General features: G+C 66.6%; 42 protein-coding genes, 4 tRNA genes and 1 other RNA gene (1 of these 47 running past the window's edge). 15 read left to right on the top strand and 32 right to left on the bottom strand.

Annotation, left to right across the window (positions count from 1 at the left end; genetic code table 11):
* Window positions 1–127: 127 nt before the first annotated feature.
* From ndk to E5679_RS01775, 6 genes are all read right to left on the bottom strand, one after another.
* On the bottom strand, window positions 128–544 hold the full coding sequence (ndk, locus tag E5679_RS01800) for a nucleoside-diphosphate kinase (RefSeq protein ID WP_138413367.1): 417 nt from the start codon (window positions 542–544) through the stop codon (window positions 128–130).
* A 39-nt stretch (window positions 545–583) separates the two neighbouring features.
* Window positions 584–1,063 carry a DUF4233 domain-containing protein gene (locus E5679_RS01795; RefSeq protein WP_138413366.1) on the bottom strand — a complete coding sequence of 160 codons (480 nt, stop codon included), beginning with the start codon at window positions 1,061–1,063 and terminating at the stop codon, window positions 584–586.
* Window positions 1,063–2,436 (bottom strand): bifunctional folylpolyglutamate synthase/dihydrofolate synthase, encoded by a 1,374-nt coding sequence (locus E5679_RS01790; protein WP_249335879.1) that lies wholly within the window; start codon window positions 2,434–2,436, stop codon window positions 1,063–1,065. Before E5679_RS01790 ends, E5679_RS01795 begins: the two co-directional genes overlap by 1 nt.
* Entirely contained in the window at window positions 2,433–5,783 is a 3,351-nt protein-coding gene (ileS, locus tag E5679_RS01785) for an isoleucine--tRNA ligase (RefSeq protein ID WP_138413365.1), read from the bottom strand. The genes E5679_RS01790 and ileS overlap by 4 nt, the downstream gene beginning before the upstream one ends.
* 274 nt (window positions 5,784–6,057) lie before the next feature.
* Window positions 6,058–6,855, bottom strand: a complete 798-nt coding sequence (locus E5679_RS01780; protein ID WP_138413364.1) for an SDR family oxidoreductase — start codon at window positions 6,853–6,855, stop codon at window positions 6,058–6,060.
* A 9-nt stretch (window positions 6,856–6,864) separates the two neighbouring features.
* The gene (locus E5679_RS01775; RefSeq protein ID WP_138413363.1) at window positions 6,865–7,218 is read right to left on the bottom strand and encodes a DUF488 domain-containing protein; all 354 of its coding nucleotides are present in this window, start codon (window positions 7,216–7,218) and stop codon (window positions 6,865–6,867) included.
* 37 nt (window positions 7,219–7,255) lie between these two features.
* Here E5679_RS01775 and valS point away from each other — a divergent pair, with 37 nt between their 5' ends.
* Window positions 7,256–9,874 carry a valine--tRNA ligase gene (gene valS, locus E5679_RS01770; protein WP_138413362.1) on the top strand — a complete coding sequence of 873 codons (2,619 nt, stop codon included), beginning with the start codon at window positions 7,256–7,258 and terminating at the stop codon, window positions 9,872–9,874.
* Between the two features lie 306 nt (window positions 9,875–10,180).
* Here valS and E5679_RS01765 read toward each other — a convergent pair whose 3' ends face one another.
* Window positions 10,181–10,804, bottom strand: a complete 624-nt coding sequence (locus E5679_RS01765; protein WP_171042203.1) for a mycothiol-dependent nitroreductase Rv2466c family protein — start codon at window positions 10,802–10,804, stop codon at window positions 10,181–10,183.
* A 327-nt stretch (window positions 10,805–11,131) separates the two neighbouring features.
* On the opposite strand from E5679_RS01765, the gene E5679_RS01760 reads away from it, so the two are divergent.
* On the top strand, window positions 11,132–12,487 hold the full coding sequence (locus E5679_RS01760; protein WP_138413360.1) for an MFS transporter: 1,356 nt from the start codon (window positions 11,132–11,134) through the stop codon (window positions 12,485–12,487).
* A gap of 72 nt (window positions 12,488–12,559) precedes the next feature.
* On the opposite strand, the gene clpX is transcribed toward E5679_RS01760, so the two are convergent.
* The 9 genes from clpX to E5679_RS01715 all read right to left on the bottom strand — a co-directional run bounded on the left by clpX (window position 12,560) and on the right by E5679_RS01715 (window position 19,758).
* Entirely contained in the window at window positions 12,560–13,849 is a 1,290-nt protein-coding gene (clpX, locus tag E5679_RS01755; RefSeq protein WP_138413359.1) for an ATP-dependent Clp protease ATP-binding subunit ClpX, read from the bottom strand.
* A 150-nt stretch (window positions 13,850–13,999) separates the two neighbouring features.
* Window positions 14,000–14,659, bottom strand: a complete 660-nt coding sequence (locus E5679_RS01750) for an ATP-dependent Clp protease proteolytic subunit (protein ID WP_138413358.1) — start codon at window positions 14,657–14,659, stop codon at window positions 14,000–14,002.
* Between the two features lie 39 nt (window positions 14,660–14,698).
* Complete coding sequence (locus tag E5679_RS01745) at window positions 14,699–15,319, bottom strand: ATP-dependent Clp protease proteolytic subunit (RefSeq protein ID WP_138413357.1); 621 nt, start codon at window positions 15,317–15,319, stop codon at window positions 14,699–14,701.
* A 210-nt stretch (window positions 15,320–15,529) separates the two neighbouring features.
* On the bottom strand, window positions 15,530–16,921 hold the full coding sequence (tig, locus tag E5679_RS01740; protein ID WP_171042202.1) for a trigger factor: 1,392 nt from the start codon (window positions 16,919–16,921) through the stop codon (window positions 15,530–15,532).
* Window positions 16,922–16,988: 67 nt separating this feature from the next.
* Window positions 16,989–17,063: transfer RNA gene (locus E5679_RS01735), tRNA-Pro, on the bottom strand.
* A gap of 72 nt (window positions 17,064–17,135) precedes the next feature.
* A tRNA-Gly gene (locus E5679_RS01730) sits at window positions 17,136–17,206 on the bottom strand.
* 131 nt (window positions 17,207–17,337) lie between these two features.
* Window positions 17,338–18,267, bottom strand: coding sequence for an Fpg/Nei family DNA glycosylase (locus E5679_RS01725; protein WP_138413356.1), 930 nt, complete (start codon window positions 18,265–18,267; stop codon window positions 17,338–17,340).
* Between the two features lie 9 nt (window positions 18,268–18,276).
* On the bottom strand, window positions 18,277–18,792 hold the full coding sequence (locus E5679_RS01720) for a ribose-5-phosphate isomerase (protein ID WP_138413355.1): 516 nt from the start codon (window positions 18,790–18,792) through the stop codon (window positions 18,277–18,279).
* A gap of 6 nt (window positions 18,793–18,798) precedes the next feature.
* The gene (locus E5679_RS01715; RefSeq protein WP_138413354.1) at window positions 18,799–19,758 is read right to left on the bottom strand and encodes a hypothetical protein; all 960 of its coding nucleotides are present in this window, start codon (window positions 19,756–19,758) and stop codon (window positions 18,799–18,801) included.
* Between the two features lie 134 nt (window positions 19,759–19,892).
* Here E5679_RS01715 and pepN point away from each other — a divergent pair, with 134 nt between their 5' ends.
* From pepN to E5679_RS01695, 4 genes are all read left to right on the top strand, one after another.
* A complete protein-coding gene (gene pepN, locus E5679_RS01710) occupies window positions 19,893–22,457 on the top strand; it encodes an aminopeptidase N (RefSeq protein ID WP_138413353.1) in 2,565 nt (854 codons plus the stop codon).
* A 5-nt stretch (window positions 22,458–22,462) separates the two neighbouring features.
* On the top strand, window positions 22,463–22,930 hold the full coding sequence (locus E5679_RS01705) for an OsmC family protein (protein ID WP_138413352.1): 468 nt from the start codon (window positions 22,463–22,465) through the stop codon (window positions 22,928–22,930).
* Window positions 22,931–23,151: 221 nt separating this feature from the next.
* A complete protein-coding gene (locus E5679_RS01700; protein WP_249335899.1) occupies window positions 23,152–23,796 on the top strand; it encodes a mechanosensitive ion channel family protein in 645 nt (214 codons plus the stop codon).
* Between the two features lie 65 nt (window positions 23,797–23,861).
* Window positions 23,862–24,317 carry a globin gene (locus tag E5679_RS01695; protein WP_275092534.1) on the top strand — a complete coding sequence of 152 codons (456 nt, stop codon included), beginning with the start codon at window positions 23,862–23,864 and terminating at the stop codon, window positions 24,315–24,317.
* A gap of 16 nt (window positions 24,318–24,333) precedes the next feature.
* Here the strand turns inward: E5679_RS01695 and E5679_RS01690 are convergent, their stop codons facing one another.
* Window positions 24,334–25,011, bottom strand: a complete 678-nt coding sequence (locus E5679_RS01690) for a DUF8185 domain-containing protein (RefSeq protein ID WP_249335878.1) — start codon at window positions 25,009–25,011, stop codon at window positions 24,334–24,336.
* The gene (locus E5679_RS01685) at window positions 25,008–25,529 is read right to left on the bottom strand and encodes an acyl-CoA thioesterase (RefSeq protein WP_138413350.1); all 522 of its coding nucleotides are present in this window, start codon (window positions 25,527–25,529) and stop codon (window positions 25,008–25,010) included. The genes E5679_RS01690 and E5679_RS01685 overlap by 4 nt, the downstream gene beginning before the upstream one ends.
* Window positions 25,530–25,621: 92 nt before the next feature.
* Between E5679_RS01685 and E5679_RS01680 the strand changes: the two genes are divergently transcribed.
* Window positions 25,622–26,512: an acyl-CoA thioesterase gene (locus tag E5679_RS01680; protein ID WP_138413349.1), complete on the top strand. Its 891-nt coding sequence runs from the start codon at window positions 25,622–25,624 to the stop codon at window positions 26,510–26,512.
* 110 nt (window positions 26,513–26,622) lie between these two features.
* Here the strand turns inward: E5679_RS01680 and ettA are convergent, their stop codons facing one another.
* From ettA to E5679_RS01660, 4 genes are all read right to left on the bottom strand, one after another.
* Window positions 26,623–28,305: an energy-dependent translational throttle protein EttA gene (gene ettA, locus E5679_RS01675; RefSeq protein WP_138413348.1), complete on the bottom strand. Its 1,683-nt coding sequence runs from the start codon at window positions 28,303–28,305 to the stop codon at window positions 26,623–26,625.
* An 87-nt stretch (window positions 28,306–28,392) separates the two neighbouring features.
* A complete protein-coding gene (locus E5679_RS01670; RefSeq protein ID WP_138413347.1) occupies window positions 28,393–29,232 on the bottom strand; it encodes a sugar phosphate isomerase/epimerase family protein in 840 nt (279 codons plus the stop codon).
* A complete protein-coding gene (locus E5679_RS01665) occupies window positions 29,229–30,461 on the bottom strand; it encodes a dihydrodipicolinate synthase family protein (RefSeq protein WP_138413346.1) in 1,233 nt (410 codons plus the stop codon). Before E5679_RS01665 ends, E5679_RS01670 begins: the two co-directional genes overlap by 4 nt.
* The gene (locus E5679_RS01660; RefSeq protein WP_420821032.1) at window positions 30,458–31,594 is read right to left on the bottom strand and encodes a Gfo/Idh/MocA family protein; all 1,137 of its coding nucleotides are present in this window, start codon (window positions 31,592–31,594) and stop codon (window positions 30,458–30,460) included. The genes E5679_RS01665 and E5679_RS01660 overlap by 4 nt, the downstream gene beginning before the upstream one ends.
* Before the next feature lie 209 nt (window positions 31,595–31,803).
* On the opposite strand from E5679_RS01660, the gene E5679_RS01655 reads away from it, so the two are divergent.
* Window positions 31,804–32,907: a LacI family DNA-binding transcriptional regulator gene (locus E5679_RS01655; RefSeq protein ID WP_138413344.1), complete on the top strand. Its 1,104-nt coding sequence runs from the start codon at window positions 31,804–31,806 to the stop codon at window positions 32,905–32,907.
* Window positions 32,908–32,943: 36 nt separating this feature from the next.
* On the opposite strand, the gene E5679_RS01650 is transcribed toward E5679_RS01655, so the two are convergent.
* The 4 genes from E5679_RS01650 to E5679_RS20710 all read right to left on the bottom strand — a co-directional run bounded on the left by E5679_RS01650 (window position 32,944) and on the right by E5679_RS20710 (window position 35,860).
* Window positions 32,944–33,483 carry a single-stranded DNA-binding protein gene (locus tag E5679_RS01650; protein WP_138413343.1) on the bottom strand — a complete coding sequence of 180 codons (540 nt, stop codon included), beginning with the start codon at window positions 33,481–33,483 and terminating at the stop codon, window positions 32,944–32,946.
* Between the two features lie 449 nt (window positions 33,484–33,932).
* A tRNA-Arg gene (locus tag E5679_RS01645) sits at window positions 33,933–34,005 on the bottom strand.
* A gap of 18 nt (window positions 34,006–34,023) precedes the next feature.
* Complete coding sequence (gene mptB, locus E5679_RS01640; protein WP_249335877.1) at window positions 34,024–35,556, bottom strand: polyprenol phosphomannose-dependent alpha 1,6 mannosyltransferase MptB; 1,533 nt, start codon at window positions 35,554–35,556, stop codon at window positions 34,024–34,026.
* Window positions 35,537–35,860 (bottom strand): hypothetical protein, encoded by a 324-nt coding sequence (locus E5679_RS20710; protein ID WP_171042182.1) that lies wholly within the window; start codon window positions 35,858–35,860, stop codon window positions 35,537–35,539. Before E5679_RS20710 ends, mptB (E5679_RS01640) begins: the two co-directional genes overlap by 20 nt.
* Here E5679_RS20710 and E5679_RS01635 point away from each other — a divergent pair.
* Window positions 35,795–37,048 carry a glycosyltransferase family 87 protein gene (locus E5679_RS01635; protein WP_249335897.1) on the top strand — a complete coding sequence of 418 codons (1,254 nt, stop codon included), beginning with the start codon at window positions 35,795–35,797 and terminating at the stop codon, window positions 37,046–37,048. The genes E5679_RS20710 and E5679_RS01635 overlap by 66 nt on opposite strands.
* Here the strand turns inward: E5679_RS01635 and mptB (E5679_RS01630) are convergent.
* A complete protein-coding gene (mptB, locus tag E5679_RS01630) occupies window positions 37,021–38,580 on the bottom strand; it encodes a polyprenol phosphomannose-dependent alpha 1,6 mannosyltransferase MptB (RefSeq protein ID WP_138413340.1) in 1,560 nt (519 codons plus the stop codon). The two genes, E5679_RS01635 and mptB (E5679_RS01630), sit on opposite strands and share 28 nt — an antisense overlap.
* A gap of 93 nt (window positions 38,581–38,673) precedes the next feature.
* Here mptB (E5679_RS01630) and orn point away from each other — a divergent pair, with 93 nt between their 5' ends.
* From orn to def, 3 genes are all read left to right on the top strand, one after another.
* Window positions 38,674–39,309 carry an oligoribonuclease gene (gene orn / locus E5679_RS01625; protein ID WP_138413339.1) on the top strand — a complete coding sequence of 212 codons (636 nt, stop codon included), beginning with the start codon at window positions 38,674–38,676 and terminating at the stop codon, window positions 39,307–39,309.
* A 135-nt stretch (window positions 39,310–39,444) separates the two neighbouring features.
* Window positions 39,445–39,520 (top strand) — tRNA-His (locus E5679_RS01620).
* Between the two features lie 92 nt (window positions 39,521–39,612).
* Window positions 39,613–40,185, top strand: a complete 573-nt coding sequence (gene def, locus E5679_RS01615; protein WP_138413338.1) for a peptide deformylase — start codon at window positions 39,613–39,615, stop codon at window positions 40,183–40,185.
* Window positions 40,186–40,251: 66 nt separating this feature from the next.
* Here def and E5679_RS01610 read toward each other — a convergent pair whose 3' ends face one another.
* From E5679_RS01610 to rnpB, 3 genes are all read right to left on the bottom strand, one after another.
* Complete coding sequence (locus E5679_RS01610) at window positions 40,252–40,452, bottom strand: hypothetical protein (RefSeq protein WP_138413337.1); 201 nt, start codon at window positions 40,450–40,452, stop codon at window positions 40,252–40,254.
* 41 nt (window positions 40,453–40,493) lie between these two features.
* Window positions 40,494–41,990: a glyceraldehyde-3-phosphate dehydrogenase gene (locus E5679_RS01605; protein WP_171042201.1), complete on the bottom strand. Its 1,497-nt coding sequence runs from the start codon at window positions 41,988–41,990 to the stop codon at window positions 40,494–40,496.
* 238 nt (window positions 41,991–42,228) lie between these two features.
* Window positions 42,229–42,633, bottom strand: an RNA gene (gene rnpB, locus E5679_RS01600) — RNase P RNA component class A.
* Window positions 42,634–42,694: 61 nt separating this feature from the next.
* On the opposite strand from rnpB, the gene E5679_RS01595 reads away from it, so the two are divergent.
* On the top strand, window positions 42,695–43,459 hold the full coding sequence (locus tag E5679_RS01595; RefSeq protein WP_138413335.1) for a YaaA family protein: 765 nt from the start codon (window positions 42,695–42,697) through the stop codon (window positions 43,457–43,459).
* 13 nt (window positions 43,460–43,472) lie between these two features.
* On the opposite strand, the gene E5679_RS01590 is transcribed toward E5679_RS01595, so the two are convergent.
* Both E5679_RS01590 and E5679_RS01585 read right to left on the bottom strand, forming a co-directional pair.
* Window positions 43,473–44,207, bottom strand: coding sequence for a zinc ribbon domain-containing protein (locus tag E5679_RS01590; protein WP_138413334.1), 735 nt, complete (start codon window positions 44,205–44,207; stop codon window positions 43,473–43,475).
* 35 nt (window positions 44,208–44,242) lie between these two features.
* Window positions 44,243–45,247, bottom strand: coding sequence for a Nif3-like dinuclear metal center hexameric protein (locus E5679_RS01585; RefSeq protein WP_249335875.1), 1,005 nt, complete (start codon window positions 45,245–45,247; stop codon window positions 44,243–44,245).
* A 52-nt stretch (window positions 45,248–45,299) separates the two neighbouring features.
* On the opposite strand from E5679_RS01585, the gene msrA reads away from it, so the two are divergent.
* Window positions 45,300–45,824 (top strand): peptide-methionine (S)-S-oxide reductase MsrA, encoded by a 525-nt coding sequence (msrA, locus tag E5679_RS01580; RefSeq protein WP_138413333.1) that lies wholly within the window; start codon window positions 45,300–45,302, stop codon window positions 45,822–45,824.
* Window positions 45,825–45,915: 91 nt separating this feature from the next.
* On the top strand, window positions 45,916–46,450 hold the 5' portion of the coding sequence (cysK, locus tag E5679_RS01575) for a cysteine synthase A (protein WP_138413332.1). 398 nt of this gene lie beyond the right edge of the window; the window shows 535 of its 933 coding nt (coding positions 1–535); the start codon lies at window positions 45,916–45,918; its stop codon lies off the right edge, out of view.

Genomic DNA, 46,450 nt, shown 5'->3' with positions numbered 1-46,450 from the left:
CATCCCCCCCCCCAACGGCCGCGGGCGGGGGGCTCCCTCCATCTTGTGGCCCCCCCCCGCCGTGCTCAGCTGTGGAGTTCCTGTACCAGAAACGCGAAATGGGCGTTGGTTGGTGTACCCGAAACAGTCAGGCGAACCAGATGCCGATCTCGCGTTCCGCGGACTCGGGCGAATCGGAACCGTGCACGAGGTTCTGCTGCACCTTGAGGCCCCAGTCCCGGCCGAAGTCGCCGCGGATGGTGCCCGGAGCCGCGGTGGTGGGGTCGGTCGCTCCGGCGAGGGAGCGGAAGCCCTCGATGACGCGCTCCCCCTCGAACACGGCGGCCGCCACGGGCCCGCTGAGCATGAACTCAAGGAGTGGCTCGTAGAACGGCTTCCCCTCGTGCTCGGCGTAGTGCTGTTCGAGGAGCTCCCGAGACGCGGTCAACAGCTTGAGGTCCGCAAGACGGTAGCCCTTGGCTTCCACCCGCGCGAGGATCGCGCCGGTGAGGCCGCGGGAGACGCCGTCGGGCTTGACGAGGACGAGGGTGCGCTCTGCGCTCACAGTGGCTCCTAGGTAGGCGTGTGGGGATCGAGCCTCAGTCTACTGAGTCTGAGCCTCGCCCCCGGCCCCGCCGAGGTCGGTGCCTCCTGCTTCAGGGTGGGTTCGGTCCCATTCGGCCTGCTCCCGGTCCCGCTGCAGGTTCTCGCGATCCAGCCGGGCACCCGTCCGGATGGCAAACCACCAGAAGAGCGCCATGACCGCGCCCACGAAGTACATCATGGGCTCCACGAGGCCCAACGCGATGAGCACAAGTTGCAGGACCCAACCGAGCACGAGTCCCCACGTCCGCTTCACGACCGCGCAGGCGAGGACCAGCACTGCTACGAGGGTCAGGCCTACGCCGAGGATCGCCCCGGGGCCGAAATCGCGGCCTCGGAGGCCGAAGACGACGAGCGTCGCAAAGAACGCAACGAATGCCTCGGTGAGGAGCATGATCGAGGCAAACTGGACGCGGACCGAGCGCCGGGGCCGCGGCATCCCGGGCCGCCACTCGCGCTGCGCTTTCGTGAGCCGCGCCATCAGGCCACGTCCTTTCCCAGCAGGAGGCGGGCCTCGCCCACCACCGTGATCGACCCCGTGACGAGCACGGCCCCGGCGAAGTCGCCCACCTCGTCGGCGCGCTCGACAGCGTGGGCGATCGCGTCGTCGAGCTTCTCCTCGGTGCTGATCGCCGACTCGTCGAAGCCGAGGTCGAGCGCGAGCTCCGTGAGCTCGTCGGCGGGAATGGCACGGGCAGACGCTGACTGGGTGAAGACGTATTCCACCGACTCGTCCTGGAACTCCTCCTGGAGGGTGCGCAGGATCTCCTCGGCGTCCTTCTCCCTCAGGACGCCCAGCACGATGACGAGGCGGCTGAAGTCGAAGGCCTCCTTGAGGGCCTGGGCGCTCACCTGGATCCCGCCCGGGTTGTGCGCAGCGTCGACGACGATGGTCGGCGAGGTCCGCACGACTTCGAGACGGCCCGGGGAGGTGACCGTCGCGAACGCCTCGCGGAGCACGTCCGCGTCCAGTTCGCGCTCCCCTCCGCCGAGGAAGGCCTCAAGAGCCGCCACCGCAACAGCTGCGTTCTCTGCCTGGTGTGCGCCGTGGAGAGGCACCGTGAGGTCCTCGTACCGGCCCGCGAGACCCTGAACCGTCACCAGCTGACCGCCGACGGCGAGCGTCCGCGCTTCGACGCCGAATTCGACGCCCTCGAAGCGGAACTCGGCGCCGACCTCGCGTGCCTTCTCGAGAAGGACCTGCGCGGCGTCGGACGGCTGGGCGGCGCTCACGAGGAAGCCGCCGGGCTTGATGATGCCTGCCTTCTCGCGGGCGATGTCCCCGGTGGTGTCTCCGAGGAGATCGGTGTGGTCGAGCGAGATCGGGGTGACGACGGAGACGACGCCGTCGCCCACGTTCGTTGCGTCCGTGATCCCTCCGAGGCCCACCTCGATCACCGCCACGTCCACCGGCTCATCCGCGAAGATCGCGAACCCGAGAATGGTCACGCATTCGAAATACGTAAGGCGCGGCTGCCCGACGGCGGTCAGCTCGGCGTCGACGATGCCGATGTACGGCGCGATCTCATTCCAGATCCGCACGAACGTGGAATCCGGAACCGGTGAGCCGTCGATGCTGATGCGCTCGGTCACCCGGCTGAGGTGCGGGCTCGTGTATCGGCCGGTCCGCAGCCCGTGGGCACGGAGGCCGGCCTCGATCATGCGGGCGGTCGAGGTCTTCCCATTGGTGCCCGTGATGTGGACGATCGGGAAGGCCTTGTTCGGCTCGCCCAGCACATCCATCGCCCGGAACAACGGGGCCAGACGCGGCTCCATCTTGTGCTCCGGCGCGCGGCTGAGCAGCTCCGCGTAGACCTCCTCCACGGTGGCAGGAGCGCTCGTCGATTGGCTCACCTCGCCCCCTCCCCTGCGGCAGTCTCCAGATCGCTGGGAACGCGCTCCACCACGGCCACCGGGTCGATGTCCGCGACAAGGAGCTCGAGTTCGACGCTCAGCGTCTCGCCCTTGAGCAGCTCGGCGTGCTCGCGGGCGGCAGCGATGAGCTCCTCGCGAGCCGTCACGCTGGTCCGGATCCGGTCGCTCACGTTCAGATCCGCGTCCTTGCGCGCCTGCTGGATCACGCGGACGAGGTCGCGGGCGTGGCCCTCTGCTTCGAGTTCGGGTGTGACCTCGGTGTCGAGGACCACGAAGCCACCCCCGGGCAGCATGGCAACGGCGCTCGACCCCCCGGCCTTCGCCGCGTCCACGACAGTCTCGAGCGAGTACTCCTGCGGCTCGAGCTCAATGCCGCCAGCCGTAACGGTCCCGTCGTCTGCGACCGACCAGTCGCCCGACTTCGATCCCTTGATGGCCTGCTGAACTCCCTTGCCGAGGCGCGGCCCGGCAGCTCGGGCATTCACCACGAGCTTCTGCTCGATGCCGAATTCCTCCGGCGAGGCGTCTTCCGTATCCAGGAGGCGCACCGACTTGAGGTTGAGTTCGTCCGCGATCACCGACTCCGTCCCGGCGAGACCCGAGGCCCCGGGCACGACGACGGTCATCGCCTTCAGCGGCAGGCGCACCCGCAGCTTCGCGGCCTTGCGCAGCGACGAACCCGCGGAGCACACCGCCTGAGTCTGGTCCATCTGCTCGACGAGGGCAGGCTCGTCGGCGAACAGCCCGCTGTCGGGCCAGTCGGTGAGGTGCACCGAGCGGCCACCGGTCAGGCCCCGCCAGATCTCCTCGGCGATGAGCGGGAGGAGCGGCGCGGCGGCGCGGCAGACCGCCTCGAGCGCGGTGTAGAGGGCATCGAACGCGTCGGTGTCCTCGTCGAAGAAGCGCTGACGGCTGCGCCGGACGTACCAGTTGGTGAGCATGTCGAGGTATTCGCGCAGCAGCTCGCACGCGTTCGAGATGTCGTACGCGTCCAGGTGCCCGCGCATGCCGCCCACGAGCCGGCCCGTCTCGGCGAGGAGGTACCGGTCGAGGGGGTCGGTGTAGCCGTCGCAGCGGAGCTTGGCCCCGTAGCCCTGCCCGCCTTCGGAGGCATTCGCGTACAGCGTGAAGAAGCTGTACACATTCCACAGCGGGAGGATCACCTGGCGGACACCGTCGCGGATGCCCTGCTCGGTGACGATGAGATTGCCGCCGCGCAGGATCGGGCTCGCCATGAGGAACCAGCGCATGGCGTCCGACCCATCGCGGTCGAGGACTTCGGAGACGTCGGGATAGTTCCGCAGGCTCTTGGACATCTTCTGGCCGTCCGAGCCGAGGACGATGCCATGGCTGATGACGTTCCGGAACGCCGGCCGGTCGAATAGCGCCGTCGCGAGGATGTGCAGCGTGTAGAACCAGCCGCGCGTCTGCCCGATGTATTCGACGATGAAGTCGCCCGGGTTGTGCGTCTCGAACCAGCTCTGGTTCTCCATCGGATAGTGCACCTGGGCGTACGGCATCGACCCGGAGTCGAACCACACGTCGAGGACGTCCGGGACGCGCCGCATCGTGGACTGTCCTGTGGGGTCGTCGGGGTTGGGCCGGGTGAGCTCGTCGATGAACGGCCGGTGGAGGTCCGGCTGCCCGTCGTGGTTGAGCGGGAGCCGGCCGAAGTCGCGCTCGAGTTCGGCCAGCGACCCGTACACGTCGGTGCGCGGGTACTCCGGGTTGTCGGAGACCCACACGGGGATCGGCGAGCCCCAGTATCGGTTGCGGCTGATCGACCAGTCGCGCGCATTCTCGAGCCACTTGCCGAACTGGCCGTGCTTGACGTTGCCCGGGATCCAGTTGATCTGCTCGTTGAGCTCGAGCATGCGGTCCTTGATCTTCGTGACCTCGACGAACCAGCTCGAGACGGCCCGGTAGATCAGCGGATTGCGGCACCGCCAGCAGTGCGGATAGCTGTGCACATAGCTGGCCTGCTTCACGAGCCGCCCCTGCTCGCGCAGCACACGCGTGATGGGCTTGTTGGCCTCGAACACCTGGAGCCCCACGATGTCCGCGAGCGCTCCGGAGGCGAAAAGCGGAAGGAATTTGGCGCCGTCGTCCACGGAAAGGATCACGGGGATGCCCGCGGCCTCGCACACCTTCTGGTCGTCCTCGCCGTAGGCGGGGGCCTGATGCACTATGCCGGTGCCGTCCGTCGTCGTCACGTAGTCGGCGACGAGGATCTGCCACGCCTTGCCCGTGCCCCACGTCTCGGAGTCGGTGAAGTAGTCCCACAGCGGTTGGTACCGGATGCCGTCGAGCTCCGCGCCGAGGAAGGTGCGCTCGACGGCGGCAGCGGCCGCCTCTGCAGCAGGGACTTCCCCATCCTCGTAGCCCAGGTCCTTGGCGTAGCTCGGCAGGAGATCCTCGGCGAGCAGGAAGCGCGCTTCGCTCGGGACGTCGGAGGCTGTGCTCATCGTCGGTACCCCGCTGGGCCCGGCGGGCACGACGGCGTAGCGCACCTCGGGCCCGACCGCGAGCGCCTCGTTGGTGGGCAGCGTCCAGGGGGTCGTGGTCCATGCGATCGCGAGGACGCCCTCGAGTGCCTTCGACGCCTCGGATTCGCCTGCGAGCAGCGGGAACGTCACGGTGACCGTCTGGTCCTGACGGTCCTTGTAGACGTCGTCGTCCATGCGGAGCTCATGGTTGGAGAGCGGGGTCTCGTCTTTCCAGCAGTACGGCAGCACGCGGTAGCCGCTGTAGGTGAGGCCCTTGTCGTAGAGCGTCTTGAACGCCCAGATCACGGACTCCATGTACTCGACGTTGAGCGTCTTGTAGTCGTTCTCGAAGTCCACCCACCGGGCTTGGCGCTTGACGTACGCCTCCCATTCGTGGGTGTACTTCAGCACCGAGGCGCGGCAGGCGTCGTTGAACTTGTCGATGCCCATCCGGTCGATGTGGGCCTTGTCGCTCATCCCGAGCTGCTTCATGGCCTCGAGCTCGGCGGGGAGGCCGTGGGTGTCCCACCCGAAGCGGCGCTCGACGCGCTTGCCCCGCTGAGTCTGGTAGCGCGCGACGAGATCCTTGGCGTAGCCGGTCAGGAGGTGGCCGTAGTGCGGGAGGCCGTTGGCGAAGGGCGGGCCATCGTAGAAGACGAATTCGCCGGAGCCGTCGTGGCCGGCATCGCGCTGGTCGATCGAGGCTTGGAAGGTGCCATCCTCATCCCAGTACTTGAGGATGCGCTCCTCGAGCTCGGGGAACCGAACTGTGCTGGTTGCCGGCGCGCCGGCCGCATTCGCGCGGTCGGGCGTGGTGGTCGCTTTGGGGTACACGCTCACGGAAGATCCTTGGCTGTCGAGGCTTCGGAATGCGAGGACGGCAAACGCCCGGATCTGCCGGGCGGCACCGCGGTACCACCTCGCTTGCCCGCCCGGGCTGCCGTGTGGGCAGCCCGCTTGGGCCTCTCGTGAGGGCTATGACGGGCCTGCCCGTCCGGTTCTACTGGGCGGCTCGCCTCGTCGGCGGAGCACGCTGTTCTTCCGGAAGCTCACCGGTGATGGCCGGGTCGACGCTTTGCTGACCAGTCTACCCTTCCCCGCTGGGGCTTTCGGCTCAGCCGCGGCGGATCAGCTTGTGGGCCGCCGCCTGAGCCACCGGTCGGATCACGATGTCGTCGAGGTTCACGTGGTGCGGCACGGTCACGGCGTACCGGACGACGTCAGCCACATCCTCCGCGGTGAGCGGTTCCTCCACTCCCTCGTACACCTTCTCGGCAGCTTCGGCGTTGCCTCCGAGGCGCATCAGCGAGAATTCCTCCGTCTTGACGAGGCCCGGCATGACCTCGATCACGCGGACATTGTGCTCCGCCTCCTCGAGCCGGAGCGCCCGGGTCATGCCGTGCTCGGCGAACTTGGCGGCGTTGTACCCTCCCCCGCCTTCATACGAGACGAGACCCGCCACGGAGGTGAGGTTCAGGACGGTCCCGCGGCCGTGCGCCCGCAGCATCGGCAGGAAGGCACGCGTGATCTTCATCGTGCCGACCACGTTGACTCGGAGCATCCATTCCCAGTCCTCGGTCTTCGCCTCGGCGACCCAGTCGGTCCCGCGCGCACCCCCCGCGATATTGACGAGCGTGTCGATGCCACCGCGGGACTCGACCTCGGCAACGAGGCGGGCAACGTCGTCGTCCTCGACAATGTCCGCGGGGAAGGGGATGGCACCCGTCTCCTCAGCCAGGCGCTCAAGGCGCTCGGCGCGCCGGGCAACTGCGAACACCCGCCACCCCTGCGCGGCGAGCGCGCGGACCGTCGCCTCGCCGATCCCGGTGCTCGCACCGGTGACGACGGCGGAGCGGACTCCGCGCTCGGAATCGGCCGGGGCAGGGGCGGGCTGGGTGGCATCTGAGGTCATGTGCCCAAACTACCTCTGCGGCGCGCCCAATGCCCTCTGGAGGACCACGGCCTGATTGTGCTCTTCGTCGTGTGCGGAGTAGACGAGTTCGACCCTGTCGTGCGCCGCAATCGCGTCCTTGAGCTGCTGGAAGGCTTCCGAGTCTTCGAGTTCGTCGCGGTACCGCCGCGCGAACTCCTCGAAGCGCTCGGCCTCATGGCCGAACCACTTGCGGAGCTCCGTAGACGGCCCGACCTCCTTGAGCCAGAGGTCGACTCCGGCCTTCTCTTTGCTGAGGCCGCGCGGCCACACCCGGTCCACCAGGATGCGGAACGTCCCGGCAGGCGAGGACTCGTAGACGCGCCGGACGCTGACGATGCCCATGGGGCCATGGTTGGGATTCATACGTAGAATTGCAAGCATGCCTGAAGCGAACCCCACGGGTACAGACACGCCCATCTCTTCCCGCCCAGCCACCCATGTCCCCGACAAGCCCGCCCTTGAGGGCCTCGAGGCCAAGCTCACGGAGCGATGGCTGACCGACGGCACCTACCGCTTCAACCCGGACACCACCCGGAGCCAGGTCTACTCGATCGACACTCCCCCGCCGACCGCTTCGGGCTCGCTCCACGTGGGCCACATGTTCTCCTTCACCCAGACCGACCTCCTCGCGCGGTACCAGCGCATGACGGGCAAGAACGTCTTCTACCCGATGGGCTGGGACGACAACGGACTCCCCACCGAGCGGCGCGTCCAGAACTACTACGGCGTGCGGTGCGATCCGAGCATCCCGTACAACGCCGACTACAGGCCGCCCGCGCAGCCGGCCAAGAACCAGCGCGACTTCGACGTCATCTCGCGCCGCAACTTCATTGAGCTCTGCGAGGAGCTCGCGGTCGAGGACGAGAAGGTCTTCGAGCACCTCTTCAAGACGCTTGGCCTCTCGGTCGACTGGGACATGACCTATCGCACGATCGACGACGTCTCGCGCGCCATCTCGCAGCGAGCCTTCCTCCGCAATCTCGGCGACGGCGACGCCTACCTCGCCGAGGCGCCGACCCTGTGGGACGTCACCTTCCGAACCGCGGTGGCCCAGGCCGAGCTCGAGGACCGCGAGGTGCCCGGTGCCTACTACCGCTATGCCTTCACGGCCGACGACGGTCGTCAGGTTCACATTGAGACGACCCGCCCCGAGCTGCTCGCCGCGTGCGCGGCTCTTGTGGCCCACCCGGACGATGAGCGCTACCAGCCGCTCTTCGGCACCACGGTTCGCTCGCCGCTGTTCGGCGTCGAGGTCGAGGTCAAGGCCCATCCGCTCGCGAAGCCGGACAAGGGCTCCGGCATCGCCATGGTCTGCACATTCGGTGATCTCACCGACGTGACGTGGTGGCGCGAGCTCCAGCTTCCGACGCGATCGATCATCGGGCGCGATGGGCGCCTCCAGGCGGAGACGCCGGAGTGGATCACCTCTGAGGAGGGCAGCGCGGCTTACGCCGAGATCGCCGGCAAGACCGCGTTCTCCGCGAAGGAGGGCGTCGTGAAGATGCTCGGTGAGCGGGGACTGCTCGACGGCGAGCCGAAGAAGATCATGCACCCCGTGAACTTCTACGAGAAGGGCGACAAGCCGCTCGAGGTCGTCACGAGCCGCCAGTGGTATATCCGAAATGGCGGGCGCGACGCGGACCGTCGGGCTCGCCTCCTCGAACGCGGCCGCGAGTTCGCCTGGCACCCGGCTTTCATGCGGTCCCGCTATGAGAACTGGGTCGAGGGGCTCAACGGCGACTGGCTCGTCTCGCGCCAGCGCTTCTTCGGCGTCCCCATCCCGGTGTGGTACCGCCTCGACGAGGGCGGGAACCCCGACTACGAGAACCCGATCGTCCCGGACGATTCCATGCTGCCCGTCGATCCCGTCGCCGAGCCGGCCCCCGGCTTCGACGAGACGCAGCGCGATCAGCCGGGAGGGTTCACTGGTGATCCGGACGTCCTCGACACCTGGGCAACGTCTTCTCTGACCCCCCAGATCGTCGGCCGCTGGAGCCGCGATGACGAGTTCTTCGCGAACGTCTTCCCCTTCGACCTGCGTCCGCAGGCCCACGAGATCATCCGGACGTGGCTCTTCTCCACGACGGTCCGCGCCGATGCCCTCCACGATTGCGCGCCGTGGAGGAACGCCGCGATCTCTGGCTGGGTGCTCGACCCGGACCGCAAGAAGATGTCCAAGTCCAAGGGCAATGTCGTGGTCCCGACCGACATCCTCGAGGAGTATGGGGCAGATGCCGTGCGCTACTGGGCGGCCTCGGCCAAGCTCGGCGCAGACACCGCCTTCGAGGTGGCCCAGATGAAGATCGGTCGCCGCCTCGCGATCAAGATCCTCAACGCGTCGAAGTTCGTCCTCGGGCTAGGCGCCACCGAGGAGAATGTCCTGCGCGACCCTGCCGATCCTGTTCTCGTGAACCCGCTCGACCGCGCGCTGCTCGCGCAGCTGGCCGACGTCGTCGCGCAGGCTGGCGGAGCCTTCGCGGCCTACGACCCCGCCAAGGCGCTGCAGCTCACGGAATCGTTCTTCTGGCAGTTCACGGACGATTATGTGGAGCTCATCAAGGATCGGGCCTACGGCGCGCAGGGCGAGGAGCAGAAGGCGTCCGTGCTCGCAGCGCTGGCGACCACCCTGGACGCGCTCCTGCGCCTCTTCGCGCCGATCCTGCCTTTCGCCACTGAGGAAGTCTGGGGCTGGTGGCGCTCAGGCTCCGTGCACCGCGCCGACTGGCCCCAGCCCCTCCCCGTCGAGGGGGACCTCGGCATGCTGGTCACCGTTGGCCTCGCACTCTCCGGCATCCGGAAGGCGAAGTCCGAGGCGAAGGTCAAGCAGCGCACGGAGGTCCTCTCGGCCACGGTCTCGGCTGGCCCTGCTCAGCTCGCCCAGCTCGAGGGCGGTCTCGGCGACCTGCGCGCCGCAGCCAACGCCCGTGAGCTGCGCCTCGAGGAGAGCACCGGCGAATTGAGCGTCTCCGGCGTCGAGCTCGCGGCAGTGGACGCCTAAACGACTCATCTGGGCGAACGAGCTTGGGCAAAAGGGAAGCCCCATCAGCGTTGAACGCGTTGGTGGGGCTTCGACTTTTCGGCTGCCCGGTGACGTCGTGCAGTCTGGTGGAATCCTCGGAATCCAGGTCTTACCCTCCGTCACAGGGGGTCAGTCGCCGGCTTTGCCTGAGGCTGCGTCGAATCGACTGTCACTGAATCTTCGGTTTCCACGTCCTCCTCCGGCTGTGGAGAAGGTACTTCTTATTGTGATCCGGGTCACTTCCCGCGGCAAGGGGAATGGAGGAAGTACAGAGCCGTAATTCGCTCAGACAGCCTTCGGCCGCTCGGTCCTGGTCCTCTTGATCTCGAAGAAGTGCGGATATCCGGCAAGCGTCACCGAGGCGTCCCAGATCTCGCCCGCCTCCTCGCCCTGAGGCACACGCGTCATGACCGGCCCGAAGAAGGCCGTGCCATTGAAGGCGACGATGGGCGTTCCCACCTCTTGCCCAACGAGTTCGATTCCAGACTTGTGGCTCTTCCGGAGCTGGGCGTCGTACTCCTCGGAGTCTGCATACTGAGCCAGATCCGAGGGGAGCCCGACCTGCTCCAAGGCCCGCCGGATCACCTCGGGACGATCCTTGACGCCCTCGTTGTGAATGAGGGTCCCCATCGCATCGTAGAGCGGCTTGATGTGCTCGGTTCCATGCAGCTCCGACGCGGCGATGATGACGCGGACGGGGCCCCAATTCTCATCCATGGCGCGCTGGTAGTCGCTCTCGAGCTCTCGGCCTTCATTCAGCACGGACAGGCTCATCACGTGCCAGTCCGTCTCGATCTCCCTGACCTTCTCGACCTCGCCAATCCATCGCGAGGTCACCCAGGCGAAGGGGCAGGCGGGATCGAACCAGAAGTCCGCCTTGCTCTTCGCGATCTGCGCAGTGTCAGTCATGCTCATCTCCTTCTTTCGAGGGAATCACCCAGCCCATCGTATTCAGAGTTCCACGGAGCCGTAGGATTTCCACTACACGGAAATCAAATTTCCTCTTGCGGAATGAAAGTAGCGCTCCTAATCTTGAATCATCCGATCCCACGTGAGGTAGCTCACTAGAGCTTCTCCCATCAACGAGGACTGGCTTCCATGTTCCCCTCCACCAGCGACGCGCTGAAGGCGAGTTCGGCGCGCTACGGGACCCCGCGACAAGGCCGTCGCCGCTCCCGCACACTGATCGCCCGCGCGGTGATCGCCCCGACCCCATCTCTGACCTAGGAGCTCCCTGTGCTTTCTCAGGCTTCCAAGAAGGCTTCACACGATCGCGTCTCCGCACCTGCCCGCCCCCGCGGCAAGGCCCGCTGGAGCATTGCCCTGCTCATGGGCTTCGGCATCCTCATCAACTACGTCGACCGGCTCTCGATTTCGGTCACCCAGAAACCTCTGACCGAGGACTTCGGCCTCACGGCCACGGAGTTCGGCGTCCTGTCCTCGGCCTTCCTCTGGTCCTATGCCATCATGCAGATCCCCTCGGGGATGCTGCTCGACCGCTTCGGCGTCAAGCGGGTCTGGGGTGCGAGCGCCGTGCTCTGGACCGTGGCGTCCGTGCTCACCGCTATCGCCTCCGGGGCATGGGTCATCATCATCGCCCGGGTGCTCCTCGGGGTCGCCGAGGCACCCGCATTTCCCGGAGCCATGAAGGCGACCGGGCAGTGGTTCCCGCGACACGAGCGCGGCCTCTGCACAGCGATCTTCGACAGCGGGACCCGACTGGCCAACGTCCTTGGCCTGCCTCTCATCGCCTTCACCGTCTCCACGTGGGGCTGGCGTGAGGCGTTCTGGCTGCAGGCCGTCCTGTCCGTCATCTTCCTCGCGGCGTTCCTGTGGCGGTACAGCGGCCCGAAGGCGCGCTTCGCCAAGGGCCGCATGACCAGTGAGGAATACAGCTACATCGTCCAGGGCGGCGCGTCGAGCGAGGAGGTTCGGCCGTCAAGCGATTGGGCCACCGTCGCCTACCTCCTTCGGCAGCGCAAGGTCTGGGGGCTGTCCCTCGGACTCGCGGGAGCCGGATACGTGCTGTGGATGCTCCTGACGTGGCTTCCCGGCTACATGCAGACGACTATGAACCAGAGCGTCCTCCAGAGCGGCATCTACGCAGCTGTCCCTGCCTTCGCCATGTTCGTCTCCGAACTGACCATTGGCGGCTGGTGGGTCGACCGCGTGATTGGACGCGGCGCGAATGCAGACAAGGTGCGAAAGGGCGTCTTGGTGGTCGGCATGATCATCGCGCTGTTCACGGTCGGCGCCGCCTTCAGCGACAACCCGGTCTCCGCCATCATCTGGATCGCCATCGGAAGCGCCGGAATCGCCCTCGTCTATGTCACGAGCAACTCCCTCCCGGCACTCATTGCCCCCGAGGGGAGCGCGGGATCGCTTGCCGCGATCGTCAACTGCGTCAATCTCCTCGCGGGCGTCGCCGCCCCCATCATCACGGGGCTCATCGTCGATGTCACCGGCCACTTCGTCTACGCCTTCTTCATCGGCGGCATCGCACTCGTCGGCGGCCTCGCCTCCTACCTGCTGCTCATGGGCAAGATCGAACCGATCCCCGCACGCGCTATCGTTCACACGACCGACGTCTGATGCCGTAGGAACCCAACCGCTCAGGACAGAGAGCCCCGGCCGATTGGCCGGGGCTCTCTGTTCCTGCGCTGATCAGGCAGACTTGGTGCGCCGCTTGGCCACGACGCTGTGCGGGATGAGGCTCGGCTGCTCGTGGCGGATGACGACGTCCCTCGTCACCACGACGCCGGCGACGTCGTCGCGGCTCGGGAGATCGAACATGACGGGAAGCAGCACCTCTTCCATGATTGCCCGCAGGCCCCGTGCCCCGGTGCCGCGCTCCAGGGCGAGGTCCGCAATGGCCTCAAGCGCCTCGTCCTCGAAGTGCAGCTCGACGCCGTCCAGCTGGAACATCTTCTGGTACTGCTTGACGAGCGCGTTCTTTGGCTCCGTGAGGATCTGCATGAGAGCCGGACGGTCGAGGTTCTCGACGGTCGTGATGACGGGAAGGCGCCCGATGAACTCGGGGATGAGCCCGAACTTGAGCAGGTCTTCCGGCATGACGTCGGCATACGTGCTCTCATGCTTGGTGATCGAGCTGAGGGGAACCCCGAAGCCGATCCCCTTCTTTCCGGCACGCTGCCCGATGATCTCCTCAAGCCCGGCGAAGGCACCAGCGACGATGAACAGCACATTCGTCGTGTCGATCTGAATGAACTCCTGATGCGGGTGCTTGCGACCGCCCTGCGGGGGCACGGAGGCCACGGTGCCCTCGAGGATCTTCAGCAGCGCCTGCTGAACGCCTTCGCCTGAGACATCCCTGGTAATCGACGGGTTCTCGCTCTTGCGGGAGATCTTGTCGATCTCGTCGATGTAGATGATGCCCTGCTCAGCCTTCTTGACGTCGTAATCGGCCGCCTGAATGAGCTTGAGCAGGATGTTCTCCACGTCCTCGCCCACGTACCCGGCCTCCGTGAGGGCGGTGGCATCCGCCACGGCGAACGGCACGTTGAGTCGGCGGGCGAGGGTCTGGGCCAGATACGTCTTGCCACATCCGGTCGGGCCAATCAGAAGGATGTTGGACTTGGCGATTTCCACATCGTCGTGGCCATGGCCCTCCGCAAGGGAACCCGACTTCGAACCGTGCCCTGCCTGAATGCGCTTGTAGTGGTTGTACACAGCCACCGCGAGGGCGCGCTTCGCGTGCTCTTGGCCGACAACGTACTCCTGGAGGAAGTCGAAGATCTCACGGGGCTTTGGCAGCTCGAAGCTTCCCAGGTCCGAGACCTCCGCGAGCTCCTCCTCGATGATCTCGTTGCACAGCTCGATGCACTCGTCGCAGATGTAGACCCCAGGGCCCGCGATGAGCTTCCGAACCTGCTTCTGGCTCTTCCCACAGAACGAGCACTTCAGCAGATCCGCGCTCTCGCCAATCCGAGCCATTCGTCGAATCCCTTCATGTAGGGGCAGAACCAGTGACCACTCCACTGTAGGCCACGCCACCGACAGCGCACCGAAGCCAAACGCCGGTGCCGCCGAAGATTTCTCGGCGGCACCGGCGCGCTGGGCACGTGCCCTCCAGTGCTCAAGCGGTCAACGGGCGATCGCGCTCTGCCGAATTTTACGGGACTCGAGAACCTCGTCCACGAGTCCATACGTCTGGGCTTCCGGGGCCGTGAGGAAGAGGTCGCGCTCGATGTCGCGGCTGATCTCCTCCGGTGTCTTGTTCGTGTGCTTGGCCCAGGTCTGCTCAAGCCACTCGCGCATCCGGAGCACTTCGCGTGCCTGGATCTCGAGGTCCGTCGCCTGGCCGCCCGAACCGCCGGACAGGGAGGGCTGGTGGATCATGACCGTCGAGTTCGGCAGTGCAAGGCGCTTGCCCGGCGTGCCGGCCGCAAGGATGACTGCCGCGGCAGACGCTGCCATACCGAGGCACACCGTCTGGATTTCCGGACGGATGAACTGCATGGTGTCGTAAATGGCGGTCATCGCGGTGAAGGAGCCGCCCGGCGAGTTGATGTACATCGTGATGTCGCGGTCCGGATCGTTCGCCTCGAGGACCAGCAGCTGGGCCATGATGTCATCTGCCGAGGCGTCGTCCACCTGGACGCCCATGAAGATGATGCGGTCTTCGAACAGCTTGGTGTAGGGATCCTGGCGCTTGAAGCCGTAGGGCGTGCGCTCCTCGAACTGGGGAAGGATGTAGCGGCTCGTCGGCAGGCCCGCCGGGTTGACGCCCATGTTGTAGTTCATCTGTTGCTCCTTCTTGCCGTGCGTTGCCGCGGGCGTCTCTTACTTGTCCGTCCCACCGCCGCCGGTGACGTGACCGGCGCGCGCGGCGATCTTGTCGAAGAACCCGTACTCGAGCCCCTCCTGGGCCGTGAACCACTTGTCGCGGTCGTTGTCCTTGAGGATCTGCTCGACCGTCTGACCGGTCTGCTCGGCCGTCAGTTCTGCCATGACCTGCTTCATGTGGAGGATCAGCTCGGCCTGGATCTTGATGTCCGAGGCCGTGCCACCGATGCCGCCCGAAGGCTGGTGCATGAGGATCCGGGCGTGCGGCGTGGCGTACCGCTTGCCCTTCGCGCCAGACGAAAGGAGGAACTGGCCCATCGACGCCGCGAGGCCGGTCGCAACGGTCACCACGTCGTTCGGCACATACTGCATCGTGTCGTAGATCGCCATGCCCGCGGTGACCGATCCGCCGGGCGAGTTGATGTAGAGGTAGATGTCCTTCTCGGGATCCTCGGCGGAGAGCAGGAGGAGCTGCGAGCAGATGGTGTTCGCATTGTCGTCCCTGACCTCAGAACCGAGCCAGATGATGCGCTCCTTGAGGAGTCGCTGGTAGATGAAGTCCTGGCCGTTGCCCTCGGGCTGGCCCGCCAGGCGCGGCGTGGTCTCCGGCTGCTGCATGGTGGCGATACCTCTCGATCTCCTGCACAAGCTGATTGCTGCTACAGGGACAGTAGCCCGTTTCGAGGTGTCTTTGTTCCACACGGCGCGGCTGTTCGCTTTGGGCGCATGCTGCCCCGCGCAGCCCTCGTTCTTCGCCGCCCTTCTAACGACGGAGGCCGCCGGCCCTCGCACTCAGGCGGGGTCGGCGGCCTCCAGGAAGCGACGCGATCAGAACTTCGCGGCAGCGGGATCGTCGCTCGGGACGACGTTCGCGGCGCTCTCGTCCGAGGACTCCTCAGAAGCCTCGACGACGTCCTCCTCGGCGCCCGGCCGGACGAACTCCGAGAGATCCACGGGGTTGCCCTCTGAGTCGGTCACCTCTGCCTGGCCGAGGACATGGGCGAGGGCCTTGCGGCGGCGCACCTCGCCGACCATCATCGGGACCTGGCCGGACTGGTCCATGATCTGGGCGAACTGGTTCGGGTCCATGCCGTACTGCGAGGCGGTCGAGATCAGGTACTCGATGAGCTCGTTCTGCGAAACGCCGATCTCTTCCTTGTCGGCGATCGCGTCGAGGATGACCTCGTTCTTGAAGGCGCGCTCCGTGTTGGCCTTGACCTCGGCGCGGTGCTCCTCGGTGTCGTGGTCCTCGCCCGCCGCGTGGCCGCCGGCCTCGGGGTTGAAATGGGCCTCGACCTGATCAGTGATGACGGTGTCGGGAACGGGAACCTCGACGAGTTCGACGAGCTTGTCGAGGACCTTGTCGCGCGCCTCGATGCCCTGCTGGGCGACCTTCGCGTCCGCGGCCTGCTTCGCGAGGTCCTCGCGCAGTTCGGCGATCGTGTCGAACTCCGACGCGAGCTGGGCAAAGTCATCGTCCGCCTCGGGGAGCTCGCGCTCCTTGACGGCGGTCACCTTCACGGTCACCTGAGCCTGCTCGCCGGCGTGCTCGCCACCCGCGAGCTTCGTCTCGAAGATGGCCTCCTCGCCCGCGCTCAGACCGGTGACAGCCTCGTCGAGACCGTCGAGCATCGTGCCCGAGCCGACCTGGTACGAGAGACCGGACGCGGAGTCGACCTCCTCGTCGCCCACCTTGGCGGTGAGGTCGATCGTCAGGAAGTCATCTGCCTGTGCGGGGCGCTCGACCGGCTTGAGGGTGCCGAAGCGGGAGCGGAGGTCGTCGAGAGCCTTCTCCACATCGTCGTCGGAGGCCTTCACCGCCTCAACGTCGACCTTCAGGCCCGAGTACTCGGGGAGTTCGATCTCCGGGCGGACGTCGACCTCGACGCTGAACGTGAGCTGGCCGTCGGTGGCGCTCGGGTCCGGAACCTCAGTGATCTCGACCTCGGGGCGCGAGAGCGGACGGATGCCGGTCTCCACCACGGCCTGCTGGTACCAGTCGTTCAGGCCGTCGTTGATCGCGGTCTCGAGGACGTAGCCGCGGCCCACGCGCTGGTCGATGATGCGGGACGGAACCTTGCCCTTGCGGAAGCCGGGGACCTGGATCTGGTCCGCGACCTGCTTGTACGCCGCGTCGATGTTCGGCTTGAGCTCGTCGAAAGGGACCTCGACGTTGAGCTTGACGCGGGTGGGCGTGAGATTCTCGGCGGCGCTCTTCACAGCGTGGCACTCCTGAATGTTCTGGTTGGAGGTTGCCGCCCTGGCTGGCTTGCCGACGGCGGAACTGTCGGGATGACAGGATTTGAACCTGCGACTTCCTGCTCCCAAAGCAGGCGCTCTAGCCAAGCTGAGCTACACCCCGTCTCTGGTGCACAGACCACAATACAGGCGTCGCTGCAGGGGCGCACATTCGTACTTTCACCAGGCGCGAGAGAGGGGGCGACGGGAATCGAACCCGCGTATCCAGTTTGGAAGACTGGCGCTCTACCATTGAGCTACGCCCCCATAGGCGCACTCAACTAAAGCGAATGCGCCGACTCCGTGTCAAATCGCCTGTCAGATCGACCCCTTGTCGAATCAGAGGCTTGCACGCCGGATCAGAGGCTTGCACGTCGAATCAGCGGCTTGCATTCGCATCAGAGGGCCTGGCACCCCGGGCACCAGTAGAGTTTGCGTCCGGCCTCGTCGGCGAGGAGCACGGTCCTGGTGCATACGCGGCACGGCTCCCCATGGCGCCTGTAGACGTAGTGGGCGTCGCGCAGCAAAGGGAGCTCCCCCGCGGGAAAGGACCAGAAGCTGGGGTCCGTCGTCACAATCCGGCCGTCGCGCAGCCCCTGCCCCAGGGCCACGACCGCGTCAGCCCACAGTGCGAGCGCCCTTTCACGCCCCAGCGACGAACCAGGGGTGGCCGGATCCAGCCGTGCGCGGAACAGGAGCTCGGCCCGATACACGTTGCCGATCCCCGCGATGACGGATTGGTCCATGAGCAGGCGGCAGATGGGCGTACGACGGCGTGCCAGCCTCCGCGCGAATTCCTCCCCTGGCTCCTGGCTCGGCTGCGCCGTGGCCAGCGGATCCGGCCCGAGACGGGCGAGCACGGCTTCCACTTCTGGGTCGGTGGCGACGGCGCACACAGTGGCCCCCCGCAGATCGGCCCAACCGTGCTCGGAAGCAAGCCTCACCCGGACGGCCCCGACGGGAGGCGGCGGACCAGCATAGGCCGCCTCGCCGCCGTCGTCCGTTCCGCCGTCGCTCATTCCGCCGTCGGCGATCTCTTGCTCGCCCACCCGCCGCGGTGCGCCGATGCTGGAAGCCCCACGGAAGGTCGAATCTCCGCCGAAGTCCCACGCGCCGTACAGGCCAAGGTGGACGTGGAGTGAGAGGCCGCCCTCAAATCCGAGGAACAGCTGCTTACCGTGTGCCCGCGCCGACTCGAGTGCGCGGCCGTCCAGCAAGGCTGCCCCCTCGACGAACCTGCCCTGGGGGCTGCTCACGGTGAGGCGCTCGCCCACGAACACGTCTGAGAACTGCCGCGCGAGGCGGTGGATCGAATGGCCCTCCGGCAATGTGGCGCCCTAGTCGAGGATCTCGCCGGTCGTCTCGTAGGCGGCGATCTTGCCGATGCGGCGCACGTGCCGCTCGTCATGGCTGAACGGCTCCGTCAGGAAAGCCTCGATGAGCGAGGTGGCCTCCTCGACGCTGTGCTGACGGCCGCCCACGGCGATGACGTTGGCGTCGTTGTGCTCTCGCGCGAGTCGTGCGGTGTCCAGATTCCATGCGAGGGCAGCACGGATGCCTTTGACCTTGTTCGCCGCAATCTGCTCGCCGTTGCCAGAACCGCCGAGCACGATTCCGAGGGCGTCGACGCCGGCTTCCTGGTCCGCGATCACCGCCAGGGCAGCGCGAATGCAGAACGAGGGGTAGTCATCGATCGGGTCATAGACCTTCGGACCGTGGTCCACGACCTCGTAGCCCTGCGCCCCGAGGTGGCTCACGAGGTGAGCGCTGAGCTCCATCCCTGCGTGGTCGGTGGCGATGTGGACGCGGGGCTTGGACACGGGTGTTCCTCTCGGAAGTGGGATGGGCCGCATCCAAGACTAATGTGCGGACGTGCCGCCTAGCACGTCCGAGACGCGCTCCGCGATGGCCGGGTCCTTCGCCGAGAACACGTACCGCGTGCCGTCCCGGCAGAGCACGTCCACCGCTTCGCCGCTCGCAACGAGAGCCGAGACGAGCTTCCCTCGGCGGCGGTAACCCCAGCCGCCGAATGCACGGGCGGAGACAGCACCATGGCCGGCCCGAAGGACGCGGGCCACCGGAATCCGGGCCGCCCGCACGACCCCGGCGAAGGCAACCCGCACTTCGTCAGGGTCGACGCTGACTCGGACCATGAGCATGGACGCGATGGCCATGCTCAGGAGAAGGATGGCCAGCGAGATCCAGGGAGAGACGAGCAGCGCGAGGAGCGAGAGGTTGACCCCGAGGATCGCGAGCATCACGAAGACCGAGGATCGCGCGTGCGCCCAGAACACGAACGTGTTCCTTGCGCGCTCGGGCTCGAGCACGTCGAGCAGGGCGTCTTCATCGCGGGGGCTCCACTGCTCATCAGGCTTGAAGAGCATGAACATGACGACGGCGAGTGCCACCGTCGCGCCGCTGCCCGAGGCGAGGACGGTGGGGTCGGGATGGGTCTCGCGAGCGTCCCGTGCGTCGACTTGGCCCATGAGCCCCGCCCCCAGCACCGTCACGAGGAACATGGACATGCCCACTCCCCCGGCCATGAAGATCTTGCGCGAGATCGGCGGGCGCGCCTCAAGGCCGGCTTGGAGGCACAGGAGGATTCCGATGACGGCCACGAGGACCGCGCCGCCGGCGAGGTAGAGGGGAAATGGCACGAACGCCCGGCCCCCGTCGGCATCCCACAGCCACGCGACGGGCTCGGGGACGTGGGTGCGGAAGGTGAACGCGGCCAGGGCGAAGCCGGCCGCGAGGAGAATGGGGTAGCCGATGGCGAAGCGGACGGCCTTCCGGTCCCACCGCGCGTCCACCTCAGCCATGCCTCCACGCTAACGCAGCCCGCGGTCGCGCGTCATAGAAGCAGCAGGCACTTGCACAGGCGGATGAACTGAAAGAATAATTTCAAATATGTTGCGCCGCGGGGCGCCGAAGAAGCGAATGCGAGGAGGCGCGCATGCCGGGGACGAATCTGACGCGGTCTGAGGCTGTCGAGCGGGCGAAGGCCGTACGGCGGGTCGAGAGCTACCACGTCGAGCTCGATCTCACGAGGGGCGAGCGCGTCTTCGGGTCCACGACGACGGTCGAGTTCGACGCCGTGGCAGGCTCCAACACCTTCATTGACGCCATCACCGATTCCGTTCGGTCGGTCACGCTCAACGGGGTCGCTCTCGATCCTGCCGAGGTCTCGGACGGCGTCCGCATTCAGCTTCCGGGACTCGAGGCCCACAACGTGCTGGTCATCGACGCCGATGCCCGCTACATGAACACGGGCGAGGGCCTCCACCGCTTCGTCGACCCGGTTGATGGAGAGGTCTACCTCTACACGCAGTTCGAAGTACCGGACTCCCGGCGGATGTTCGCAGTGTTCGAGCAGCCCGACCTCAAGGCCTCGTTCCGATTCACTGTCACGGCGCCCTCGCATTGGGCCGTCGTATCCAACTCCCCCACGCCCGAACCGCAGAGCGTCCCGTCGGGAGACAACGGCGATGCGCGCTCGAGATGGGATTTCGCACCTACGCCGCGACTCTCGAGCTACGTCACCGCACTTGTCGCGGGCCCTTACCAGTCCGTCCACGACGAGCTCGTCAACAGCGCCGGCCGCACGATCCCACTGGGGATCTTCGCGCGCAAGTCGCTCATGCAGTATCTCGACGCGGACAACATCTTCGAGACCACGAAGCAGGGCTTCGCCTTCTTCGAGGAGCAGTTCGGCTGCGAGTACCCGTTCGCGAAGTACGACCAGCTCTTCGTTCCCGAGTTCAACGCAGGTGCCATGGAGAACGCCGGCGCCGTCACGATCCTCGAAAGCTACGTCTTCCGGTCGAAGCCCACCCAGGCGACCGTGGAGCGGCGTGCGATCACTGTGCTGCATGAGCTCGCCCACATGTGGTTCGGCGACTACGTCACGATGCGCTGGTGGGATGACCTCTGGCTCAACGAGTCCTTCGCGGAGTTCATGTCCCATCTCGCGGCGGTCCACACACCGGAGTTCGGCCACGCATGGACCACATTCGCCTCCGTGGAGAAGTCCTGGGCGTACCGGCAGGACCAGCTGCCCACCACGCACCCGATCTTCGCGGACATCAACGACCTTGCTGACGTCGAGGTCAACTTCGACGGCATCACGTATGCGAAGGGTGCCTCCGTACTCAAGCAGCTCGTCGCGTGGGTGGGCCAGGAGCAGTTCATGGCCGGGGTCCGTGCCTATTTCGGCAAGCACGGGTGGGGCAACACGGTTCTTGACGACCTCATCGCCGAGCTCGAGGCCGCGAGCGGGCGGGACCTCTCCGCGTGGGGCGGCCTCTGGCTCGAGACGGCGGGCGTGAACACCCTCGCGCCCGAGATCGAGACAAACCAGGACGGAACGATCACCTCCTTCTCGATTCGTCAGACCGCAACCGAGGCCCAGCCCACGTTGCGCCCCCACCGCCTCGCGATCGGCTTCTACGACATGTCCGACGGCGGCCGCCTTGTCCGGGTGCGCCGAGAGGAACTCGACGTCGAAGGCGAGCTCACCGAGGTTCCCGCACTCGTCGGCGCCGCCCGGCCAGCCCTCATCCTGCTCAACGACGATGACCTCGCCTACGCCAAGGTCCGTCTCGACCCCGTCTCCCTCGCGACCGCCACGGAGCACCTGCGCGACATCGCGGACAGCCTGCCGCGCGCTCTGGTTCTGGGCTCCGCCTGGGACGGCGCGCGCGATGGCGAGACGCCCGCCCGCGCCTACGTGGAGCTCGTGCTGGCGAACATCGGGGCCGAGACGGACTCGTCGGTGGTGCAGACCCTCCTGCGCCAGCTCGCGACGACGCTGGACTTCTACGTCAGCCCCGAGGCACGGGAGTCCGTCAAGCTATCGACGGCGGAGCGCCTCTGGACTCTCGCCGTCGACGCCCGGCCGGGCTCCGATTCCCAGCTCCAATTCGTGAAGGCCTTCTCAGCTCTCGCCTCGTCGCCCGAGCACCTCGGCATTGTGGCCGGCCTGATCGACGGGTCGGTCACCGCTGCCGGGCTCGAGGTCGATCAGGACCTGCGCTGGGAGCTGGTCGCCTCCCTCGCCGCGGGAGGCCGGATCGGCAAGGACCGCATCGACGAGGAGCTCTCCCACGACAACACCTCCACCGGCCAGTGCGCCGCAGCCCTCGCGGCGGCGGCCCTGCCGACCGCCGAGGCCAAAGCCGAGGCGTGGCGCGCGATCGTCGAAACCGGCGAGCTCTCGAACGCCGTCCAGCAGGCGGCCGTCACCGGCTTCAACCGCGTGCACGACGCCCAGCTGATCGAGCCGTACGCCGAAAAGTACTTCGAGGCAGTCCCCCGCATCGTCGCCGAGCGCACTCACGCGCTCGCCCAGCAGATCGTCGTCGGGCTCTACCCTGCCCGGCAGACCACCGAGGCGACCCTCGAGCGCACGGACGCCTTCATCGCCTCTCTGGACGACGAGCAGGGCGCGCTCCGGCGCACCATGCTCGAGAACCGCGACGGAGTGGCGCGCGCGCTCCGCGCCCAGGCAGCGGACCGGTAGATGCCATGGCGATCGGCGAGCATCACTACACCGTGACGGTCACCTGGACGGGGAACCGAGGTACGGGGACATCCGGCTACCGGGACTACGGACGGCAGCACGACGTGGCCCTGCCGGGGCTGCCCGTGCTCCCAGGTTCGGCCGATCCCACCTTCCGCGGGGATCGCGACCGCTACAATCCGGAGCAGCTCCTGCTCGCGGCGCTCTCCCAGTGCCACATGCTGTCCTATCTCCACGTCGCGGTCCTGCACAACGTCGTCGTCACTGGATACACAGATGAGGCAGAAGGGACGATGCGTCTCAATCGGGACGGCAGTGGCGAGTTCACCGACGTGGTGCTGCATCCTCGGGTGCAACTGGCCGACGAGGACCAGCGGGCGCTCGCCGACAGCCTCCATGACGAAGCGCACCATCTGTGCTTTATTGCACGATCCGTGAACTTCCCCGTCCGGGCTGAGCCCTCCGCGCCATAACGTTCAGGAATTCTCGCTAGGGTGGATGGGCATCATCCCCCCAGCCGAGGAGGCCTCCGAGATTGCAGTCCGCTCTGCTGTCATCCGTCACTGCTGCTGCCACTGTGTCCCCCACGCCTAGCCCCACCCCGTCAGCCGACGATTCGCATTTGTCGCACCTCTCGGCCGCCGAGCTCAACACGGCCGTCACGACGTTCAATTCGACGCTCCTCCAAGTCGCCATCGCGGTAGGCGTCGGCCTGGTCGTCTGGCTTGTCGCGACTTTCCTCATCCGACAGGTCGTCCGCCGCATCCTCGCAGGGACCCAGCTCACCAAGCGGCGGCTCTTCCGATGGGCCGCGCCCGCCCTGCGCGCGCTCGATTCGGAACGACGCGCCCAGCGAGCAAAGACGATCGGTTCCCTCCTGAACTCCATCGTCGCCGTCGTCATCACGACGATTGTGCTGATCTATGTGCTCAAGGCCTTCGGGGTCGACATCGCGCCACTCCTGACCAGCGTGGGCATCCTCGGTGTCGCCGTCGCCTTCGGCGCGCAGCAGCTGATCCGCGACTTCCTCGCTGGGATCTTCCTCACACTCGAGGACCAGTTCGGGATCGGCGACGTCATCGAACTCGGTGCCGGGGAAGTCGTTGGCACGGTCGAGAGCGTCGGCCTGCGCATCACGCGCGTGCGCGCCGAGGACGGCGCCATCTGGTATCTGCGCAACGGCGAGATCCTGCGTGTCGGCAATCGGTCCCAGGGCTCGTACCTTCCGCCCGCGCCCGAGGCGGCTCCGACGATTGCCAGCCCATCCCCCGCCAACGCGGCCCAGAAGGCGGACGCGGCGCACAAGCCCGACGCTCAGGGCCAGCGCGCCGGCGAGTGAACCCGGAACGGCTCGTTGCTCTACCGTGGAGTGAAGGACAGCACAAGGAAGGACGGCTCGCGGACGTGACCGAGCATCAGGGCGAGAGTCTGGTTCGAAGGAACCTGCTCAAGGTGAACGACCCCTTCGCGCAGGACGACTACGCGAACACGTTCTACGCGGAGATCGGGGGCCACGAAGCCTTCGTCAAGCTCGTGGACGTGTTCTACGACGGCGTTGCCGATGACCCCGTGCTGCGTCCGATGTATCCCGAGGAGGACTTGGGGCCAGCGCGGCGGCGGCTGACGATGTTCCTCGAGCAGTATTGGGGTGGGCCCGGGACGTACAGCCAGGAACGGGGCCATCCCAGGCTCCGCATGCGCCATGTCCCGTTCAAGGTGAACCCGGAGGCCCGCGACCGGTGGCTGCACCACATGCGCGCCGGGGTCGATGCATTGCACCTCGCACCGCTGCAGGAGGCGACGCTCTGGGACTACCTAGAGCGCGCCGCCCACTCCCTCGTCAACACCTTCGACGACTGACCAACCGGCCGCGCCGTCAGCCGAGCAGCGAGGCGCGCGGGGTCCGGCACAGAACGTGGCCCCGCACCGAGGTCAGGCGCAGCCACGTGCCCGAGGCGAAAACGGAAACGGCTTCCCCGCCGCCGAGAAAGCCCAGCGCCTCGGCGGCGAAGGCGGCTCCGGCCGGCAGGCCGGGAACGCCTTCGACGTCGCGGCCCCATACCGCTGCCCGCGCCCCGCTGACCATCGCCGCGCCCGGCTGATCCGGAACGAGCGCGGCGACCTCGGCCATGCCGGCAGCGGCGGCATTCGCGAGGACTGCCGCGGCGACCTCGCCTGACGGAATCCATGGTCCCCGCGGCGGAGTCACTGCGGCCCACGCCACATGAATGGACGACGGCGGAACATCCAGGAGCGTTCCAGCGTCGCCCATGCGCGCAAGCCGGTCCGCGACGGCGGACATGGGCACGGTCACGTCGACTCCCGCTGGTCGCGAAAGCGCCGCCGCACGCATCCCGAGCACGGTCGGCGTGCCATCTCCAAGCGCTCTCGGCTGGAGGACGCACACATACACCGCGAGGACACTTCCGACCGCTTGGAGGCGTACGGCACCAGCAGGATCAATGGCGCGGGCTCGCGTCAGGAAGGTCCGGAGGTCAGCCACGGCCTCAGGATCGCCGAGGTCGAGCACAGTCTGCACGTCCGAGGCGCTCACGCCGGGTCCCCCGCTATGCGGGTCGGGACGGCATCCGCGGGAAGCGGCGGTCGCCGCCTAAAAGGGACCTGATCGCCCGAGTACTCCGCGAACGCCGCGCGAAGACCTGCCGGCAACCGCACAGGCCGGCCCGTGGATCGGCTGACAAGGACCATGGAGGTTGCGGCATAGGCATACGTGCTGGAGCCGTCATGTTCGGACACCGAGTACCCGAGGTCGAAGCTCGAGCCGCCGGTGCGCGTGACCCACAGGTTGACGCCGATCGGAGCCGGTCGGTAAAGGAGCGGCTGGAGGTATTCGATCTCGTGCCGTCCCACCAGGGTGAAGTTCTCCGGCGTGACGAAATCCACCATGCGCGCCTCCCCGTCGGGGCCAACGATCCCGGCCGGCAGCTGTTCGCGGAGCCAGTGGACGCGCGCGTCTTCGAGGAACTGGAGGAAGCGAACGTTGTTGACGTGCCCGTAGGAGTCAACATCCCCGAAGCGCAGCTGGAGAGGGAATTGGTAGGCGGACGGCATACTGCCATCTTGCCTCGACAGGGGCGGGCACGGCGAACTCGCCGAGCGCGCCGCTGTTGTTGCCGCGCTCGCCGCCAGCTTAGGGTCGTGCCATGACCTCGCCTGCCCGCCCATCTGGGCCAACCGATACGCTTCTGACCCTCCTCGATCTCGATGACCTGGGCGGAGCCCGCACGGACAAGGACGTCTTTGTGGGACCCAGCGAGCGCCAGCCGCGGCACCGGGTCTTTGGGGGCCAGGTGCTCGCGCAGAGCCTCATGGCTGCGTCGAGGACTGTTGCCGAGGACCGCTCGGTCCACTCGATGCACGGCTACTTCCTCCGACCAGGAGACGCGGACAAATCGATCACGTTCGGCGTCGAAAGGCTGCGCGACGGGCGGTCATTCTCCGCGCGTCAGGTCCACGCCTATCAGGACGGGCAGCCGATCCTCTCGATGATCGCGTCATTCCAGACCGATGCGCTCGGAGTGGACCATCAGTCCACGATGCCCCAAGACGTTCCCGACCCTGAATCCCTGCCGAGCACTGCAGACCTCCTCGGGGCCATCGACCATCCCATCGCCCAGTACTGGGCCTTCGACCGCCCGTTCGACGTCCGCCACGTGAACCCCGCGCTCTACCTCTCGGCTGAAGGAGAGCATGTCGCCCGGAACGCGGTGTGGATGAAGACCTTCAGTCCCATGCCCGACGACGAGCGGCTGCACCGCGCGGCCCTCGCCTATGCGAGCGACTACACGCTGCTGGAGCCGATCCTCAGACGTCACGGGCTGAGCTGGATCACTCCTGAGATGAACGCCGCAAGCCTGGACCACGCCATGTGGTGGCACCGGGCTGTGCGTGTCGACGAGTGGCTCCTCTACGTCCAGGAATCGCCCAGTGCCCACGGAGCGCGGGGGCTGGGGGTCGGCCGGATCTTCACGCGTGATGGGGTGCACGTGGCCACCGTCGGGCAGGAGGGCATGATCCGGGTGCCGCTCGCCTGAGCTTCCTCCGGGCGTCCTTCGGCGAAGCGCACTTCCGCCACACGAACGACGGCGGGGCCGGCTCCGTTCTGGAGCCGGCCCCGCGGTGGTCTGCCGCGACGGGACGTCTGTCAGTCGCGCGTGAGCTTGCGGTGCGTCACACGGTGCGGAGCCGCTGCCTCGGGCCCCAGGCGCTCGATCTTGTTCTGCTCGTACGCCTCGAAGTTCCCCTCGAACCAGTACCACTTCGACTCGTCCTCGTCGTTGCCCTCGTAGGCGAGGATGTGGGTCGCCACGCGATCGAGGAACCACCGGTCGTGGGACACGACCACGGCGCAGCCCGGGAATTCGAGCAGGGCGTTTTCGAGGCTCGCCAGCGTCTCGACATCGAGGTCGTTGGTCGGCTCGTCGAGGAGCAGGAGATTGCCGCCCTGCTTGAGCGTCAGAGCGAGGTTCAGCCGGTTCCGCTCACCGCCCGAGAGCACGCCGGCCTTCTTCTGCTGATCCGGGCCCTTGAACCCGAAGGCCGAGACGTAGGCGCGGGACGGCATCTCGACCTGGCCGACCTGAATATGGTCCAGTCCGTCGGATACCACCTCCCAGAGCGTCTTGTTGGGATCGATGCCGCCACGGCTCTGGTCGACGTAGGAGATCTTGACCGAATCGCCGACCTTGAGATCGCCGCCGTCGAGCGGTTCGAGGCCCACGATGGTCTTGAACAGCGTCGTCTTGCCCACGCCATTCGGCCCGATCACCCCAACGATGCCGTTGCGCGGAAGGGAGAAGGACAGCCCGTCGATGAGGACGCGGTCGCCGAATCCCTTCCTGAGGTTCGAGGCCTCGATCACCATCTGGCCAAGGCGCGGCCCGGGCGGGATCTGAATTTCCTCGAAATCGAGCTTGCGCGTGCGCTCCGCCTCCGCGGCCATCTCCTCATAGCGCGCAAGGCGCGCCTTCGACTTGGTCTGGCGGCCCTTGGCGTTCGAGCGCACCCAGTCCAGCTCCTCGGCGAGGCGCTTCGCGAGCTTCGCATCCTTCTTGCCCTGGACCTCGAGTCGCGCGCGCTTCTTCTCGAGGTAGGTCGAGTAGTTGCCTTCGTAGGGATACAACCGGCCACGGTCGACCTCGCAGATCCATTCGGCAACGTGGTCGAGGAAGTAGCGGTCGTGGGTCACCGCGAGCACTGCGCCCGGGTAGGACGCAAGGTGCTGCTCGAGCCACTGGACGCTCTCGGCGTCGAGATGGTTCGTCGGCTCGTCCAGGAGGAGGAGATCAGGCTTCTGCAGAAGGAGCTTGCAGAGCGCCACGCGGCGGCGCTCACCGCCCGAGAGCACTCGCACGTCGGCATCCGGCGGCGGGCACCGGAGCGCGTCCATGGCCTGCTCGAGCTGGGAATCGATGTCCCAGGCATCGGCGGCATCGATGGCCTCCTGAAGCTTGCCCATCTCCTCGAGGAGCGAGTCGTAGTCGGCGTCAGGGTTCGCCATCTCCTCGGAGATCTGGTTGAACCGCTGGATCTTGGTGTAGATCTCGCCGACGCCCTCCTGGACATTGCCGAGAACGGTCTTCTCCTCGTTCAGCGGCGGCTCCTGGAGGAGAATGCCCACGCTGTAGCCCGGGGACAGGCGAGCCTCGCCGTTCGAAGGCGTGTCGAGCCCCGCCATGATCTTCAGGATGGTCGACTTGCCAGCCCCGTTCGGGCCGACGACGCCGATCTTCGCGCCCGGGAAGAACGACATGCTCACGTCGTCCAGGATCACCTTGTCGCCAACGGCCTTACGGGCCTTGGTCATGGTGTAGATGAATTCCGCCATGTCCCCAATCTAGTGGCTCGGCTGGGCTAACTCACATCCGTCCTCCGACCCGGAGGCCAGAATGACATCGGCTGGATGCGGTCTGAGTTACGCATACGGGAGCACGAGTTCCTCGAACCGTTCCTTCATCACCGCAAGTATCTTGTCCCCGTCTGCGTCCCAGATCTCCTGGTTGAAGATCTCGACTTCGATGTACCCCTCATAGCCGGCGTCCCGCACCCAGCTGGTGATCGTCGGGAAGTCAATCACGCCGTCGCCCATCATGCCCCGCGACAGCAGTGCGTCAGCCGCAATCGGGAGGTTGAAGTCGCACACCTGATACGACGCCAAGCGGTTTTCCCTGCCAGCCCGCGCGATCTGCGCCTTGAGTTCGGGATCCCACCACACATGGAAGGTATCGACGGCGATCGAGACCTCTGCGGGGTCGAACGGTGCGGCGATGTCGAGGGCCTGACCGAGCGTCGACACGAGTGCCCTGTCGGCCGCATACATCGGATGCAGCGGCTCGAGGAGGAGCCGGACTCCATGGTCACGGGCGAACGGCACGAGGTCGCCGAGACGATCCGCAACGCGTGCTCGCGCGGTCACAATATCCTTCTCCCCCTTCGGCAGCCCTCCCACCACGAGGTAGAGATCGCGCGTGCCGAGCGTCTCAGCCTCCAGGACGGCGCGCCGGTTGTCCGCGAGAGCCTCCGCCTGCCCCTCCTCGTCGGCGGACGTGAGGAAGCCTCCCCGGCAGAGCGAAGAGACCTCGAGACCGGCAGACCTGATCATGGCCGCGGCTTGAGCCAGTCCCGCTTCCTCGACGCGATCTCGCCACGGCCCGATTGCAGGAATTCCTGCACGGACGCAGCCGTCCACGGCTTCCCGAAGGCTCCACCGCTTGGTAGTGGCGCTGTTGAGCGACAAACGTGACGGCGCCGTCATTGCGCCAGCCCGTTCACATCGAGGAAGGCTGCCATGCGTGCGGCGGCCAGGTCAGGGTTGCGGAGCAGCCCAGACCGGTCTGCGAGCCTGAAGACCTGCGCAAGGTGCTGGACCGACCGCCCCGACTGGAGCCCGCCGACCATCTGGAAGCCCCGCTGGTGGCCGTTGAGCCAGCTAAGGAAAGCAATGCCCGTCTTGTAGTAGAACGTGGGCGCGCTGAAGATGTGCAGGCCGAGGTCCCGCGTCGAGTCGAGAATGCCTCTGCCCTCGGACGCCTCACCGGCCTCGTAGGCCTGCAGCGCCGCGGAAGCGGCAGGATAGATGGCGGCGAAGATCCCAAGCAGCGCATCAGAATGCCGTTCGCCATCCCCGTCGATCAACTCGGGGTAGTTGAAATCGTCGCCCGTGTAGAGACGCACACCAGCCGGAAGGTCCGCGCGCAGCGCCTTCTCGTGCTCGGCATCGAGCAGCGAGACCTTCACCCCGTCCACCCTGTCCGCATGCGAGCGGATGAGGTCAAGGAAAGTCCTTGTCGCAGTCGGAACATCGGAGCTGCCCCAATATCCCTCGAGGGCGGGGTCGAACATGGTCCCGAGCCAGTGCAGAACAACCGGCTCCCGCGCTTCGACGAGCAGCGTCGAATAGACCCCGAGGTAGTCCTCAGCACTGGACGCGGCGCGGGCGAGCGCACGCGACGCCATCAGGATGGCCTTGGGCCCGGCGTCCTCTACCGTTTCGAGCTGCTCGCGGTACGCCTCAAGGACCATGGCCACGCCGCGGGGCCCATCAGGAACAGCAGCAGGATCAAGTTGGTCGGTGCCGGCGCCGCACGCGACAAGATCCCGTACCGAAAGCCCGGACGTCGCCTGCGACCCCGAGGCAGCCACGGATCTCGCCTCAGCACCAACCCGGGCGATGAGCTCGCGCGTGGCGGCCCAATCCAGGCCCATCCCCCGCTGGGCCGTGTCCATCGCGTCCGCGACCCCGAGGCCGTAGGACCACAGCTCGTGACGAAATGCGAGAGTGCTTTCCCAATCGAGCTCAGCCGGTGCTCCCGGCGTGTTGTCAGCGCCCATGAGGGGGACGACGTGGGCCGCCGCATAGGCCTTCCGGGCTGTGAACGGCGCGGAAGGCTTCGCCCACGTGCGAGGGGTTGCGAGTTCGTAACGGCTCGTCGTGCCGCCTTGGACGGGCAGCAACAGGGAAGCAGTCGTAGCGAGACGGCTCACAGGACGATCTCCGGGATGTCGACCGTGCGGCGCTCGGCGCTGGACTGCAGGCCCAGCTCCGCAAGCTGCACCCCGCGGGCCGCAGAGAGAAGCCCGTAGCGGTGCTCCCGCCCGGCCACGACCTCGCGCAGGAACTCCTCCCACTGGAGCTTGAACCCGTTGTCCAGGTCGGCGTTGGCGGGGACCTCCTGCCACTGGTCGCGGAAAGACTCGGAGACGGGGAGATCCGGATTCCAGACGGGCTTCGGTGTGTGCGAACGATGCTGTACCACGCACTTGTTGAGACCGGCCACCGCCGATCCGTGCGTTCCGTCGACCTGGAACTCCACGAGCTCGTCACGGTAGACGCGAACTGCCCATGAGGAATTGATCTGGCCAACGACGGCTTCTCCCTGGGGCGTCTCAAGCTCGAAGATGCCGTAGGAGGCGTCGTCGGCCGTCGCCTTGTACTCCTTGCCCTGCTCGTCCCATCGGCTGGAGATGTGGGTGGCCGTGAGGGCGTTGACGCTCTTGACCTTGCCGATGATGCCCTCGAGCACGTAGTTCCAGTGGCAGAACATGTCCGTCGTCATCCCTCCCCCGGCTTCCTTGCGGTAGTTCCAGGACGGGCGCTGCGCCGGCTGGATGTCGCCTTCGAAGACCCAGTAGCCAAACTCGCCCCGGATGGACAGGATGCGGCCGAAGAAGCCCTCGTCGACAAGGCGGCGGAGCTTGACCAGTCCGGGAAGGTAGAGCTTGTCGTGCACGACGCCAGCCGTCACACCGGTCTCCTGACCGATTCTGGCCAGCTCGATTGCTTCATCCAAGGTCTCCGCAGTCGGCTTCTCGGTGAAGATGTGCTTGCCCGCGCGCATCGCTTTCCGAAGCGTCTCAGCCCGCAGACTGGTCATTGAGGCGTCGAAGACGATGTCGACGCTCGGATCGGCGATCAGAGCATCCAGATCAGTGGTCCATTCCGACACCTTGTGCTGCTCGGCGAGCTCGCGGAGCTTTGCCTCGTTCCTCCCGACGAGGATCGGCTCGACCTGCACGCGGGAGCCATCTTCCGCGATGAATCCCCCAGCGTCCCGAATCGGCAGGATCGAGCGCAGCAGATGCTGCCGGTACCCCATGCGGCCCGTGATGCCGTTCATGGCGATTCTCAGGGTTCGAGCGTCGGTGGCCACTGCCGCCTCCTTGCGTAGGCCCAAGCGGTGCCAGGGCGAGTAACAGGCCTTCCCGATCCCGGGAAAGCGCATTCCGTCCTCACAAGTGTGCGGCACGGCAATGGAACTTGGCAAGCGCATTCCCTCGTATCTTCGGCGAATGTCATAATCTGGCCCAAGGGACAGGGGAGGAAGCGATGCCAGCGGTCACCTTGAGCGAAGTAGCGCGAGCGGCGGGTGTCTCGCCGGCCACGGCGTCGCGCGTCCTGAACGGATCCAGCCGAACGCCGGGCGCGGACATCGCAGAGCGCGTGCGTGCGGCCGCGGCCGCGCTCGGCTACATCCCCAACGCCCAAGCGCAGGCACTCGCCCGCTCCAGCTCCGGTCTGCTGGGACTCATCGTCCACGACATCGCGGATCCTTATTTCTCCTCCATCGCCCGTGGTGTGCAATCGGCGGCGCGCGAACTCGGCAAGATCCTTCTCCTGACGAGCACCGAGGGGACGCCCGCGGAGGAAAGGCTCGCGGTCGAAGCCTTCACGTCGCGCAGGGCCGACGCCATCGTCATGGCAGGAAGCCGTTCGACCCGAACCGAAGACTCCCTCGACAACGCTGCGCTCAAGCGAGAGACCGAGCGTTACCTCGCCAACGGAGGAAGTCTCGTACTTGTCGGCCACGACCTGGTCTCCCCCGAAGGCGCGTCCGACCACGGCTCACCTTCCGGGCCCGAAGACGCCGACCTCGAGGCATCATTCGCGCCTTCGCCCCTCCTCGTGAGCATCCCGAACGAGTTCCTCGCCCGGGAACTCGGCCTGTGCCTGTCCGACGAAGGCTTCTCGCGCTTCGCGATCGTGGCAGGACCGGAAGGCCTCATGACCTCGGACCTTCGAGTCTCCGGGTTCCAGATGGCCCTCGGCGAGAAGGGGCTGCAGGAGGCCGACGTCTTACGCTCCGCCTTCAACCGGGACGGCGGATACGACGCCGGTGGGGCGCTCGAAGCATCAGTCCGGGCGGCCGTCGAGAGAGGAGATCGCCTCTGCATCTTTGCCGTCAACGACAGAATGGCGATGGGCGTCGTAGCGGCTCTCCGGCAGAAGGGGCTGCACGCACCAACCGACTACGCGATCGCCGGCTTTGACGACATCAACACCCTCGAAGACTTCATCCCAGGGCTCACGACCGTCCGCCTGCCCCTTGAGGAGATCGGCCGGAAGGCCGCCCGCGCCGCGCTCACAGGAGAAGACCCCCTTCCCGCTGCCGGAGAAGTCATCCTCCGCGAAAGCACCGGCCGCCGAGCTTAGTCCCACACCTCGCGCCGCTGACGCCTGAGCACCTCTCTAGGCCGTCAGAAGCTCTGGCCCCTCCTCGGCCGAAGCGTCCACGAACTCTGAGTCGTCTTCGTCCTCGTCAGAAGGGACATCATCCCGGAAGTGCTGCGGGAGCTCGCCGGTCCCCAGATCGACCATCCCGACACCGTCCACCGCGACCCGCTGCACGGACGGCTCCTGGCGTTGGGCGTCCTGTTGGTTCCGCGCGAATTTCGCAGATCCCCAGAAGAGGTCGTGTCCCACGGACTCAGCGTCCACCTCTGCTTCGTGGAAGATCCGCCCTTCCTTCTCCCATTGCTTCAAGCGCAGCCGGCCCACGACGATGACCCTCTGGCCCTTCTTGAGGCTCCCGCAGATGTTGGCGGCGAGCTGGCGAAAACCTACAACGGTGAACCAGTTGGTGTGTCCGTCGACCCACTCTCCGGCCTCACGGTCGTACCGGCGTTGTGTCGACGCGAGCCGAAAGCTCGAAACGATGTTGCCTCCATGTGTCGTATTAGTCCTCGGATCCGTTGCCACGAACCCGCGCACCGTCACCAGATCACTCATCGCTACCTCCCTGTGGTCACTGCCGGCCCTTGGTTCTGCCGGTTCCTCCGCTCAACGGGCCCTCGCCGACGTTGGCTCCTTCAGCCTCGCGCAGCTGGCGGACCGGACACCACGAGACGGCCCTATATGTGGGTGACACGCCGAGGCCGACTTTGTGGAGGGCAAATCGCGGAGCACAAAGTCTGGCCGCGAGCACTCAGAGTCGATGGTCGTCCCCGCTCGCTCAGTACCTTTTCCGTTGCTCTTTTCTCCGCTGGCGACGCCCTTCCCCGCACCTCCGCGCCGGGCCCGGCGCGGAGGTGCAGGGAACCCGCGGAGGTGCCGCCATGCCGGTATCTCGCGGTGATCTCGAGCACGACTAATGGGGTCCAGCAATAAAGGGCCTCGCGATACAGAACACCCCCGGTCCGAAAACCGGGGGTGTCGAGGATGTCCGTGACATCACAGTGTGCCCCAGGAGGGAGTCGAACCCCCGACCAGAGGATTAGAAGGCCCCTGCTCTATCCGCTGAGCTACTGGGGCGGGCGCAGCGAGCCCAGTCTAGCGTGCCGCTGAGGCACCGCTGAGCGCCGGGCCGCGCGTGAACAGCGCTCGTGTCTTCCAATCCCAGAACATCATGTAGGCGACGAACACAACGCTCAGAGCGATCGCAACCGCCCGGATGGCGATCAGCGGAATCCAGTCGAACACATCGAGTTGGTCCGTCAGCGCAATGACGGTGAAGAACACCGTCGCCAAGTAGTAGGCGCGCAGGTACCAGCCTTCGGCGATTCCGGCGAGGGCGAAGAACGCCGCCAACCACGTGACGTACCACGGCTGGATCGCCGCGGCCGTTACCACCACGGCAGTGAGAGCCAGTGCCATCCGCAGCATGATCCGCTCACTGCTGCCGCGCAGCACGAACCACAGCGCGGCGAGCATCCCGAGGGCGCGGCCCGCCGCCTTGATGAGCTCTGCGACGAGGTCGGCGGGCCCGTTGATCGATTGGACGAGCGTAGCGGCGGTCACCGACAGGAGCCCGAACGGTGCGTACCAGGTCCAGATCGTGCCAGAAGTGGTCATCGCCGGCAGCCATCCGAACCAGAAGCCGGTCACCGCTCCTTCGATGGTCAGAATGGCCCCGGCGATGAGGGCAGTGAGCGCCCAGCAGGCGATCTTCCGACCCCAGCCCGCACGCTGGCCGGCCCAGAGAAGGCCGATGAAGGGCAGCGCGATGAGGGTGATCGGCTTGATCCCGATCGAGAGCGTTGCCAGGACAATCCCGAGCACCGGTCGTCCCCGGACAACAGCCAGCAGCCCCAAGAGGACGAGGCCAAGCATGAGCGCGTCGTTGTGGATGCTCGCGATGAAGTTGATGACGAACAGCGGATTTGCCACCGTCAGCCAGAGCTTGCGAGACGTCTGCAGCCCGTAGTGCTGCGCGAGGCCGATGACCGCAATGGCGCACAGGACGACGCCCACGGCGGCAACGATGCGGAATAGGGCTATCGCCACCTCGAGGTTCCCGCCGCTCACCCAGACGATCGCCTGCTCGATCCAGAGGAACACTGGACCATAGGGGGTGGGCGCTTCGGTCCAGAGCGAGTCCGGCCCGAGGTTGTGGTAGTTGTTCAGCGCCGAGATGCCGTTGACATACGGGTTGAGCCCCGCCACCATCAGGCGGCCCTGTCCGATGTACGCATACACGTCGCGGCTGAAGAGGGGGAACGTCAGCATGAGGGGCGCACACCACAGCGCCGCGATCTTGCAGAGCGCGAGGGGATGGACGGCGCCCCAGTCACCCACCCGCTGACCCAGGCGGAGCCATGCCCGCACCAGGAAGAGCCCCCCGAACGCGACGAGCACGGTGCAGAGCACCACGAGGATCGGATTGTCCCGCAGCACGATGAAGAAGGGGACTCTGATCAACGACGATCCGCTCGCCATCCACCCAACGCCGAGTCCACCGAGCGTCATGCAGACTGACGCGATGAAGCCCTGCCATACTGCATAGCGCCCCCCGCCGGGCAGCCCAGCGATGCTCCGGGCAGTCCCGGAGGCGCTCAGGCTGCGATCAGCCGACCGCTGAGGCATCGAAGTCCCTACTGTCACGGAAGGCGCTGAGCCGCGCCGCAAACCCGGATGAGGGCGCGGGCAACTCAGCTTGGTGTCCATTTGATGCTATCAGCCACGGATCAGCGAACTCCGTGAGAGGCCCGCTGTTAGACTGGTCGGCGGTCCACGTCGCTTCGACCGCGCCGAGCTTCCCCAGGAGAACGTCATTTCCATCGAGTCGCCCCGCCCCGAGAATCACGCCAGTTTCGTCGAGCGGCTGGGCCGGTGGGGAAACTGGCTGCTCACGCCCGGAGCACTCCTCGCGGGATTCCTCGTGGTCCATCTGGGCTTCCTCGCCTACTTCGCGGGCTATGCGCTGCATGGAGAGGCATTCAGCGACACGAACATCTACCGTGACTGGGCTGCCGCGGGGTTCCCCCAGAACGTCCAGCCTTCCCCGTGGGTCTATCCCATCGGCGGCCTCCTGCCGATCTGGATCTCCGGGCTTTTGGGGCCCGGACCCTTTCTGGTGGTGTGGGTCCTGCTCACCTCTGTTCTGAACGGCCTCGGCATCGGGGTGCTGAGCGGGTGGGGCAAGAAGCGCGAAGGCATCCGTGCCGCGTGGTGGTGGCTTGTCTTCATCGCGGTCCTCGGCAACCTCGGCTTCGCGCGCGTCGACGGCGTGACCGCCCCGATCGTCCTCCTCGGGCTGAGCCTCGGGGTGGCGAGTCCGCTGGCTGCCTCGGCCATCCTCGCGGGCGCGACCTGGATGAAAGTGTGGCCTGCGGCCGCACTCCTGCCGCTCTTCGCCGTCGTCCGAGACCGCTGGAAGGTGGTGGCGGGAGGCCTTGCCGTCACGATCGTGGTTGCCGCGGTGGCCGCCGCACTGGGCGTACTCCCCCACCTTCTCGACTTCCTCACCACGCAGGGTTCGCGCGGAATGCAGCTCGAGGCCACGTTCACCACTCCATGGCTCTGGATGTCCGTTCTCGGAATCGGCGGGGCCCGGATGTACATGAACACGGAAATCAACTCGATGCAGGTGGATGGCCCCGGCAGCTCTGTAGCCTCCGCGCTCATGCAGCCGCTGTTCGTGCTCATCGCCATCGCGGTGGCCGTCGTCATCTTCTGGGCCCTGCACGAGGGCAAGAAGCGTGGCCACGAGGACAGGTCCGAGCTCCTCCTGGCGGGAGCGCTCACCATGGTGACCGCCTTCATCGTGTTCAACAAAGTCGGCTCGCCGCAGTTCATGGTGTGGCTCGGCCCGGTGGTCGCCCTCGGTCTCGCACAGGACCGTGTCGCATGGCGTCTGCCCGCGTGGCTCCTGCTGGCGATCGGCGTGGCGACGTACCTGATCTACCCGATGTTCTACGACGCCCTGAGCCACAACAACCCCGCCATGGCTCTCGTGCTCACGGTCCGGAACGTTCTGCTGGTGGTGCTGTTCGTGTGGTCGGCGCTCCGCTTGGTCCGCCTCGGGCGCAAGGGCGCACCCGTATCGGGTCAGGAGCTGCGGGCCGCGAGGTCCTGACGGCGAACGGCGCGCTCGAACACGAGCCGACGCGTCTTGGGATCAATCAGGACCAGATAGGCGAGGAATCCCACGGCGACGAGTCCGGCGAGAGATTCCGGCGCGAGGGGTGTGTTCACGAAGCTGAACACGTACAGCTGATCCTGGGCTCCGAACACCACGAAGAACACCACGGTCAGGTACCAGAGCTTGATCTCCCAGTTGTCACGGATGCCCGTGACAGCAAGGAACGGGATGAACCACAGCACGTACCACGGTTGGATGATCGGGCCGAGGACCACGATGAACATGAACGCGAGGCCTAGACGCCGCACCACCTTGCGGTCGTCGCCGCGGAGGATGAACCAGACGGCAAGGCCCACTCCGATCCATTTGATGACGGTCCGGAAGCCCTCGGCGATGGATCCGCCGTCCAGGCCCACGGTGCTCGTCAGCGTGGCCACGAGGCCGCTGGCGAACCCTGAGGGTGTGTAGGCGATGAAGCCGGGGGTGGGGTCCACGATCGCGTTGACCCACCCGAACCCGAGGCCATAGACGAGACCGCTGACCGCGAAGAGAGCCAGGCTGATCAACCCGGTCGCCGCCCAGCAGAGGAACCTGCGGAGCCAGCTCGCCCCGGGACCGGCCCAGAGGAGGCCGATGAAGGGAAGCACGACGGCGGTGATCGGCTTGATCCCGATGGACACCGTGGTGAGGACGATCCCGAGGAACCAATTGCCGCGCGCCGCGTAGTAGACGCCGGCCACGGCGAATCCGATCATCAGTGCCTCGTTGTGGGCGCTCGCGATGCAGCTGATCAGGAACAGCGGATTGGCAACGGTGAGCCAGACTGACCGCGCGCCGTCCACCCCGTGCAGACCGCTGAGACGGTAGACGTAGTAGGCGGTGAGGGCCACGCCGACGAGGGCGAGGACGCGGAACAGCATCACGGACGAGTCCGGCTGTCCCCCGGTGAGCTGCACGATCCACCGTTCGAGCCAGAGGAAGTACGGGCCGTAGGGCGTCCGCGTCGTGGCCCACGACGGGTCCGTCCCCAGTTCGAGCCAATTGTTGATGGTCGAGATCCCGGTGGTGTACGGGTTGAACCCCGCGGCCATGAGCTTGCCTTGGCCCACGTAGGCATAGACATCCCGCGAATAGATGGGAACGGTGAATGCGAGCGGGAGCCCCCACAGCACTACGGCGATGCCCACGGGCCGTATCGTTCCGGGCCCCCAGTACCGCAGCCGCTGTCCGAGCCGCAGCCAAGACCGTGTGAGCAGCATCGCCCCGAAGGCGAGCGCGAGGATGCAGCTGGTGACGCCCCACGTCTCAGTGCGGAGCGGAATGAAGAAGGGGTTCCGGTTGAGGGGCGAAGCGTCGGCGAGGCGCCCTACGCCGAACGATCCATAGACCATGAGCAGCGAGCCGACCAGCCCTTGCCCGATGGCCCAGTGCGGTGCCTGATTGACTCCGACGGGAGGAAGCGCCGTCCAGAGCGACTTCAGCCACTCAATCACCCTCCCGAGCAGGCCAAAGCGCGTGATGGACATGGATCACCCTTCGCTGAATCTCGGGAGATTTCCAGTCTAGCATCGGGCCTCTGAGGAGCCTCCGTGCGGGAAGGCCTCGGGTACATTGGCAGGGTGTCAAACCATGCTGAACGCATCGTCTGGATCGATTGCGAGATGACGGGCCTCGATATCGCCCGTGACGCCCTCATTGAGGTGGCGGTCCTCGTGACCGATGCAGAGCTCAACGTCCTCGGCGACGGAGTCGACGTCGTCATCCGCCCGCCCGACGAAGCCGTCTCCGGAATGAACGACTTCGTGCGGGAGATGCACACGAGCTCCAAGCTCCTCGACGAACTGCCGGGAGGTCGGACGCTCGAAGCCGCTCAGGCGGAGGTCATGGCGTACATCCGGGCTTGGGTGCCGGAGCCGAAGAAGGCACAGCTCGGCGGGAACTCCGTGGGCACTGACAGGCTCTTCCTCGCGCGGGACATGCCCGAGGTGGTCGAGCACCTCCACTACCGGATCATCGACGTCTCCACCATCAAGGAGCTCGCTCGCCGCTGGTACCCGCGAGCGTACTTCCAGGCTCCCGCGAAGACGGGCGGCCACCGCGCGCTCGGCGACATCCGCGACTCGATCGATGAGCTCCGCTACTACCGCGAGGCGATCTTCGTCCCGCAGCCCGGGCCTGACTCGGCGACGGCTCAGGAGATCTCCTCTCGGATCTCCGGCGGCGCAGGCACGGCCGGCGCAGCTGCCGCCGTGTGAGCTGAGCCTCACTCTCAGAAAAAGTTCTCGCAACCGCTCTGATCTGGCAAAAGCACTAGCCAACAGCAGGTAGACTAGTGGTCGTTGCCAGCGCGGAGGGCCGGGGTTTCCCGTCACCTCCAGCACGGCCACATGGTGGGTATAGCTCAGTTGGCAGAGCGTCTGGTTGTGGTCCAGAAGGTCGCGGGTTCGACCCCCGTTACTCACCCCACCGCGGGACCATCCCGCACAGAGGCCGCACGGTTTAGCCGTGCGGCCTCTTGCATTGCCCGCATCCCTAGTCACCAGACGGAGGAGCCCCACATGACTGTCCACGCCGTGACCATCTGGGGGGAGCCCGTTCTGCACCGACGCGCGGCAGAGGTCACCGAGTTCGATGATGATCTCCGGTCTCTCATTGAGGACATGCACGAGACCAACGACGCCGCGAACGGCGTCGGCCTCGCTGCGCCGCAGATCGGAGTCGGCCTGCGCATCTTCGTCTACAAATACGAGAACGACGACGGAGTCCCTCCCCGGGGGGTGCTCGTGAACCCGCGGCTGACCCTGTCGAAGGTTCCCGGCTCCCTGCCCGATCCGGAGGAGGACGAGGAGGGCTGCCTGTCGGTGCCTGGCGAGAGCTACCCCCTCCAGCGTGCTGACTGGGCTCGGGTGGAAGGGTTCGACGGCGACGGGAAGCCCGTCGATTTTGTGGCCACAGGCTGGTTTGCCCGCGTCATGCAGCACGAGTACGACCACCTCGACGGCAAGCTGTACGTAGACAAGCTCGTTGATCGCTACGCCCGGAAAGCCAAGAAGGCTGCCAAGAAGCACGGCTGGGGAACCCCAGGCCTCACCTGGATGCCGGGCGTAGACCCAGACCCATTCGGTCACTGAGCCGGAGAAAGTCGAAAGCAAAAGGGCGCCGCACCTGCGTGCGGCGCCCTTTCGTCAATTCGTCGTCTACTGCTCCCTGGTTACCCTGACGAGGTCTTCTTCGGCGACCCGCAGCAGCTCCTCGAGCTGCGCGACGCGCGCCGGTGAGACGTCTCCTGCTGCCTGCTGGGCCTTGGCGTGCTCCAGCAGGAGTCGGGCCTGCTTGGCGTTGGCCTTGGCCACGTCGAGCGCATGTTCAAGGGTGCTCTCGTGCTCAGTCGCTTCCATAGGTGCATCTTGCCTCGGCCGCCTGAGCGAATCCAGTGACCTTACCGAGTTGTTGCCAAGAGATCTTCTGCGGGGCGCGCAGCGCCCTCTGCAGGGGTGGCGCCCTCAGTAGGGAAAGAGGGCGCGTTCACGCCGGCCATCTCCTCGAGGACCCGGACGACCTGGCAGCTGTAGCCGAACTCGTTGTCGTACCACACGTACAGCACGAGGTTCTTGCCATTGCTGATGGTCGCAAGCCCGTCCACGATGCCGGCCCGACGGGAGCCGACGAAATCGGTGGAGACCACCTCGGGCGAGGCGATGTAGTCAATCTGCTTCCGCAGATCCGAGTGGAGCGAAATGTCGCGGAGGTAGGTGTTCACCTCATCCTTCGTCGTCTCGCGCTCGAGGCTCAGGTTGAGGATGGCCATGGAGACGTCCGGGGTGGGGACGCGGATGGCGTTGCCCGTCAGCTTCCCTGCGAGCTCCGGGAGTGCCTTCGCGACGGCCTTCGCAGCGCCGGTCTCGGTGAGCACCATGTTCAGCGCCGCGGACCGCCCGCGACGGTCGCCCTTGTGGAAGTTGTCGGTGAGGTTCTGGTCGTTCGTGAACGAGTGGACCGTCTCTACGTGCCCGTGCACCACGCCGTACTTGTCGTTGATGGCCTTGAGGACGGGCGTGATCGCGTTCGTGGTGCAGGATGCCGCCGTGACGATCCGGTCCTCGGCGGTGATGTCGCCGTGGTTGATGCCGTGCACGATGTTCGGGAGGCCGCCCTTGCCGGGTGCGGTGAGGAGGACCCGTGCGACGCCCTTGCTCTCGAGGTGCTGGGAGAGCCCAGCTTCATCGCGCCACTTGCCCGTGTTGTCGACGACGACGGCGTCCTTGATCCCATATGCCGTGTAGTCCACTGTGGCGGGGTTGTCCGAGTAGATGACCTGGATCAGGGTTCCGTTCGCGAGGATCGTGTTGTTCTCCTCGTCGACCGTGATGGTTCCCTCGAAGGGACCGTGCACGGAGTCGCGCCGCAGGAGGCTGGCCCGCTTGACGAGGTCGTTCTCCGAGCCCTTCCGCACCACGATCGCCCGGAGCCGGAGGCCATGTCCGCCGCCGGCGTGCTCGATGAGGATGCGTGCCACAAGGCGACCGATGCGGCCGAAGCCGTAGAGCACCACATCCGTGCTCGGCCGGGGGTCCGCGCCGCGCTGGCCGACGATCGGGGCCAGCTCGTCCCGCAGGAAGGCTTCAAGCGCACGCCCGGCGCCCTGCGACCGGAACTTCTCGTTGAGGCGGGCGATGTCGATCGAGGCCGCGCCGAGCTGCAGCGAGTCAAGGGCCTTGAGGATCGGGAGGGTTTCTTCGAGGGCAAGCTCTTCGCTGTCGATCTGGCGTGCCCAGCGGTGCAGCTTGAGCAGCCCCACCACGGACTGGTTGATCAGGCTGCGGCCGTGGACCGAAGTCACCACGTTGTTCTCGCGGTACAGGCGCCCGATCAGCGGGATCATCTCTTCTGCTGCGGCCTCGCGGCCGATCCACGAACCGAGGGCGGTCTCCGTCATGCTCACACAGGTGCCTTTCTCTGCGGTTGTGCGCACTCCGTCGTGCGCTGCCCGGGCATCTGGTGCCGATGCCCGACGCGAAGAAAGCCGGTTCTGCGATCGCAGAGCCGGCTCCAGAACTTCCACGTTCGCTTTCAATGCTACGGGACTGGGCAGGGGCGAGGGCCGGGAGAGCCTGTGAAGTCACTCACAGGCTCTCACTTCCGTGGGAAGCCCTCCCAGAGCCGAGGAAAGTGCGAGGCCAGGCCGGCCTATGAGCCGGGTTCTGTCTCCACGCCTGATTGCCCAGACGCAGGAGGCGATCATCCATCTAGGACCGCCGTTGCCGGCGGCCTCGAGCGGCCTACCCGGACGCTCGGGCGGGCAGCCCTCGAACGCGCCCTGTCTGGCCTTGCTCCGGGTGGGGTTTACCTAGCCTCCCCGGTCGCCCGGGGAGCTGGTGGTCTCTTACACCGCCGTTTCACCCTTACCCCGGCAATCGCGCTGTCGCGCGGGGTACCGGGGCGGTCTCTTCTCTGTGGCACTGGCCTGCGGGTTACCCCGAGTGGGCGTTACCCACCACCCTGCCCTGCGGAGCCCGGACTTTCCTCGTGACCCCTGCCTCTCGAAAGAGCAAGCGCCCCGCGATCGCCCGGCCGACCTGACCTCGCCTCAACATTCTACGGGTGAGCCCGTTGGGGGCGAGCCACCGGTAAGCTTCCGTGGTGCTCATCCTCCTCCCACCCTCCGAAGGGAAGACCGCCGCCGCAGGCGGGACCGCCGTCGACCTCTCCTCGCTCAGCTTCCCGGGGCTCGAGATCGCGCGGAAGCAGGTGATGGAAGCGCTGGCCGAGGTCAGCGGGCGCGAGGACGCGCTCGCGCTGCTGGGCGTCGGGGCTTCGTTGACAGACGACGTCGACCGCAACCGCCGGCTTCCCGCGGAACCGGCGGCTCCCGCGCACCGCGTGTACTCCGGAGTCCTGTACGAAGCGCTCGGATATCCCACGCTCACTCCCGCGCAGCGGCGCAAGGCCGACGAGTGGATCGTGGTGGTGTCGGCCCTCTGGGGCGCGGTGGGCTTCGCGGACCGCATTCCGGCCTACCGCCTCTCGATGTCGACGGCGCTTCCCGAGGTGGGGCGTCTGGCCGCCTTCTGGAAGCCCCTCCTGAGCGAGGCGCTCACCGAGCGCGCCGGAGAAGGGCTCGTGGTCGATTGCCGATCGAGCACGTATGCCGCCGCCTACACCCCGCCCGCGGCGCGGACCGTGGCCGTCGACGTCTTCACCGAGCGAGCCGGCAAGCGCACGGTGGTAAGCCACTTCGCCAAGCACCACCGCGGTGAGTTCGTGCGCCATCTCCTCGCCCGGCGGGGCAAGGCCCCGGCCTCCCCGGAAGCCCTGCTCGAGCTGGCCCAGCAGCGGTGGAACGCCGAACTCCGCGAAGGCACTGCCCGCAAGCCCCATTCGCTCGCCCTCATCCTCGAGGGCTAGACGGAGAGGAGAGTCAGCTCCATTCCGGCGAGCGGACCAGAATGCACCCGGAATCGGGGCAGAAGACGATCTCGTCCTCAGCGGCGGCACGGATGGCCGCCAGGTCGCCGGGGCTGAGGGCCATCCCCGACCCCTCCGACGTGCCGTGGAACAGCCTGGCGGCCCCGACCCCACGGCGCGCGAGAGTCTTCTCGTACACCCCCACGAGGTCCGGCACAATCCCCCGCACGTAGTCCTCACGCTCATACGCCACCTGGGCGCGCTCCTCGGCGAGCACGGCGATCCGCTGGTCGAGCTCGGCGCGCAGGGCATCGCTCGCCCGCTGCGCCTCGGCGAGGGCCGCCGCGGCGGCGGACTGCCGCTCCCGCAGGCCGTCGAGCCGCTCGAGGAGCTCCAGCTCCGCGTCCTCGAGGTCTGAGCGACGCGCAGTCAATCCCTCGATGTCGTGCTGGAGCGCCTGAAGATCCTTCGAGAGTCCGCCCGCGTAGAGCCGAGCCTCGTCCTTCTCGATCCGCGCCGTCACCTGCTCGACGCTCTGCTCGGCCTGCACGAGCTCGGTCTGGGCCTGCTCCACGGCGAGGTCGGCTTCGCGGGCAGCGAGTGAGGCCTGAGCTAGCGCTTCTGCCGTCGGTGCGAGACGAGGATCGGAATCGAGGGCCTTGCGCTGGACGTCGAGCGAGTGAAGCTTCGCATCGAGGGCCTGCAGCCCCAGCAGCTTGAGCTGTTCGGCGGCGGGCGCCTTCGCCATGGGTCCTCCTGCAGATCGCGTCAGTGGCTGCGACTTTATCCCTCGCCCGGGGTCAGAATGAAGTCCCAGGGGTCCGTGTTGACGGTGGAGACGCGAATATCCACGGCGTGGCCCTGATCGCGGAGCACATTGTCCAGCGCTTGGGCCGCGGCCGGGAGCCACAGCCATTCGCTCGCGAAGTGGCTCACGTCAACGAGGTACGGCCGGCCGTCGGGGCTCGCCTCACGCGCTTCCGAGGCGGGATGGTGACGGAGATCCGCGGTGACGAAGACATCCGCGTTGGCGGACCGCACGCTCTCGAAAAGGCTGTCGCCCGCTCCCCCGCACACCGCCACCCGGCGCACGAGTCCGTCCCGGTCACCCGATACGCGGACGCCGCCAGCCACCGCCGGAAGCAGCCCGAAAAGGGTCTCGGCGAAGGCCGCGAGGCTCGTGATCTCGGGAAGGTCTCCCACCCTCCCGATCCCCTCCTCAGGGAGCCCGTTGGCTGCTTTGGTGAGGGGCTCCACGTTGTCGAGGCCGAGTGCATCGGCGAGGACGTCCGAGACTCCACCGACCGCGCTGTCACCGTTGGTGTGGACCGTCAGGAGAGCTGTTCCGGCCTCGATGAGCCGATGCACCGCCCGTCCCTTGGGCGTATTGGCTGCCACGGAATGCACACCGCGCAGCAGCAGAGGATGGTGGGTGATCAGCAGGTCCGCTCCCCACGTCGCCGCTTCTTCGATGACCTCGATGACGGGGTCGACGGCGAACAGCACCTTGGTGACTTCCTGCGATGGGCGGCCCGTGACCAGGCCGACGGCGTCCCACCCCTCCGCGAGCGACTCCGGCCACAGCTCCTCGACGGCGAGCAGAACCTGGGCGAGGGTCGCGGCAGAAGCCGGGGCGGCGTCGTCGTCAGCCGGCGCCGGAGCCTCCGGCTCCGGCGCTCCCCCAACGGGTGTCTCCTGCTCGGGGGACTCCGGATTCCCGCCGCTCTTGGCTTCGTCCACGGTGTCCTCGGATCCCGCATTCTGACCTGTGACGCGTTCGTCAGACAAAGCCCGGTCCTCTCTCGGGAATCTTCCGCTTGTCCCGGACATTGTAGGCAGCATGAAGACCTTCATCTTGGGCGGCGGCTGCTTCTGGTGCCTCGATGCCGTGTACCAGAAGACCAAGGGCGTCACGTCGGTTGTGTCTGGCTACATCGGCGGACACCTCCCCAATCCCGACTACTACAGCGTGTGCAGTGGAATGACCGGGCACGCAGAAGTCGTCGCCGTGACGTTCGACGAGGAAGTGATTCCGGCGGAGACCGTCCTCGACATGTTTTTCGCGATCCACGACCCCACGACCCTGAATCGGCAGGGCTACGACGTGGGCACGCAGTATCGCTCGTCGATGTTCTATGTGGACGACGAGGAGAAGGTCCTGTTCGAAGAAGCGATCATGCGCAACCAACCGCTGTGGGACCGTCCGATCGTGACCGAGGTGGCGCGGGCCAGCACCTTCTACCCCGCGGAGGAATTCCATCAGAACTACTACGCCAAAAATCCGCACGCGGGCTACTGCCACGTCATCATCAATCCCAAGTTGGCGAAGGCACGGAAATATTACTCGGCGTGGCTTGACGCCTAGCTCTCATTTCGGCTCGTCGCTAGGCTGAGCGCGGCCAGCCCCCTGTGCGGCCGTGATGCACCGCGCCATCCCACACGACAAGAAGGAACCCATGCGAATCTTCGACGACGTCACCCAGCTGGTCGGCAACACGCCTCTCGTGAGGCTCAATCGCCTCACCGAGGGCCTCGGCGCCGACGTCGCCGTCAAGCTCGAGTTCTACAACCCCGCCAACAGCGTGAAGGACCGCATCGGGGTGGCCATCATCGATGCAGCGGAGAAGGCCGGTGCCTTGAAGGCGGGCGGCACCATCGTGGAGGGCACGTCGGGCAACACGGGGATCGCGCTCGCGCTCGTGGGCGCCGCCCGCGGCTACAAGGTCATCCTGACCATGCCGGAGACCATGTCCACTGAGCGACGCGTCCTGCTCCGCGCGTATGGTGCCGAGATCGTCCTGACGCCGGGTTCGGACGGCATGCGCGGCGCCGTCGAGAAGGCCCAGGAGATCGTCGCCAACACGGAGAACTCGATCTGGGCCCAGCAGTTCGCCAACCCGGCGAACCCCGCCATCCACCGCGCCACGACCGGTGAGGAGATCTGGAACGACACCGACGGCAAGGTGGACATCTTCGTCGGCGGCATCGGCA

Origin of the sequence: Sinomonas gamaensis, assembly GCF_005876955.1 — a bacterium.
Lineage (GTDB): Bacteria > Actinomycetota > Actinomycetes > Actinomycetales > Micrococcaceae > Sinomonas > Sinomonas gamaensis.
The sequence above is the reverse complement of the archived record's forward strand: the minus strand, read 5'-3'. Positions and strand labels throughout refer to the sequence as shown.

Coding starts and splice junctions, on each gene's coding strand:
- E5679_RS01795 (WP_138413366.1), bottom strand. CDS start 1,063: ATGGCGCGGCTCACGAAAGCGCAGCGCGAGTGGCGGCCCGGGATGCCG.
- E5679_RS01780 (WP_138413364.1), bottom strand. CDS start 6,855: ATGACCTCAGATGCCACCCAGCCCGCCCCTGCCCCGGCCGATTCCGAG.
- E5679_RS01775 (WP_138413363.1), bottom strand. CDS start 7,218: ATGGGCATCGTCAGCGTCCGGCGCGTCTACGAGTCCTCGCCTGCCGGG.
- valS (WP_138413362.1), top strand. CDS start 7,256: ATGCCTGAAGCGAACCCCACGGGTACAGACACGCCCATCTCTTCCCGC.
- E5679_RS01765 (WP_171042203.1), bottom strand. CDS start 10,804: ATGACTGACACTGCGCAGATCGCGAAGAGCAAGGCGGACTTCTGGTTC.
- clpX (WP_138413359.1), bottom strand. CDS start 13,849: ATGGCTCGGATTGGCGAGAGCGCGGATCTGCTGAAGTGCTCGTTCTGT.
- E5679_RS01750 (WP_138413358.1), bottom strand. CDS start 14,659: ATGAACTACAACATGGGCGTCAACCCGGCGGGCCTGCCGACGAGCCGC.
- E5679_RS01745 (WP_138413357.1), bottom strand. CDS start 15,319: ATGCAGCAGCCGGAGACCACGCCGCGCCTGGCGGGCCAGCCCGAGGGC.
- E5679_RS01720 (WP_138413355.1), bottom strand. CDS start 18,792: ATGCGGCCCATCCCACTTCCGAGAGGAACACCCGTGTCCAAGCCCCGC.
- E5679_RS01715 (WP_138413354.1), bottom strand. CDS start 19,758: ATGGCTGAGGTGGACGCGCGGTGGGACCGGAAGGCCGTCCGCTTCGCC.
- pepN (WP_138413353.1), top strand. CDS start 19,893: ATGCCGGGGACGAATCTGACGCGGTCTGAGGCTGTCGAGCGGGCGAAG.
- E5679_RS01705 (WP_138413352.1), top strand. CDS start 22,463: ATGGCGATCGGCGAGCATCACTACACCGTGACGGTCACCTGGACGGGG.
- E5679_RS01685 (WP_138413350.1), bottom strand. CDS start 25,529: ATGCCGTCCGCCTACCAATTCCCTCTCCAGCTGCGCTTCGGGGATGTT.
- E5679_RS01680 (WP_138413349.1), top strand. CDS start 25,622: ATGACCTCGCCTGCCCGCCCATCTGGGCCAACCGATACGCTTCTGACC.
- ettA (WP_138413348.1), bottom strand. CDS start 28,305: ATGGCGGAATTCATCTACACCATGACCAAGGCCCGTAAGGCCGTTGGC.
- E5679_RS01670 (WP_138413347.1), bottom strand. CDS start 29,232: ATGACGGCGCCGTCACGTTTGTCGCTCAACAGCGCCACTACCAAGCGG.
- E5679_RS01660 (WP_420821032.1), bottom strand. CDS start 31,594: ATGAACGGCATCACGGGCCGCATGGGGTACCGGCAGCATCTGCTGCGC.
- E5679_RS01655 (WP_138413344.1), top strand. CDS start 31,804: ATGCCAGCGGTCACCTTGAGCGAAGTAGCGCGAGCGGCGGGTGTCTCG.
- E5679_RS01650 (WP_138413343.1), bottom strand. CDS start 33,483: ATGAGTGATCTGGTGACGGTGCGCGGGTTCGTGGCAACGGATCCGAGG.
- mptB (WP_249335877.1), bottom strand. CDS start 35,556: ATGCCTCAGCGGTCGGCTGATCGCAGCCTGAGCGCCTCCGGGACTGCC.
- E5679_RS20710 (WP_171042182.1), bottom strand. CDS start 35,860: ATGGACCACGAGGAATCCCGCGAGGAGTGCTCCGGGCGTGAGCAGCCA.
- mptB (WP_138413340.1), bottom strand. CDS start 38,580: ATGTCCATCACGCGCTTTGGCCTGCTCGGGAGGGTGATTGAGTGGCTG.
- def (WP_138413338.1), top strand. CDS start 39,613: ATGACTGTCCACGCCGTGACCATCTGGGGGGAGCCCGTTCTGCACCGA.
- E5679_RS01610 (WP_138413337.1), bottom strand. CDS start 40,452: ATGGAAGCGACTGAGCACGAGAGCACCCTTGAACATGCGCTCGACGTG.
- E5679_RS01605 (WP_171042201.1), bottom strand. CDS start 41,990: ATGACGGAGACCGCCCTCGGTTCGTGGATCGGCCGCGAGGCCGCAGCA.
- E5679_RS01590 (WP_138413334.1), bottom strand. CDS start 44,207: ATGGCGAAGGCGCCCGCCGCCGAACAGCTCAAGCTGCTGGGGCTGCAG.
- msrA (WP_138413333.1), top strand. CDS start 45,300: ATGAAGACCTTCATCTTGGGCGGCGGCTGCTTCTGGTGCCTCGATGCC.